The 57671-nt window shown below is 53.9% G+C and carries 56 protein-coding genes and 1 tRNA gene; 30 read left to right on the top strand and 27 right to left on the bottom strand.

The window, feature by feature from the left end:
• Positions 1-116: 116 nt before the first annotated feature.
• On the bottom strand, positions 117-515 hold the full coding sequence (locus LCD46_20325; GenBank protein ID UOY70347.1) for a DUF1043 family protein: 399 nt from the start codon (positions 513-515) through the stop codon (positions 117-119).
• A gap of 189 nt (positions 516-704) precedes the next feature.
• On the opposite strand from LCD46_20325, the gene LCD46_20320 reads away from it, so the two are divergent.
• The 5 genes from LCD46_20320 (at position 705) to sspB (ending at position 4404) form a co-directional block, all read left to right on the top strand.
• Positions 705-1829 carry a cell division protein ZapE gene (locus LCD46_20320; GenBank protein ID UOY70346.1) on the top strand — a complete coding sequence of 375 codons (1125 nt, stop codon included), beginning with the start codon at positions 705-707 and terminating at the stop codon, positions 1827-1829.
• A gap of 287 nt (positions 1830-2116) precedes the next feature.
• On the top strand, positions 2117-2545 hold the full coding sequence (rplM, locus tag LCD46_20315; GenBank protein ID UOY70345.1) for a 50S ribosomal protein L13: 429 nt from the start codon (positions 2117-2119) through the stop codon (positions 2543-2545).
• 15 nt (positions 2546-2560) lie between these two features.
• Entirely contained in the window at positions 2561-2953 is a 393-nt protein-coding gene (gene rpsI, locus LCD46_20310; protein UOY70344.1) for a 30S ribosomal protein S9, read from the top strand.
• Between the two features lie 309 nt (positions 2954-3262).
• Entirely contained in the window at positions 3263-3901 is a 639-nt protein-coding gene (sspA, locus tag LCD46_20305; GenBank protein UOY70343.1) for a stringent starvation protein A, read from the top strand.
• Between the two features lie 5 nt (positions 3902-3906).
• Positions 3907-4404, top strand: a complete 498-nt coding sequence (sspB, locus tag LCD46_20300) for a ClpXP protease specificity-enhancing factor (GenBank protein UOY70342.1) — start codon at positions 3907-3909, stop codon at positions 4402-4404.
• Positions 4405-4432: 28 nt separating this feature from the next.
• Here sspB and gltD read toward each other — a convergent pair whose 3' ends face one another.
• On the bottom strand, positions 4433-5851 hold the full coding sequence (gltD, locus tag LCD46_20295; protein ID UOY70341.1) for a glutamate synthase subunit GltD: 1419 nt from the start codon (positions 5849-5851) through the stop codon (positions 4433-4435).
• A 9-nt stretch (positions 5852-5860) separates the two neighbouring features.
• Positions 5861-10321, bottom strand: a complete 4461-nt coding sequence (gene gltB, locus LCD46_20290) for a glutamate synthase large subunit (protein ID UOY70340.1) — start codon at positions 10319-10321, stop codon at positions 5861-5863.
• Between the two features lie 686 nt (positions 10322-11007).
• On the opposite strand from gltB, the gene LCD46_20285 reads away from it, so the two are divergent.
• Positions 11008-11949 carry a TIGR01212 family radical SAM protein gene (locus LCD46_20285; GenBank protein UOY73015.1) on the top strand — a complete coding sequence of 314 codons (942 nt, stop codon included), beginning with the start codon at positions 11008-11010 and terminating at the stop codon, positions 11947-11949.
• Here the strand turns inward: LCD46_20285 and LCD46_20280 are convergent.
• A complete protein-coding gene (locus LCD46_20280) occupies positions 11929-13431 on the bottom strand; it encodes a DUF853 domain-containing protein (GenBank protein UOY70339.1) in 1503 nt (500 codons plus the stop codon). The genes LCD46_20285 and LCD46_20280 overlap by 21 nt on opposite strands.
• Before the next feature lie 137 nt (positions 13432-13568).
• Between LCD46_20280 and LCD46_20275 the strand changes: the two genes are divergently transcribed.
• A complete protein-coding gene (locus LCD46_20275) occupies positions 13569-15206 on the top strand; it encodes a dihydroxyacetone kinase subunit DhaK (protein ID UOY70338.1) in 1638 nt (545 codons plus the stop codon).
• Between the two features lie 63 nt (positions 15207-15269).
• On the opposite strand, the gene LCD46_20270 is transcribed toward LCD46_20275, so the two are convergent.
• The 5 genes from LCD46_20270 to pepA all read right to left on the bottom strand — a co-directional run bounded on the left by LCD46_20270 (position 15270) and on the right by pepA (position 21878).
• The gene (locus LCD46_20270) at positions 15270-16289 is read right to left on the bottom strand and encodes an NAD(P)-dependent alcohol dehydrogenase (GenBank protein UOY70337.1); all 1020 of its coding nucleotides are present in this window, start codon (positions 16287-16289) and stop codon (positions 15270-15272) included.
• Between the two features lie 83 nt (positions 16290-16372).
• A complete protein-coding gene (locus LCD46_20265) occupies positions 16373-16876 on the bottom strand; it encodes a GNAT family N-acetyltransferase (protein ID UOY70336.1) in 504 nt (167 codons plus the stop codon).
• 123 nt (positions 16877-16999) lie between these two features.
• Complete coding sequence (locus LCD46_20260; protein UOY70335.1) at positions 17000-19855, bottom strand: valine--tRNA ligase; 2856 nt, start codon at positions 19853-19855, stop codon at positions 17000-17002.
• Positions 19855-20298: a DNA polymerase III subunit chi gene (holC, locus tag LCD46_20255; protein UOY70334.1), complete on the bottom strand. Its 444-nt coding sequence runs from the start codon at positions 20296-20298 to the stop codon at positions 19855-19857. The genes LCD46_20260 and holC overlap by 1 nt, the downstream gene beginning before the upstream one ends.
• Positions 20299-20366: 68 nt before the next feature.
• Positions 20367-21878, bottom strand: a complete 1512-nt coding sequence (pepA, locus tag LCD46_20250; GenBank protein UOY70333.1) for a leucyl aminopeptidase — start codon at positions 21876-21878, stop codon at positions 20367-20369.
• A gap of 267 nt (positions 21879-22145) precedes the next feature.
• Here pepA and lptF point away from each other — a divergent pair, with 267 nt between their 5' ends.
• From lptF to mtgA, 5 genes are all read left to right on the top strand, one after another.
• On the top strand, positions 22146-23246 hold the full coding sequence (lptF, locus tag LCD46_20245) for an LPS export ABC transporter permease LptF (protein UOY70332.1): 1101 nt from the start codon (positions 22146-22148) through the stop codon (positions 23244-23246).
• Positions 23246-24328, top strand: coding sequence for an LPS export ABC transporter permease LptG (gene lptG, locus LCD46_20240; protein UOY70331.1), 1083 nt, complete (start codon positions 23246-23248; stop codon positions 24326-24328). The genes lptF and lptG overlap by 1 nt, the downstream gene beginning before the upstream one ends.
• Before the next feature lie 135 nt (positions 24329-24463).
• Positions 24464-26797 (top strand): aerobic respiration two-component sensor histidine kinase ArcB, encoded by a 2334-nt coding sequence (arcB, locus tag LCD46_20235; GenBank protein UOY70330.1) that lies wholly within the window; start codon positions 24464-24466, stop codon positions 26795-26797.
• Positions 26798-27029: 232 nt separating this feature from the next.
• Entirely contained in the window at positions 27030-27683 is a 654-nt protein-coding gene (gene elbB, locus LCD46_20230) for an isoprenoid biosynthesis glyoxalase ElbB (protein ID UOY73014.1), read from the top strand.
• Entirely contained in the window at positions 27680-28405 is a 726-nt protein-coding gene (mtgA, locus tag LCD46_20225; GenBank protein ID UOY70329.1) for a monofunctional biosynthetic peptidoglycan transglycosylase, read from the top strand. Before elbB ends, mtgA begins: the two co-directional genes overlap by 4 nt.
• Before the next feature lie 39 nt (positions 28406-28444).
• Here mtgA and npr read toward each other — a convergent pair whose 3' ends face one another.
• From npr to LCD46_20170, 11 genes are all read right to left on the bottom strand, one after another.
• Positions 28445-28717 carry a PTS phosphocarrier protein NPr gene (npr, locus tag LCD46_20220; GenBank protein UOY70328.1) on the bottom strand — a complete coding sequence of 91 codons (273 nt, stop codon included), beginning with the start codon at positions 28715-28717 and terminating at the stop codon, positions 28445-28447.
• Positions 28714-29568 (bottom strand): RNase adapter RapZ, encoded by an 855-nt coding sequence (gene rapZ / locus LCD46_20215; GenBank protein ID UOY70327.1) that lies wholly within the window; start codon positions 29566-29568, stop codon positions 28714-28716. The genes npr and rapZ overlap by 4 nt, the downstream gene beginning before the upstream one ends.
• A gap of 45 nt (positions 29569-29613) precedes the next feature.
• Entirely contained in the window at positions 29614-30105 is a 492-nt protein-coding gene (ptsN, locus tag LCD46_20210) for a PTS IIA-like nitrogen regulatory protein PtsN (protein UOY70326.1), read from the bottom strand.
• A gap of 82 nt (positions 30106-30187) precedes the next feature.
• Positions 30188-30475 (bottom strand): ribosome hibernation promoting factor, encoded by a 288-nt coding sequence (hpf, locus tag LCD46_20205; GenBank protein ID UOY70325.1) that lies wholly within the window; start codon positions 30473-30475, stop codon positions 30188-30190.
• Positions 30476-30497: 22 nt separating this feature from the next.
• Positions 30498-31931 (bottom strand): RNA polymerase factor sigma-54, encoded by a 1434-nt coding sequence (rpoN, locus tag LCD46_20200; GenBank protein ID UOY70324.1) that lies wholly within the window; start codon positions 31929-31931, stop codon positions 30498-30500.
• Positions 31932-31978: 47 nt separating this feature from the next.
• On the bottom strand, positions 31979-32704 hold the full coding sequence (gene lptB, locus LCD46_20195) for an LPS export ABC transporter ATP-binding protein (GenBank protein UOY70323.1): 726 nt from the start codon (positions 32702-32704) through the stop codon (positions 31979-31981).
• A gap of 6 nt (positions 32705-32710) precedes the next feature.
• Complete coding sequence (gene lptA / locus LCD46_20190) at positions 32711-33265, bottom strand: lipopolysaccharide ABC transporter substrate-binding protein LptA (protein ID UOY70322.1); 555 nt, start codon at positions 33263-33265, stop codon at positions 32711-32713.
• Positions 33234-33809 carry an LPS export ABC transporter periplasmic protein LptC gene (gene lptC / locus LCD46_20185; protein UOY70321.1) on the bottom strand — a complete coding sequence of 192 codons (576 nt, stop codon included), beginning with the start codon at positions 33807-33809 and terminating at the stop codon, positions 33234-33236. The genes lptA and lptC overlap by 32 nt, the downstream gene beginning before the upstream one ends.
• Positions 33806-34372 carry a 3-deoxy-manno-octulosonate-8-phosphatase KdsC gene (kdsC, locus tag LCD46_20180; GenBank protein ID UOY73013.1) on the bottom strand — a complete coding sequence of 189 codons (567 nt, stop codon included), beginning with the start codon at positions 34370-34372 and terminating at the stop codon, positions 33806-33808. Before kdsC ends, lptC begins: the two co-directional genes overlap by 4 nt.
• Positions 34373-34386: 14 nt before the next feature.
• Entirely contained in the window at positions 34387-35373 is a 987-nt protein-coding gene (kdsD, locus tag LCD46_20175; GenBank protein ID UOY70320.1) for an arabinose-5-phosphate isomerase KdsD, read from the bottom strand.
• A 13-nt stretch (positions 35374-35386) separates the two neighbouring features.
• A complete protein-coding gene (locus tag LCD46_20170) occupies positions 35387-36364 on the bottom strand; it encodes a calcium/sodium antiporter (GenBank protein UOY70319.1) in 978 nt (325 codons plus the stop codon).
• Between the two features lie 227 nt (positions 36365-36591).
• Between LCD46_20170 and mlaF the strand changes: the two genes are divergently transcribed.
• From mlaF to murA, 7 genes are all read left to right on the top strand, one after another.
• Complete coding sequence (gene mlaF / locus LCD46_20165) at positions 36592-37404, top strand: phospholipid ABC transporter ATP-binding protein MlaF (GenBank protein UOY70318.1); 813 nt, start codon at positions 36592-36594, stop codon at positions 37402-37404.
• Between the two features lie 7 nt (positions 37405-37411).
• Positions 37412-38194: a lipid asymmetry maintenance ABC transporter permease subunit MlaE gene (gene mlaE / locus LCD46_20160; GenBank protein UOY70317.1), complete on the top strand. Its 783-nt coding sequence runs from the start codon at positions 37412-37414 to the stop codon at positions 38192-38194.
• Between the two features lie 4 nt (positions 38195-38198).
• Positions 38199-38747: an outer membrane lipid asymmetry maintenance protein MlaD gene (mlaD, locus tag LCD46_20155; GenBank protein UOY70316.1), complete on the top strand. Its 549-nt coding sequence runs from the start codon at positions 38199-38201 to the stop codon at positions 38745-38747.
• An 18-nt stretch (positions 38748-38765) separates the two neighbouring features.
• A complete protein-coding gene (gene mlaC, locus LCD46_20150; GenBank protein UOY70315.1) occupies positions 38766-39401 on the top strand; it encodes a phospholipid-binding protein MlaC in 636 nt (211 codons plus the stop codon).
• Positions 39401-39694 carry a lipid asymmetry maintenance protein MlaB gene (mlaB, locus tag LCD46_20145; protein ID UOY70314.1) on the top strand — a complete coding sequence of 98 codons (294 nt, stop codon included), beginning with the start codon at positions 39401-39403 and terminating at the stop codon, positions 39692-39694. Before mlaC ends, mlaB begins: the two co-directional genes overlap by 1 nt.
• 126 nt (positions 39695-39820) lie before the next feature.
• Complete coding sequence (ibaG, locus tag LCD46_20140) at positions 39821-40075, top strand: BolA family iron metabolism protein IbaG (GenBank protein ID UOY70313.1); 255 nt, start codon at positions 39821-39823, stop codon at positions 40073-40075.
• Between the two features lie 50 nt (positions 40076-40125).
• Positions 40126-41385, top strand: coding sequence for a UDP-N-acetylglucosamine 1-carboxyvinyltransferase (gene murA / locus LCD46_20135; protein ID UOY70312.1), 1260 nt, complete (start codon positions 40126-40128; stop codon positions 41383-41385).
• Positions 41386-41446: 61 nt separating this feature from the next.
• On the opposite strand, the gene sfsB is transcribed toward murA, so the two are convergent.
• Both sfsB and ispB read right to left on the bottom strand, forming a co-directional pair.
• Positions 41447-41734 carry a DNA-binding transcriptional regulator SfsB gene (gene sfsB / locus LCD46_20130; GenBank protein ID UOY70311.1) on the bottom strand — a complete coding sequence of 96 codons (288 nt, stop codon included), beginning with the start codon at positions 41732-41734 and terminating at the stop codon, positions 41447-41449.
• A 230-nt stretch (positions 41735-41964) separates the two neighbouring features.
• The gene (gene ispB, locus LCD46_20125; protein ID UOY70310.1) at positions 41965-42936 is read right to left on the bottom strand and encodes an octaprenyl diphosphate synthase; all 972 of its coding nucleotides are present in this window, start codon (positions 42934-42936) and stop codon (positions 41965-41967) included.
• 257 nt (positions 42937-43193) lie between these two features.
• Here ispB and rplU point away from each other — a divergent pair, with 257 nt between their 5' ends.
• The 4 genes from rplU (at position 43194) to cgtA (ending at position 46032) form a co-directional block, all read left to right on the top strand.
• The gene (gene rplU, locus LCD46_20120) at positions 43194-43505 is read left to right on the top strand and encodes a 50S ribosomal protein L21 (protein UOY70309.1); all 312 of its coding nucleotides are present in this window, start codon (positions 43194-43196) and stop codon (positions 43503-43505) included.
• 19 nt (positions 43506-43524) lie between these two features.
• Positions 43525-43782, top strand: a complete 258-nt coding sequence (gene rpmA, locus LCD46_20115) for a 50S ribosomal protein L27 (GenBank protein ID UOY70308.1) — start codon at positions 43525-43527, stop codon at positions 43780-43782.
• Positions 43783-43878: 96 nt separating this feature from the next.
• A complete protein-coding gene (locus LCD46_20110) occupies positions 43879-44844 on the top strand; it encodes a DMT family transporter (protein UOY70307.1) in 966 nt (321 codons plus the stop codon).
• Positions 44845-44859: 15 nt separating this feature from the next.
• Complete coding sequence (gene cgtA, locus LCD46_20105; protein UOY70306.1) at positions 44860-46032, top strand: Obg family GTPase CgtA; 1173 nt, start codon at positions 44860-44862, stop codon at positions 46030-46032.
• 35 nt (positions 46033-46067) lie between these two features.
• Here cgtA and pmrB read toward each other — a convergent pair whose 3' ends face one another.
• Genes pmrB through dacB form a run of 3 tightly spaced genes read right to left on the bottom strand, consistent with a single transcriptional unit; the run spans position 46068 to position 49206 of the window.
• Complete coding sequence (gene pmrB / locus LCD46_20100; GenBank protein UOY70305.1) at positions 46068-47111, bottom strand: two-component system sensor histidine kinase PmrB; 1044 nt, start codon at positions 47109-47111, stop codon at positions 46068-46070.
• Positions 47108-47770 (bottom strand): two-component system response regulator PmrA, encoded by a 663-nt coding sequence (gene pmrA, locus LCD46_20095; GenBank protein ID UOY70304.1) that lies wholly within the window; start codon positions 47768-47770, stop codon positions 47108-47110. Before pmrA ends, pmrB begins: the two co-directional genes overlap by 4 nt.
• A 2-nt stretch (positions 47771-47772) precedes the next feature.
• Positions 47773-49206 (bottom strand): serine-type D-Ala-D-Ala carboxypeptidase, encoded by a 1434-nt coding sequence (dacB, locus tag LCD46_20090; protein UOY70303.1) that lies wholly within the window; start codon positions 49204-49206, stop codon positions 47773-47775.
• 225 nt (positions 49207-49431) lie between these two features.
• Here dacB and greA point away from each other — a divergent pair, with 225 nt between their 5' ends.
• A complete protein-coding gene (gene greA / locus LCD46_20085) occupies positions 49432-49908 on the top strand; it encodes a transcription elongation factor GreA (protein UOY70302.1) in 477 nt (158 codons plus the stop codon).
• Positions 49909-50059: 151 nt separating this feature from the next.
• Here the strand turns inward: greA and yhbY are convergent, their stop codons facing one another.
• Complete coding sequence (gene yhbY / locus LCD46_20080; protein UOY73012.1) at positions 50060-50353, bottom strand: ribosome assembly RNA-binding protein YhbY; 294 nt, start codon at positions 50351-50353, stop codon at positions 50060-50062.
• Positions 50354-50480: 127 nt separating this feature from the next.
• On the opposite strand from yhbY, the gene rlmE reads away from it, so the two are divergent.
• From rlmE to LCD46_20050, 6 genes are all read left to right on the top strand, one after another.
• Positions 50481-51107, top strand: coding sequence for a 23S rRNA (uridine(2552)-2'-O)-methyltransferase RlmE (rlmE, locus tag LCD46_20075; protein ID UOY70301.1), 627 nt, complete (start codon positions 50481-50483; stop codon positions 51105-51107).
• A gap of 102 nt (positions 51108-51209) precedes the next feature.
• Positions 51210-53144 (top strand): ATP-dependent zinc metalloprotease FtsH, encoded by a 1935-nt coding sequence (gene ftsH / locus LCD46_20070; protein ID UOY70300.1) that lies wholly within the window; start codon positions 51210-51212, stop codon positions 53142-53144.
• Between the two features lie 98 nt (positions 53145-53242).
• On the top strand, positions 53243-54091 hold the full coding sequence (gene folP / locus LCD46_20065) for a dihydropteroate synthase (GenBank protein ID UOY70299.1): 849 nt from the start codon (positions 53243-53245) through the stop codon (positions 54089-54091).
• Complete coding sequence (glmM, locus tag LCD46_20060) at positions 54084-55421, top strand: phosphoglucosamine mutase (GenBank protein UOY70298.1); 1338 nt, start codon at positions 54084-54086, stop codon at positions 55419-55421. Before folP ends, glmM begins: the two co-directional genes overlap by 8 nt.
• Before the next feature lie 223 nt (positions 55422-55644).
• On the top strand, positions 55645-55977 hold the full coding sequence (secG, locus tag LCD46_20055) for a preprotein translocase subunit SecG (protein UOY70297.1): 333 nt from the start codon (positions 55645-55647) through the stop codon (positions 55975-55977).
• 9 nt (positions 55978-55986) lie between these two features.
• Positions 55987-56073: transfer RNA gene (locus LCD46_20050), tRNA-Leu, on the top strand.
• Between the two features lie 104 nt (positions 56074-56177).
• Here the strand turns inward: LCD46_20050 and argG are convergent.
• Positions 56178-57524: an argininosuccinate synthase gene (gene argG, locus LCD46_20045; GenBank protein UOY70296.1), complete on the bottom strand. Its 1347-nt coding sequence runs from the start codon at positions 57522-57524 to the stop codon at positions 56178-56180.
• Positions 57525-57671 lie beyond the last annotated feature (147 nt).

Raw genomic sequence — 57671 nt, 5'->3', positions numbered from 1 at the left:
ATGTTATTGAATTTTAAACCGCTGAACAATGAGGTGCTTAACTAAATGATAGCTGGGGTCATGAAGAAAGGACGGGCGCAATCGCTGCGCCCGTAAAATAAATTCAGGTTGTGCGATTAATCGCGTTTTACACCGCCACGCAGCAGGCCTGACGCGCCATCTGAATAGTCACGAGGCATCTGGACGGGCGCCTGATCGTTACCGGCTTCAGAGTCTGCCAGACGGTTGCGGAACGGATTGGTTTCCGCGGTCATTTCCGGCAGCAGGCTGCTGGAGCTTTTTGCCATATGTTGATACAGCTGACGATAGTCGGTCGCCATGTTGTCCAGCAGCTCGGCGCTACGGGCAAAGTGGCTGACCAGCTCTTCACGATACTCTTCCAGTTCCGCTTTGTTCTTTTCCAGTTCGTACTGCAGTGACTGCTGCTGACGCAATTTGCGATTACCGAAACGCATGGCCACAGCACCGATGACGATGCCGACGACTAAACCGATTAGCGCATATTCCCAGGTCATGAACTTCTCCCGTTGTCTTGTTGTTCCGTAGGGTGTTGGCTCGGCTCCTGCCTGTGCCTGATAATGCCACTATAACCGCTATTTCTGTAGAAGTGGAATCCTGACGTATCATCGCGTAGTGTAGAACGGCCTTTTTTTCATCAGTCACGGCTGCTGGTGAGGTTTAATTGAAGGAATAACAATAAGATTATGCAAAACCTGTCCCCTGCATCGCGTTATCAACTGGCCCTTAACGACGGCACTCATCAAGCTGATGACGTTCAACGTGAGGCGGTAAGCCGTCTGGAGATGATTTATCAGGAACTCACGGCAAAACCCGCTGAAGTCGAACAGAATGGTGGGCTAAAGGCGGCATTTGGGCGGTTGCTCGGTAAAAAAGCACCACAGGCTCATGCTCCTGTACGCGGCTTATATATGTGGGGCGGCGTAGGGCGCGGAAAAACCTGGCTGATGGATCTGTTTTATCTGAGTCTGCCGGGCGAACGTAAGCAGCGTCTGCATTTCCATCGTTTTATGCTGCGGGTTCATGAAGAGCTAACTGCACTGCAGGGCAAAAGCGATCCGCTTGAGATTGTGGCCGACAGGTTTAAGGCGGAAACGGACGTGCTTTGCTTTGACGAATTTTTTGTTTCTGACATCACCGATGCCATGCTGCTGGGCGGCCTGATGAAAGCGCTGTTTGCACGCGGGATTACGCTGGTTGCCACATCGAACATCCCGCCGGACGAGCTGTACCGCAACGGTCTGCAGCGCGCACGTTTCCTGCCTGCCATCGACGCCATCAAGCAGTATTGTGACATTATGAATGTGGATGCCGGGGTGGATTACCGGCTGCGTACGTTGACCCAGGCGCACCTGTGGCTCTCACCGCTGAACGCCGAGACAACCCATCAAATGGATAAACTCTGGCTGGCGCTGGCGGGGGCAAAACGTGAAAACGCTCCGGAGCTTGAGATTAACCACCGCCCGTTGCCCACGCTTGGCGTAGAGAATCAAACGCTGGCCGTCTCCTTCACAACACTTTGTGTGGATGCCCGCAGCCAGCACGACTATATTGCGCTTTCACGCCTGTTCCATACCGTGATGGTGCTGGACGTTCCGGTCATGACGCGGCTGATGGAGAGCGAAGCACGACGCTTCATTGCGCTGGTGGATGAATTTTATGAGCGGCACGTCAAGCTGGTGATTAGCGCTGAGGTACCTTTATATGAGATCTACCAGGGAGAGCGGCTGAAGTTCGAGTTCCAGCGTTGCCTCTCGCGTCTGCAGGAGATGCAGAGCGAGGAATACCTCAAGCTTGAGCATATGCCATAAATGCCAGCCTCTCCCTGTGGGAGAGGAACTGGGGGAGGGCACCAGACCGCGCAATACCTCCCCCCGAAAAACCCATTCCAAATCACATTTAAGGGTCGATCTTTGACCTCAACTTCTCTATAATCTTGCGACCCCACGTTACGAGAAGGTTTTTTTCCCGAAACTTTCTATGTGTCGGCATGTGCTATTCGAAGGGGTAGGTTTGCCGGACTTTGTCGTGTGAACCTCAACTGACTAAACGTTTGGGTGTTCACCAACGTGTAACTTATTATTTGGGTAAGCTTTTAATGAAAACTTTTACAGCTAAACCAGAAACCGTACAGCGCGACTGGTATGTTGTTGACGCGACCGGTAAAACTCTGGGCCGTCTGGCTACTGAACTGGCTCGTCGCCTGCGCGGTAAGCATAAAGCGGAATACACTCCGCACGTTGATACCGGTGATTACATCATCGTTCTGAACGCTGATAAAGTTGCTGTAACCGGCAACAAGCGTACTGACAAAATGTACTACCACCACACCGGCCACATCGGTGGTATCAAAGAAGCGACCTTTGAAGAGATGATTGCTCGCCGTCCTGAGCGTGTGATTGAAATCGCGGTTAAAGGCATGCTGCCAAAAGGCCCGCTGGGTCGTGCTATGTTCCGTAAACTGAAAGTTTACGCAGGTAACGAGCACAACCACGCGGCACAGCAACCGCAAGTTCTTGACATCTAATCGGGATTATAGGCAATGGCTGAAAATCAATACTACGGCACTGGTCGCCGCAAAAGTTCCGCAGCTCGCGTTTTCATCAAACCGGGCAGTGGTAAAATCGTAATCAACCAGCGTTCTCTGGAACAATACTTCGGTCGCGAAACTGCCCGCATGGTAGTTCGCCAGCCGCTGGAACTGGTTGACATGGTAGAAAAACTGGATCTGTACATCACCGTTAAAGGTGGTGGTATCTCCGGTCAGGCAGGTGCGATCCGTCACGGTATCACCCGCGCTCTGATGGAGTACGACGAATCCCTGCGTTCTGAACTGCGTAAAGCTGGCTTCGTTACTCGTGACGCTCGTCAGGTTGAACGTAAGAAAGTGGGTCTGCGTAAAGCACGTCGTCGTCCACAGTTCTCCAAACGTTAATCATTTTCTGCTTACGCAGAACGATTGGCGAAAAACCCGCTTCGGCGGGTTTTTTTATGGATAATGTGCAGGTTATCCACAATATAAATTCATATATCTCCTCTTTTTCCACATTTCCAGAATCCCCTCACCACAAAGCCATCAAAATCTGGTAAACTATCATCCAATTTTCTGCCCAAATATCGGTGAATACTCGATTTTTGTTCGATTCTTGAACAATGTGTTTTCTCTGGGATGGGCGATACAACATCTGGCTGGCCCCTGTTGGGCCGGTAGCAGTAAAAATTCTGAATATACCTGGAGGTTTTCATGGCTGTCGCTGCCAACAAACGTTCGGTAATGACGCTGTTTTCTGGTCCTACTGACATTTATAGCCATCAGGTTCGTATCGTGCTGGCCGAGAAGGGTGTCAGTTTTGAGATCGAGCATGTGGAAAAGGATAACCCACCTCAGGATCTGATCGATCTCAACCCGAGCCAAAGCGTACCGACGCTGGTGGATCGCGAGCTGACCCTGTGGGAATCCCGTATCATTATGGAATATCTGGATGAGCGTTTCCCACATCCGCCGTTGATGCCGGTTTACCCTGTCGCGCGTGGTGAAAGCCGCCTGTACATGCAGCGTATCGAGAAAGACTGGTACTCGCTGATGAACGTTATCGTTAGCGGTTCCTCTTCTGAAGCCGACGCAGCACGTAAGCAACTGCGTGAAGAGCTGCTGGCAATTGCCCCTGTGTTTGGTCAGAAGCCATTCTTCCTGAGCGATGAGTTCAGCCTGGTGGATTGCTATCTGGCACCGCTGCTGTGGCGTCTGCCGACTCTGGGCGTAGAGTTCAGCGGTCCGGGTGCGAAAGAGCTGAAGGGTTACATGACTCGCGTATTTGAACGTGATTCATTCCTGGCATCGTTAACTGAACCTGAACGTGAAATGCGTCTTGGCCGAGGCTAATGACTGTGGAAATGTCACAACTTACCCCACGCCGTCCGTATCTGCTGCGCGCCTTCTATGAATGGCTGCTGGATAACCAGCTCACGCCGCACCTGGTTGTGGATGTGACGTTGCCGGGCGTGCTGGTTCCTATGGAATATGCGCGTGACGGACAGATCGTGCTGAACATCGCGCCGCGCGCGGTGGGCAACCTGGAACTGGCCAACGACGAAGTGCGCTTTAATGCGCGCTTTGGCGGTGTGCCGCGTCAGGTGTCCGTTCCTCTGGCTGCGGTACTGGCGATCTACGCGCGTGAAAACGGCGCAGGCACGATGTTTGAGCCGGAAGCAGCATACGACGAGGATGTTGCCAGCCTGAATGATGACAACGCATCCGATGAGCGCGAAAGCGACACGGTGATGTCGCTTATTGATGGCGATAAACCCGATCATCATGACGACAATGATCCTGATGACGATCCGCCTCCGCGCGGTGGTCGTCCGGCTCTTCGCGTCGTCAAATAAAAAAACAGGCCCAATCGGGCCTGTTTTTTTACACTTCCAGGTAGTTCAGTATACCGTCTGCCGCCTTACGACCCTCGGCAATCGCGGTGACCACCAGGTCAGAACCGCGAACGATATCGCCACCGGCGAAGATTTTCGGATTGCTGGTCTGGAAAGCATTGTCGCTGCCTTCAGGTGCAATGACGCGGCCCTGAGAGTCCAGCTCCACGCTGTGCTTCGCCAGCCACTCCATGCTGTGAGGGCGGAAACCGAACGCCATCACGACGGCATCGGCCGGGATCACATGCTCAGAACCGGCTACGATCTCGGCGCGACGACGGCCTTTCGCATCCGGCGCACCCATCTCAGTACGCGCCATCTTCACGCCGCTCACTTTACCGTTGGCATTCACTTCGATACCCAGAGGCTGGATGTTGAACTGGAACTCCACGCCCTCTTCACGCGCGTTTTTCACTTCGCGTTTAGAGCCCGGCATGTTCTCTTCGTCACGACGGTAGGCGCAGATCACGTGCGCGGCATTCTGACGAATAGAGGTACGCACGCAGTCCATCGCCGTATCACCACCGCCCAGTACGACAACGCGTTTGCCTTCCATGCTGACGAACGGCTCATCGGCGGTTTCGCCGTAGCCCATGATCTGCTTGGTGTTAGCAATCAGGAACGGCAGAGCGTCGTAAACGCCCGGCGCGTCTTCGTTCTCCAGACCACCGCGCATGGACTGATAGGTGCCCACGCCCAGGAATACGGCATCGTAATCTTTCAGCAGATCGTCGAGCTGCACATCGCGGCCTACTTCCACATTCAGTTTGAACTCGATACCCATGCCGGTAAAGATTTCACGACGACGGGTCATGACCTCTTTTTCCAGCTTGAAGGCCGGGATACCGAAGGTCAGCAGACCGCCGATCTCCGGATGACGGTCAAAGACTACCGCCTTCACGCCGTTGCGGGTCAGCACGTCCGCACAGGCCAGGCCCGCCGGGCCCGCGCCGATGATTGCCACGCGCTTGTCGGTTTGCTTCACGCCGGTCATATCCGGACGCCAGCCCATCTCAAACGCTTTATCGTTGATATAACGCTCAATGTTACCGATGGTCACTGCGCCAAACTCGTCGTTCAGCGTACAGGAGCCTTCACACAGACGGTCCTGAGGACACACGCGGCCGCACACTTCCGGCAGGGTGTTAGTCTGGTGAGACAGCTCGGCGGCTTCAAAGATACGCCCCTCGTTGGCCAGCTTCAGCCAGTTCGGGATGTAGTTATGTACCGGACATTTCCATTCGCAGTAAGGGTTACCGCAGGACAGGCAGCGGTCTGCCTGTGCTTTGGCCTGGCCTTCTGAAAACGGCTCATAGATTTCGACAAATTCAATTTTACGGATTTTCAGCGGTTTCTTTGGCGGATCAACACGCTGCAGGTCGATAAACTGGTATACGTTCTGACTCATCTGAATTCCTTACTGCGCCTGCACACGCAGCTCTGCTGAGCTACGACTACGGTGACCCAACAGTGCTTTAACATCGCTGGACTTCGGTTTAACCAGCGCGAATTTCGCAGAGAACGCCGGCCAGTTCGCCAGGATCTCTTCGCCGCGCGAAGAACCGGTATGCTGCACGTGTTCGGTAATCAGACCGCGCAGGTGTTCTTCGTGGATAGCCAGCGTGTCAACGTCCAGCACTTCCACCAGCTCCGGGTTCACGCGTTTGCGGAACTCACCGTCTTCATCCAGGACGTACGCAAAACCACCTGTCATGCCTGCGCCGAAGTTCACGCCGGTTTTACCCAGAACGCAAACAATCCCGCCCGTCATGTATTCACAGCCGTTATCGCCAATGCCTTCCACCACGGTGATTGCACCGGAGTTACGCACCGCAAAACGCTCGCCCGCACGGCCCGCTGCAAACAGACGACCGCCGGTCGCGCCGTACAGACAGGTGTTTCCGATGATGCTGGCTTCGTGGCTGCGGAAAGCTGAACCGACAGGCGGACGCACCGCCAGCAGACCACCCGCCATGCCTTTACCGACGTAGTCGTTGGCATCGCCGGTCAGATACAGCTCAACGCCGCCTGCGTTCCACACGCCGAAGCTCTGGCCCGCAGTACCGCTGAAGTGCGCGGTAATCGGATCAGCAGCCAGCCCCTGGTCACCGTGCGTCTGCGCGATGTAACCGGAGAGGGAGGCACCCACGGAACGGTCGGTGTTGCGAATATCAAACCAGAACGTTTTGCTCTGCTTGTCGTCAACATACGGTTTCGCCTGCTGCAGCAGTTGCGCGTTCAGCACGCCGTTATCAAACGGCGGGTTGTTCTCGGTGCAGTAGACCGCTTTGCCAGGATGCGGCTGCGCGGTTTCCAGCAGCTTGCTCAACTCCAGCTTCTGCTGCTTGGCGGTGAAGCCTTCCAGCTCTTTCAGCAGGTCGGTACGGCCGATCAGGTCTACCAGACGCTTCACGCCCAGCTGTGCCATCAGCTCGCGGGTTTCGCGGGCGATGAACTCAAAGTAGTTGGTCACTTTGAACGGCAGACCGTGATAGTGGTTCTTACGCAGTTTCTCGTCCTGGGTTGCAACGCCGGTTGCGCAGTTGTTCAGGTGGCAAATACGCAGGTATTTACAGCCGAGTGCAACCATTGGACCGGTGCCAAAGCCGAAACTTTCCGCACCCAGAATCGCCGCCTTGATGATGTCGAGGCCGGTTTTCAGACCGCCATCTACCTGCAGACGGATCTTGTGACGCAGACCGTTAGCCACCAGCGCTTGCTGAGTTTCCACCAGCCCCAGCTCCCATGGACAACCCGCATATTTCACGGAGGAGAGTGGGCTTGCACCGGTACCACCGTCATAACCGGCGATGGTGATGAGATCCGCATAGGCTTTTGCTACGCCCGTTGCGATGGTACCGACGCCCGGCTCAGAAACCAGCTTCACGGAGATCATCGCTTTCGGGTTGACCTGTTTCAGGTCGAAAATCAGCTGCGCCAAATCCTCGATAGAGTAGATATCGTGGTGTGGTGGCGGAGAGATCAACGTCACGCCCGGTACGGAGTAGCGCAGTTTGGCGATATACGGCGTGACTTTATCACCCGGTAACTGACCGCCTTCGCCCGGTTTTGCACCCTGAGCGACTTTAATCTGGATAACGTCGGCGTTGACCAGGTACGCTGGCGTGACGCCAAAGCGACCGGATGCCACCTGCTTGATACGGGACACTTTGTTGGTGCCGTAACGGGCAGGATCTTCGCCGCCTTCGCCGGAGTTCGAGTTTCCGCCGATGCTGTTCATGGCTTCAGCCAGCGCTTCATGGGCTTCCGGACTGAGAGCACCGATAGACATTGCTGCAGTATCAAAGCGTTTGAACAGCTCAGTGGCTGGCTCAACGTCATCAATACTGACTGCATCATCCCCTGGATTCAGTGCCAGCAGATCGCGCAGCGTCGCTGCCGGACGGCTGTTTACCAGCTCAGCATATTGCTGATAATCACTGTATTCGCCGCTCTGAACCGCCTGCTGCAGCGTGCGCACCACGTCCGGGTTATAGGCGTGGTATTCGCCACCGTGAACGTATTTCAGCAGACCGCCTTGATCCAATGGCTTACGTGCCAGCCAGGCGCGTTTCGACAGGTTTACCAGATCCTGCTGGAAGTCAGCAAAACCGGCACCGCCGATGCGGCTGACCACGCCCTGGAAGCAGAGGTTGGCGACCTCGTCATGCAGGCCGACCGCTTCAAACAGCTTCGAGCAGCGGTAGGAGGCAATGGTCGAGATGCCCATTTTGGACATGATCTTGTACAGACCTTTGTTGATGCCGTTACGGTAGTTCAGCATCACTGCACGGTAGTCTTTGTCGATCGCGCGGGTATCGACCAGACGAGCCAGTGTTTCGTAGGCCAGGTATGGATAAATCGCCGTCGCACCAAAGCCTAACAGCACGGCAAAGTGGTGCGGGTCACGTGCACTTGCGGTTTCAACAATGATGTTGGCGTCGCAGCGCAGGCTCTTCTCTACCAGACGGGTCTGGATAGCACCGACTGCCATTGGTGCAGGCACCGGCAGGCGATTCTTCGCGATATTTCGGTCAGACAGCACCAGCAGAACGGTACCGTTACGCACCATCTGTTCGGCTTTGTCACACAGGGCATTCACGGTCTCTTCAAGGCTCGCTTCGGCCACGTCGAAGGTGATATCGAGCGTGTCAGCGCGGTAGTGCTCCTCTTTCATGGTGGTGAGCTGTTTGAAATCGGAGTACAGCAGGATCGGCGATTTAAAGGTCAGGCGGTGCGCCTGGCCTTCGGCCTCGCAGAAGACGTTCATCTCGCGGCCGATGCTGGTCGCCAGCGACATCACGTGGGCTTCACGCAGCGGGTCGATTGGCGGGTTGGTGACCTGCGCAAACTGCTGACGGAAGTAGTCGTAAATGATGCGTGGCTGGCTGGAGAGCACGGCAAACGGGGTATCGTCCCCCATGGAGCCCACGGCTTCCTGGCCGTTTTCACCGAGTACGCGGATGACGGAATCCAGCTCTTCAGCGCTGTAGTTAAACTGTTTCTGGAAGCTTGCGAGGGTGTCGTCGTCCATCTCGCGGTTGCCTACTTCTTCGTCTGGCAGATCTTCAAACGGCACCAGACGACGCACGTTTTTCTCCATCCACTCTTTGTATGGATGGCGGCTTTTCAGGTCGTTATCGGTTTCAGCGGAGTGCAGGATACGCCCACCGCGGGTGTCGATAACCATCAGCTCACCCGGGCCGACGCGGCCCTTCTCGACCACTTCGTCAGGCTGGTAATCCCAGATACCGACTTCAGAGGCGCAGGTGATGAGCTTGTCTTTGGTGATGACGTAGCGCGCAGGACGCAGGCCGTTACGGTCCAGGTTACAGGCAGCAAAACGGCCGTCTGACATAACGATGCCCGCCGGACCATCCCACGGCTCCATATGCATGGAGTTAAAGTCGAAGAACGCGCGCAGCTCCGGATCCATATCCGGGTTGTTCTGCCAGGCAGGCGGCACGAGCAGACGCATGGCGCGAACGATGTCCATCCCGCCCGCCAGCAGCAGTTCCAGCATGTTATCCATGGAGCTGGAGTCCGAGCCGGTTTCGTTTACGAACGGTGCGGCATCGTGCAGGTCAGGGATCAGTGGCGTCTGGAACTTATAGGTACGGGCGCGGGCCCACTGGCGGTTACCGGTGATGGTGTTGATCTCGCCGTTGTGCGCCAGATAGCGGAACGGCTGAGCCAGCGGCCAGCGTGGAACGGTGTTGGTGGAGAAGCGCTGGTGGAACAGGCAAATGGCCGATTCCAGACGCAGATCCGCCAGGTCCAGGTAGAAGCGCGGCAGGTCAGCCGGCATACACAGACCTTTATAGATGTTCACCAGGTTCGAGAGGCTACAGACGTAGAACTCTTTATCGTCCTGGAGACGCTTTTCAATGCGGCGACGGGCAATGAACAGACGGCGTTCCATATCGCGTGGACGCCAGCCCGCAGGCGCGTTAACAAAAATCTGTTCAATACGAGGCAGCGAGGAGAGGGCGATTTCACCGAGCACCCCTTCGTTGGTTGGCACATTGCGCCAGCCGACAATCGACAGGGTTTCACGTTGAAGTTCTTCTTCGACGATGCGGCGTGAGGCGGCAGCTTTTTCAGGATCCTGGTTCAGGAACAGCATACCGACAGCGTAGTTTTTGGCTAAACGCCAGCCGCGTTCTTCCGCAACGATACGGAAGAAACGATCGGGTTTTTGCAGCAGCAGACCGCAACCGTCGCCGGTTTTACCATCAGCAAGGATGGCACCACGGTGCTGCATACGGGCCAGTGCGTGAATGGCAGTACGCACTACCTTGTGGCTAGGTTCGCCTTCTATGTGGGCGATCAGGCCGAAACCACAGTTATCCTTCTCAAGGGATTTATCGTACAACATATCAGTGAACCTCCCCAGGCTCGTCGGGCTTCCCACTGAACTTTACCGTGGCGCACAGGCACAGAAAGAGCATGGCGACGGGGTTTACGTTTCATACGCGGACCTCGCATTCGCCCTCTTTTCATCCTTTCGCGCAGGTAAACAAGTTTGAGGACTTGCTTCAGAGGGAATCTCAATTACTGCATAAATATGATGAGCAGGCCGCTCATCCAGAAAGCTTCCAGCGGATTTCCAACTTATCGGGAATTGGTACACAGGTCAAATGGCAATCTTATTTATACAAAAATGTGCTAAAGAGAGTTTATCTGATTGTAATTAAAGGGTATTTAACTATTTTTACATTGATTGTATGCCCTGACAGGACGCAGCGGAGTGTGATCTGACTCACTATATGAAAGCGGTATTATCAATGTAGCGTGCTGAATAGCAGTTTTATAGCAGAATAATAATCTGACATTGGCTGCAAACCCGCATAAAGCCACTGTTTTTAAGTGGTGGCGCTATAAATGAAAAAAACAATCAGAACATAAGGAAAAGTAATCACGAGAGTTGTGAATGAAATTGCAGTAATCCTGAGTATTTATTCATATAGATAAAGGCCGTCCAGGGCGATTGATCCAGGTCATCGCCGACAGAGGCTAAAAATGGCAGGCTTGTCCCCTTTCTCCGGGACGGTCTATCAGATTATGCAGTTACAGAAATTAGTCAATATGTTTGGTGGGGATCTTTTGCAACGCTATGGGCGAAAGGTTCATAAGCTGACGCTGCATGGCGGCTTTAGCTGCCCGAATCGCGATGGCACCATCGGGCGTGGTGGCTGCACGTTCTGTAACGTTGCGTCGTTTGCTGACGAAGCCCAGCAGCATAAATCTATCGCTGAACAGCTTGCCCATCAGGCGAGCCTGGTGAACCGCGCAAAGCAATATTTGGCCTATTTCCAGGCCTATACCAGCACGTGGGCTGAGGTGCAGGTACTGCGCTCTATGTATCAGCAGGCCGTCAGTCAGGCTAACATCGTTGGGCTGTGCGTGGGCACGCGCCCGGACTGCGTACCGGAGGCGGTGTTGGAGCTGCTCAGCGAGTACAAAGAACAAGGTTACGAGATCTGGCTGGAGCTGGGCTTGCAGACCGCACATGACAAAACGCTGCACCGAATCAATCGCGGCCATGATTTCGCCTGCTACCAGCGCACCACGCGGCTGGCCCGTGAGCGTGGGCTGAAGGTCTGTTCGCACCTGATTGTCGGTTTACCGGGGGAAGGGCGACAGCACGGTCTGGAGACGCTGGAAAAGGTGGTTGAGACCGGCGTGGACGGTATCAAGCTGCACCCGCTGCATATCGTGAAGGGCAGCATTATGGCGAAAGCCTGGGAGGCCGGGCGGTTAAGCGGTATTGAGCTTGAGGACTATACGGTGACGGCGGGGGAGATGATTCGCCACACACCGCCGGAAATTGTCTACCACCGTATTTCGGCCAGCGCTCGCCGTCCAACGCTTCTGGCACCGCTATGGTGTGAGAACCGCTGGACGGGGATGGTAGAAATCGACCGCTATCTACAGGAGAACGGTGTACAGGGTTCGGCGCTTGGCCGCCCGTGGGTTCCCCGTCTACCGGCGACGGCCGCCTAGCAGGCTTCCCAGCATGCCGCGCACTATCTGATTAGTGACCTGTCGCGCGGCGCTTTTCGCCATGGTTTGTACAACGCCATCACGCTTGCCGCCGCGCGGACCGGTGCTGCCGAACAGGATGTCTTTGAGCCCCCCGAGAATACCGTCATCCACGGCGACAGACTGCCCTTTAGCGGCAGGCGCATCCTGCGATTCCGTTGTCGCCTGGACCCCTTTTTGCAGCATCTCGAATGCGGACTCGCGATCCACCTCGTCTTCGTATTTCCCGTACACCGGAGAGTGGTTAATCAGACCGTTACGCTCATCGTCGGTCACCGGCCCCATGCGCGAGCAGGGTGCGATCACCATGGCGCGTTCCACCACGGACGGGCTGCCCTTCGCATCCAGGAACGAGATCAGCGCTTCACCGGTGCCTAACGCCTGAATCGCCGCTTCGGTATCAAAGGCCGGATTGGCGCGCATGGTTTGCGCGGCGGCCTTAACGGCTTTCTGATCTTTCGGCGTAAAGGCGCGTAGGGCGTGCTGCACGCGGTTACCAAGTTGCCCGAGCACGTTGTCCGGAATATCTGACGGATTTTGCGAAACAAACCAGACGCCAACACCTTTGGAACGGATCAGGCGGATAACCTGTTCAATCTTGTCCAGTAGTACCTGTGGGGCATCGTTAAACAGCAAGTGTGCTTCGTCAAAGAAGAACACCAGTTTGGGCTTTTCCAGGTCACCGGCTTCGGGTAGCTGTTCGTAGAGCTCAGAGAGCATCCACAGCAGGCTGGCGGCGTAAAGCTTCGGCATCTGATAGAGCTTCTCAGAACTCAGAATGTTGATGATGCCTTTGCCGTTGCTGTCGGTGCGCATCCAGTCTTTGATATCCAGCATCGGCTCGCCGAAGAAGTGTTCGGCCCCCTGTTGCTCCAGGGTCAGCAACCCACGCTGAATGGCGCCCACCGAGGCGCTGCTGATATTGCCGTACTGGTTCTGGAAGGATTTAGCGTTATCGCCGATGTATTGGGTAATGGCGCGCAGATCTTTGAAATCGAGGAGCAGTAGCCCCTGGTCATCGGCAATACGGAAGATAATATTCAATACGCCGGACTGCACGTCGTTGAGGTTAAGCAGACGGGCCAGCAGCAGCGGGCCGAGATCGGAGACGGTCGCGCGCACCGGGTGGCCTTTCTCACCGAAGATATCCCACACCACCACCGGATTGTTATGCGGCGTCCAGTCCGTGATGCCAATATTCTTCAGCCGTTCGAGCAGTTTTTCAGAGGCCGTCCCTTCCTGAGCGACACCGGTTAAATCGCCTTTCACGTCAGCCATAAAGACCGGTACGCCAATCTCCGAAAGCGACTCCGCCAGCTTTTGCAGAGTCACGGTTTTCCCCGTCCCGGTCGCGCCGGTGATCAAACCGTGGCGGTTCGCCATCGCGGGCAGTAAATACAGCTCTTTTTCCAGCGTCCTGGCAATTAACAATGGTGTACTCATAATGCGCTTCCTCTCTTAGTCCTGGGTGGAGTATAGGCAACCTGGTCGCAATTTGGTTGAGTAAATTCCTGACTTTGCGGCGCATTATCCAGCGCGGACTATGCTTTTGCATACGGTTCACAAAATAGTGGGAAACTATGTCCAGATTCTTCTTTAACGATCGCAAACAGCTGGTCAACGATGCCATTGAAGGCATACTGCTTTCTGCGCCACACGCGAATCTCGTCAAACTTGATATCGATCCGGCCATCAGGATCGTCGCGCGCGGCGACTGGGACAAAAGCCGCGTAGCGGTGATCTCCGGCGGTGGCTCTGGTCATGAGCCTGCACACGCCGGGTTTGTCGGCAAAGGCATGTTGACGGCGGCGGTGTGCGGCGATCTGTTTGCTTCGCCGAGCGTGGATGCGGTACTGAACGCCATTGTGGCGGTAACGGGCGATCGCGGTTGTCTGCTGATCGTCAAAAACTATACCGGCGACCGCCTGAACTTCGGTCTGGCAGCGGAAAAGGCCAAACGCTATGGCCTGAAGGTGGAGATGGTGATTGTTGCCGATGACATCGCGCTGCCGGATAACAAGCAGCCGCGCGGCATTGCCGGTACGGCGCTGGTACATAAGATTGCAGGTTATGCGGCGGAGCACGGGAAATCACTGAGTGAAGTGCGGGATATTGCGCAACAGGCCTGCGATAATCTCTGGAGCCTGGGCGTTGCGATGCAAACCTGTAACCTGCCAGGCAGTGATGATGGAGAAGGGCGAATTAAGCAAGGTCATGTGGAACTGGGGCTCGGTATTCACGGGGAGCCGGGAGCTTCGGTGGTTGATACGCAAAACAGCAAAGCCATTATCGACACGCTGGTAACACCGTTACGCGAGCAGGCGGGAGAGGGGCGCTTTGCAGTGCTGATTAACAATCTTGGCGGCGTGTCGGCGCTGGAGATGGCGCTGCTCACCAAAGAGCTGGCGCACTCGGCTCTGAAAGAGCATATCGCGTACCTGATTGGCCCCGCGCCGCTGGTGAGTGCCCTGGATATGAAGGGCTTTTCCCTGACGTTATTGAAGCTTAACGACCTCTTTGAAAAAGCGCTCCATGAAGAGGTTGAGACGCTGGGCTGGCAAAAACCAGTGGCGTTTGCCCCCTTGCGTGTACAGGAACATAGCGCGCTGCATGACCGCGTGGAATATACCCCATCTGCTAACGCAGAGGTGGGCGAGTATGTCTCCCAGGTAACAACCACGCTGATTAAGCTTGAAAATCGGCTCAATGCACTGGATGCCAAAGTGGGGGATGGCGATACCGGCTCTACCTTTGCGCAAGGAGCGCGAGACATTGCGCAGCGCCTTGAGGAGCACAAACTGCCTCTGGATGATATCCCAACGCTGCTGTTGCTGGTAGGCGAGCGGTTGGCCACGGTGATGGGCGGATCGAGTGGCGTGCTGATGTCGATCTTCTTTACGGCGGCCGGACAAAAGCTGCATGACGGGAAGCCGTTGCCGGAAGCCCTACTGAGTGGGCTGGCGCAGATGAAGCAGTACGGTGGGGCTGATCTTGGCGATCGTACGCTGATCGACGCGCTGCAGCCCGCGCTGGAGGCGTTGCTGAAAGGCGATCTTCACGCGGCGGCGCAGGCTGCGCGGCAGGGTGCCGAAGCGACCGCGAAAATGCAGAAAGCCGGAGCGGGGCGTTCGTCGTATGTGAATAAAGAGAATCTGGATGGAGTAATGGATCCGGGGGCGGTCGCGGTGGCAGAGGTGTTTGCTGCGCTGGCTCGGTAGTGTAGAAATGCCGGGTGGCGGCTACGCCTTACCCGGCCTGCAAACATGATGTCCGCGTGAAAATCAAAAATCCGCTTTCAACACCACGCGATAACGGGCTTTGCCGTCACGCACGTGCTGGATCGCTTCGTTGATTTTTGACATCGGATACAGCTCAGTAGTCGGAGCCACTTTGGTGCGTCCGGCAAACTTCATCAGTTTGCGCAACTCGAATGGCGTACCGGTGGCAGAGCCGGACACGCTGCGATCCCCGCCAATCAAGGTAAACGCCGGAACGGGCAGCGGCTTCATCACGGCACCTACGGTGTGGAAGTTACCGCCGTAGGCCAGCGCTTCAAAATACGGCTGCCAGTCGAGATCGACGTTGACGGTGTTGATGATGAGATCAAACTGGCCTGCCAGCGCGTTCAGCGCATGCGGATCGCGGCTGTTCACTACCTTGTCTGCACCCATCGCCAGCACTTCTTTCTCTTTCGCCGGGTTTGAACTGAACGCTGTGACTTCACAGCCCATCGCGTGCAGCAGTTTGATGGCGATATGCCCCAGTCCGCCAATACCGATGACGCCCACGCGGCTGGTGGCAGTGATATGGTGCATCAGCAGAGGTTTGAAGACGGTAATACCACCACACAGCAATGGACCGGCGGATTCGATATCAATGCTGTCCGGCAGTGGAATGACCCATTGCCAGTCGGCGCGCAGCTTATCGGCAAAACCACCTTTGTTAAGTATGGTAGGAACGGCGCCTTCGAGGCAGTTGATCTGATTACCGCTGATACAGGCATCGCAGTGGCCACAGCTGCGTGCTGTCCAGCCAATGCCCACGCGTTGACCCACTTTCAGTCCTTTGTCCTGCGCGGCGCTACCGAGCGCCACGACGCGGCCAATCACTTCGTGTCCGGCAACCAGCGGGTAGCTGGAGAAGCCCCATTCGTTGTCGATCATCGAGAGATCCGAGTGGCAGATCCCGCAGTAATCAACCTGTACTTCGACGTCTTCTGCTTTTAGTTCGCCCGCATCGTACTCGTAAAGCTCAAGTTCTGCACCCGCCTGCGGTGCGGCGTAGCTTTTTATCTTCGACATCGTGTTTCCCCCGTTGTGGTGTGAACTGAGAGTGTAGAGCATTCAGTTCAGCACCGCTTAACAGAAGAGGGCGGCAATATTATTTACAGATTTTTCAGCATCCTGACTTCGCAATCGACGTGGCCGGTACAACCAAGCGGTGCACCAATATGCTCAAAGCCCAGATGTTCATACAGGCCGATGGCCTCTTTGAGGAAGGCGGTTGTTTCGAGGTAACAGCGCGTAAAACCCTGCTTACGTGCGTGTTCCAGGGCCATCAGTGCCAGCTTTTTCGCCAGTCCTTGCCCGCGTGCAGTTGGGAGGAAATACATTTTCTGTAGTTCGCAGATATCCGGCTCGCTACAACTGAGTGGCGCCACGCCGCCGCCGCCCACAACCAGACCATTTTGCTCGATTACCCAATAGGCATGCCCTGGCTGGCTGTAGAGCTGAAAAAGCTCATCCAGATTTGGGTCTGCAACCGTGTAGCCTTTGTCAGCCGTCAGGCCATATTCGGCAGAAACGGTGCGGATAACGGCGGCAATAGCCGGGTTATCCTGCTCAGTGATCCGACGCATCGTCGTCGCGACGGGGGTAATCACGCTCATAGCATTACTCATTACAAAAATTGACACATAACTGCTGTTAATAGCACCGCAGAAAGGGGAGTGCAAGCGAGGAGTTTTCAGGAAGGTTACCCCTTACGCCCTGAAGCGTAAGGGGTAAAAGCATTACAGGGCGGCAATCACTGCCTGCTGCTCAATCAGTTTGGTCTTCGCATCGGCGAAAGCAACCAGACGCTCACGCTCTTTGGCGATGACCGCTTCCGGCGCGCGGGCCACAAAGCCTTCGTTCGCCAGCTTGCTTTCGATTTTGCCAATTTCCACGTCGACTTTTGCCACTTCTTTCGCCAGACGAGCCAGCTCGGCGTCTTTGTCGATCAGGCCCGCCATCGGGATCAGCAGCTCTGCGCCGTCGATGATTTTAGTCACGGATACCGGACCTTTATCATCTGCAGGCAGCACAGTGATGCTTTCCAGACGCGCCATGGTTTTCAGGAAGGTGTTGTTCTCGGTGACACGACGAACAGCAGCTTCACTGCAACCACGCAGCAGCAATTCCAGCGGTTTACCCGGAGCGATGTTCATTTCTGCACGAATGTTACGTACTGCAACGATCGCCTGTTTCAGCCATTCGGTATCTGCTGACGCAGCGTCATCAACCTTCGCCGCATCGAATTCCGGGAATGGTTGCAGCATGATGGTGTCTGCGTTGATGCCAGCAATCACTTTCACACGCTGCCAGATGGTTTCGGTGATGAATGGAATGACTGGATGCGCAAGACGCAGCAGACCTTCCAGCACGGTAATCAGCGTGTTGCGCGTGCCGCGCAGCTCCGCCTCAGAACCGCCGTTCATCACTGGCTTCGCCAGCTCCAGGTACCAGTCACAGAACTGGTTCCAGGTGAATTCGTACAGGATGCCTGCCGCGATATCGAAGCGGTAGCTGTCCAACGCTTCGCGGAATGCTTTCACCGTCTGGTTGAATTCCGCCAGGATCCAGCGATCCGCCAGAGACAGAGTCATCTCGCCGCCGTTAAAACCGCAATCCTGATCTTCGGTGTTCATCAGCACGAAGCGGCTGGCGTTCCACAGCTTGTTACAGAAGTTACGGTAACCTTCCAGACGCTTCATGTCCCAGTTGATGTCACGGCCAGTAGAAGCCAGTGCCGCCAGGGTGAAACGCAGGGCGTCAGTACCGTGAGGCTCGATCCCGTTCGGGAACTGTTTCTCGGTACGCTTGCGGATTTTCTCAGCCAGCTGCGGCTGCATCATATTACCGGTGCGTTTTTCCAGCAGCTCTTCCAGAGAGATACCGTCAACCATATCCAGCGGGTCAATCACGTTACCCTTGGATTTGGACATCTTCTGGCCTTCGTCGTCACGGATCAGACCGGTCATGTAAACGGTATGGAACGGAACCTGTGGTTTACCGTCTTCATCTTTGATGAAGTGCATGGTCATCATGATCATGCGGGCAATCCAGAAGAAGATGATGTCGAAACCGGAAACCATTACGCTGGTCGGGTGGAACTGACGCAGCGCGTCGGTGTTTTCTGGCCAGCCGAGGGTGGAGAAGGTCCACAGCGCGGAAGAGAACCAGGTATCCAGCACGTCTTCGTCCTGGCGCAGCGCAACGTCAGCGCTCAGGTTATTTTCCTGACGAACCTCGTCTTCCGTGCGGCCAACGTAGACATTGCCTTCGTTGTCGTACCATGCCGGGATGCGGTGACCCCACCACAGCTGACGGGAGATACACCAGTCCTGAATATCACGCATCCAGGAGAAGTACATGTTTTCGTACTGCTTCGGCACGAACTGGATGCTGCCGTTTTCAACCGCTTCAACAGCCGGTTTCGCCAGTACGTCAGCACGCACGTACCACTGGTCGGTCAGCATTGGCTCGATAACCACACCGCCGCGGTCGCCGTACGGCACGGTCAGATCGTGAGGTTTGATCTCTTCCAGCAGGCCGAGTGCGTCAACGGCAGCCACAATCGCCTTACGCGCGGCAAAACGTTCCATTTTCTGGAATTCTGCCGGGATAGCGTTTGAGTAAACGTCAGTTTCTTCGCCTTTGGTATCGTACACTTCTGCGCTTTCACGGATATCACCGTCGAAGGTCAGAATGTTGATCATTGGCAGGGCGTGACGACGACCGACTTCGTAGTCGTTAAAGTCGTGCGCCGGGGTGATTTTCACGCAGCCGGTACCTTTTTCCATGTCGGCGTGTTCGTCGCCCACGATCGGAATACGGCGGTTAACCAGCGGCAGCACCACGAATTTGCCGATCAGATCTTTATAACGTGGATCTTCCGGGTTAACAGCCACGCCGGTATCGCCCAGCAGGGTTTCCGGACGAGTCGTCGCGACCACCAGGTAATCTTTACCATCGGCGGTTTTTGCACCGTCAGCCAGCGGATAGCGGATATGCCACATGGAGCCTTTAGACTCGCGGTTTTCCACTTCCAGGTCAGAAATTGCGGTGCGCAGTTTCGGATCCCAGTTTACCAGGCGTTTGCCACGGTAAATCAGGTCTTCTTTATACAGACGGACGAAGACTTCTTTAACGGCGTTGGACAGGCCTTCATCCATGGTGAAGCGCTCACGCTCCCAGTCCACGGAGTTGCCAAGACGACGCATCTGACGGGTAATGGTGCCGCCAGATTCCGCTTTCCACTGCCAGATTTTGTCGATGAACGCGTCGCGACCGTAGTCGTGGCGAGTTTTACCTTCTTCCGCGGCAATTTTACGTTCAACCACCATCTGGGTCGCGATACCCGCGTGGTCAGTACCCGCTTGCCACAGGGTGTTTTTGCCCTGCATGCGCTGGTAGCGGATCATGGTGTCCATGATGGTCTGCTGGAAAGCATGACCCATATGCAAACTGCCGGTGACGTTCGGCGGCGGGATCATGATGCAGAAGGACTCTTTGCTTTCGTCGCCGTTAGGCTTGAAATAGCCCTGCTGTTCCCAGTGCTCGTAAAGCGGCTGTTCGATATCGCGTGGGTTATATGTCTTTTCCATTATTTCCAGGTTGCCGTATTCAGGTTAAAACCAGCCAGGCGGTACGCTTTATAGCGTTCGCGCGCCAGTTGTTTCAAAGATTCTTCGTAAGGGACAAAGTCTACCACTTCTGTGAAAGCGGTGGCAAAATCTGCAAAATCTATCCGCAGGCTAATCAGAATATCGCGCGCGCTGCTGTTGCGCTTTTGCGGCCAGGCAATTTCGACCGGCGCACCGCCGCGCGGACCTTCGCCAGACAGGTTATGCGGCACGAAACTCTCAGGCGGACGTGCCCACAACGCTTCATCAAGCCGTATAGCCTGCTGTTCATCTTCGCAGGCAATCAAAACGCGCTTGCCTGCTCGCCAACGTTCTGCGGCAATTTCACACACCAGCTGTTCGACGGCGCTGAGGCCATCCTGATGGGTGTCGTTGTCCAGAAGGTAGAACGTTGCATTCTTCATATATGGGGCTTCTTGTCATGGATTTAAATGCAAAGCCGGGTAAGCGTAGTGCCACCCGGCGTTTTACATCACTCGTCGCCGTTAAACCCAGCGCGATTCAGCAGGAACTGCGAGAGTAACGCGACCGGACGACCGGTTGCGCCTTTGGCTTTACCGGAACGCCATGCGGTGCCCGCGATATCCAGGTGTGCCCAGTTGTACTTGCGGGTGAAGCGTGCCAGGAAGCAACCTGCGGTGATAGCACCACCAGGACGGCCGCCGATGTTCGCCATATCCGCAAAGTTAGACTCCAACTGCTCCTGATACTCATCACCCAGCGGCAGACGCCATGCGCGGTCACCAGCTTGTTCCGAGGCACCAATCAGTTCGTGTGCCAGCGGGTTGTGGTTCGACATCAGGCCAGTAATGTGATGGCCCAGCGCGATCACGCAGGCACCGGTCAGAGTAGCCACGTCGATGACCGCTTCAGGTTCGAAACGCTCAACGTAGGTCAGCACGTCACACAGCACCAGACGGCCTTCGGCGTCAGTGTTCAGGACTTCAACCGTCTGGCCAGACATGGTGGTCAGGACGTCACCCGGACGATAAGCGCGACCGCCAGGCATGTTTTCGCAGCCTGCCAGTACGCCAGTGACATTAATCGGCAACTGAAGTTCTGCGACCATACGCATCACGCCGTATACGGCTGCTGCGCCGCACATGTCGTATTTCATCTCGTCCATGCCTTCGGCAGGTTTGATCGAGATACCGCCGGAGTCGAAAGTCAGGCCCTTGCCGACGAGCACGATTGGACGTGCATCTTCGGACGGGTTGCCCTTGTATTCGATGACTGACATCAGGGATTCGTTCTGAGAGCCGTTACCGACGGCCAGATATGAGTGCATCCCCAGCTCTTTCATCTGCTGTTCGCCGATAACGCGGGTGATGACATTCTTGCTGTAGGTATCAGCCAACTGGCGCGCCTGGGATGCCAGATACGCGGCGTTACAGATATTAGGCGGCATGTTACCGAGATCTTTCGCCGCCTTAATGCCAGCCGCAATCGCCAGACCGTGCTGAATAGCGCGTTCGCCGCTGGTCAGTTCGCGACGGGTTGGCACGTTGAAGACCATTTTACGCAGCGGGCGACGCGGCTCGCTTTTATTGGTCTTCAGCTGATCGAAGCTGTACAGGCTCTCTTTTGCTGTTTCGACAGCCTGGCGAACTTTCCAGTAGGTATTACGGCCTTTGACGTGCAGTTCTGTCAGGAAGCAGACAGCTTCCATTGAACCGGTATCATTCAGCGTATTGATCGTTTTCTGAATCACCTGCTTATACTGGCGTTCATCCAGCTCGCGCTCTTTACCACAGCCAATCAGCAGAATGCGCTCGGACAGTACGTTCGGAACATGGTGCAGTAACAGCGTCTGCCCAGGTTTACCTTCCAGTTCGCCACGGCGCAGCAGGGCGCTAATGTAGCCGTCACTGATTTTATCGAGTTGTTCGGCGATCGGGGAGAGTCGGCGTGGTTCAAAGACGCCCACAACGATGCAGGCACTCCGCTGTTTCTCCGGGCTACCGCTTTTTACACTGAACTCCATGCACTACGCTCCTGAATCTTAAAGACAACGGCGGCAGCTACAGATAGAATTGAAAGCTTTCGTAACTCATGTCCGCTGTTGTGGTGACTTCGTGTTAATCTTACGTTATTACGGTTTCGACACGTCAGAAAAAAGTCCTGAAGCGTGAATCCGCCGGGTGTTTTAATCTTAGCGATGATTTCGACGACTCAAGAGAATAAATGACGTTTAAGCCATGAAACAAGCGATTTTCCAGCAAAGAGACGGGTTTTTACGGGCGTATTTAAAGTGATAATCATAAGATATCTGGTGCGGGAGACGCTCAAAAGCCAACTGGCGATCCTCTTCATCCTGCTGCTGATTTTTTTCTGTCAGAAGTTGGTTAAGATCCTCGGTGCGGCCGTTGACGGCGAAATTCCAACGAATCTGGTGCTTTCCCTGCTTGGTTTAGGGATCCCGGAAATGGCGCAGCTTATCCTGCCGCTAAGTCTTTTCCTTGGTCTGCTCATGACGCTTGGTAAGCTCTACACCGAGAGTGAAATCACGGTGATGCATGCCTGTGGTCTGAGCAAAGCCGTGCTGGTGAAGGCCGCGATGATACTGGCGCTGTTCACCGGTATCGTTGCGGCGGTGAATGTAATGTGGGCAGGTCCCATGTCCTCCCGTCATCAGGACGAAGTGCTGGCCGAAGCGAAAGCGAACCCCGGCATGGCGGCATTAGCCCAGGGGCAGTTCCAGCAGGCGACTGACGGTAACTCTGTGCTGTTTATTGAGAGCGTAGACGGCAGTAAATTCAACGACGTATTTCTGGCGCAGCTGCGTACGAAAGGTAACGCACGTCCGTCGGTGGTCGTCGCCGACTCTGGCCAGCTTGCTCAGCGCAAAGATGGTTCGCAAATTGTGACGTTGAATACAGGTACCCGTTTTGAAGGTACCGCGATGCTGCGTGACTTCCGTATCACGGACTTCCAGAACTACCAGGCCATTATTGGTCATCAGGCTGTGGCGCTCGACCCATCGGATACCGAGCAAATGGACATGCGTACGCTGTGGAATACCGATACCGACAGAGCGCGCGCTGAGTTCCACTGGCGAATTACTCTCGTCTTTACGGTGTTTATGATGGCATTGATTGTGGTTCCGCTGAGCGTGGTCAACCCTCGCCAGGGACGTGTGCTCTCCATGCTGCCGGCGATGTTGCTGTACCTGATCTACTTCCTGCTGCAAACCTCGATTCGCTCAAACGGTGCTAAGGGTAAGCTGGATCCCATGGTCTGGACATGGGTCGTCAACAGCTTGTACATCTTACTGGCGCTGGGATTAAACCTGTGGGATACGGTGCCAGTGCGCCGCATACGTGCCCGATTCTCGCGTAAAGGAGCCATCTAATGCAGGCGTTTGGCGTTCTTGATCGCTATATCGGTAAAACCATTTTTACTACCATCATGATGACGTTGTTCATGCTGGTGTCGCTCTCCGGCATTATCAAATTTGTCGATCAGCTGAAAAAAGCCGGGCAGGGGAGCTATGACGCGATGGGCGCGGGGATGTACACCCTGCTCAGCGTGCCGAAAGATGTGCAAATCTTCTTCCCGATGGCAGCACTGTTAGGTGCGCTGCTGGGGCTGGGGATGCTGGCCCAGCGCAGCGAGCTGGTCGTCATGCAGGCATCGGGCTTCACCCGTATGCAGGTTGCGCTGTCGGTAATGAAAACCGCGATCCCTCTGGTGCTGCTGACCATGGCGATTGGCGAGTGGGTGGCACCGCAAGGTGAACAAACGGCGCGTAACTACCGTGCTCAGGCGATGTACGGCGGCTCTCTGCTTTCCACTCAGCAAGGTCTGTGGGCTAAAGACGGAAAAAGCTTCGTCTACATTGAACGCGTAAAAGGCAACGATGAGTTAGGCGGCGTGAGTATCTACACCTTCAACGACCAGCGTCGTTTGCTGTCTGTCAAACACGCCTCATCGGCGAAGTTTGATCCCGAACATAAGCAGTGGCGTTTGTCACAGGTAGATGAGTCTGACCTGACAGACCCGAAACAGATCACCGGTTCTCAGACGGTTTCCGGCACGTGGAAGACGAACCTAACGCCGGATAAGCTCGGTGTTGTGGCTCTGGATCCAGATGCGCTCTCTATCAGCGGTTTACACAACTATGTGAAATACCTGAAGTCGAGCGGCCAGGATGCCGGACGTTATCAGCTCAACATGTGGAGCAAGATCTTCCAGCCAATGTCCGTGGCGGTGATGATGCTGATGGCGCTGTCGTTTATCTTCGGCCCCCTGCGTAGTGTGCCGATGGGTGTACGTGTGGTAACCGGTATCAGCTTTGGCTTTGTATTCTACGTGCTCGACCAGATCTTCGGCCCGCTGACGCTGGTTTACGGCATCCCACCGATTATTGGTGCGTTGCTGCCAAGCGCCAGTTTCCTCCTGATCAGCCTCTGGCTGCTTCTGAAACGCTCCTGATTGACCTCTCCTCGCTTCCGGTTAACCGGGAGCGAGGCTAATCTCCTGTTTCACCCCGCACTTTTTCTCACAACCTTCAACGCCCCGCCGCGAATTTGAGTATTATTGAGCGATAAAGTCGTGAAGGGATCCTCTATGAAGCAAATTCGAATGCTTGCCCAGTACTACGTCGACCTGATGATGAAGCTCGGGCTGGTGCGTTTCTCCATGCTGCTTGCGCTGGCACTGGTCGTTCTGGCCATCGTTGTGCAGATGGCCGTCACCATGGTTTTGCATGGTCAGGTTGAGAGTATCGACGTTATCCGCTCCATCTTCTTTGGCTTGCTCATTACCCCCTGGGCGGTCTACTTCCTCTCCGTGGTGGTTGAACAGCTGGAAGAATCCCGTCAGCGCTTGTCAAAACTGGTCGATAAACTGGAAGAGATGCGCGAGCGCGACCTGAAGCTCAATGTTCAGCTCAAAGATAACATTGCGCAGCTGAACCAGGAGATTTCAGATCGTGAGAAGGCGGAAGCCGAACGTCAGGCCACACTGGAGCAGCTTAAAATCGAAATGAAAGAGCGTGAGGTGACGCAGATCCAGCTTGAGCAGCAATCCTCTTTCCTGCGTTCGTTCCTCGATGCTTCACCGGATCTGGTTTTCTACCGTAACGAAGACAAAGAGTTCTCCGGCTGTAACCGGGCGATGGAGCTGCTGACCGGGAAAAGTGAAAAGCAGCTGATTCACCTGAAACCTCAGGATGTCTATTCTGAGGAGGCGGCGGCCAAGGTCATGGAGACAGATGAAAAAGTCTTCCGCCACAACGTCTCGCTGACCTATGAACAGTGGCTGGATTACCCGGACGGGCGCAAAGCCTGCTTTGAGATCCGTAAAGTGCCTTACTACGACCGTGTCGGGAAACGTCATGGCCTGATGGGCTTTGGTCGCGATATTACCGAGCGTAAGCGCTATCAGGATGCCCTGGAGCGTGCCAGCCGCGATAAGACCACCTTTATCTCCACCATCAGCCACGAACTGCGTACGCCGCTTAATGGCATTGTCGGTCTGAGCCGTATTTTGCTGGATACCGATCTGACCGCGGAGCAGGAAAAATACCTCAAAACGATCCATGTCTCGGCGGTCACGCTGGGGAATATCTTCAATGATATTATCGACATGGATAAGATGGAGCGCCGTAAAGTCCAGCTGGATAACCAGCCGGTTGATTTCACCAGCTTTATGGCCGATCTGGAAAACTTGTCCGGTCTGCAGGCACAGCAGAAGGGGCTGAGTTTTGTGATGGAACCCTCCCTGCCACTGCCGCATAAAGTGGTTACGGATGGTACCCGCCTGCGCCAGATCCTGTGGAACCTTATCAGTAACGCCGTGAAATTTACCCAGAAGGGGCAGGTTGCGGTGCGCATCCGCTATGACGAAGGTGACATGCTGCACTTCGAGGTGGAAGACTCCGGGATTGGTATTCCGCAGGAGGAGCAGGACAAAATTTTCGCGATGTACTACCAGGTGAAAGACAGCAACGGCGGGAAACCTGCCACCGGTACAGGCATTGGCCTGGCGGTATCTAAACGGCTTGCGAAGAGTATGGGCGGGGACATTACGGTAACCAGCCAGGCGGGCAAAGGCTCGACCTTCACGCTGACGGTACATGCGCCAGCGGTGGCTGAAGAGGTTGAGGATACCTTTGAAAACGATGATATGCCGCTGCCCGCGCTGCACGTCCTGTTGGTGGAAGACATCGAGCTGAACGTGATTGTGGCACGCTCGGTGCTGGAAAAACTGGGTAACAGTGTGGACGTGGCAATGACCGGTAAAGCCGCGCTGGAGATGTTTAAACCGGGTGAATATGACCTCGTCTTGCTGGATATTCAACTGCCGGATATGACCGGGCTGGATATCTCGCGTGAACTGACGAGCAAGTATGCCGCTGACGATCTGCCGCCGCTGGTCGCGCTGACGGCGAACGTGCTGAAAGACAAAAAAGAGTACCTCGATGCCGGTATGGATGATGTGCTTAGCAAACCGCTGGCGGTGCCTGCCCTGACCGCCATGATCAAGAAGTTCTGGGATACCCGTGATGAAGAGGAGAGCACCATGACGTCTGTTGATAGCGCAAAAGCCCAAACGATACTCGATACCGCGATGCTGGAGCAGTATATCGATCTGGTTGGTCCAAAACTGATTACCGACGGTCTGGCCGTGTTCGAAAAGATGATGCCTGGCTATCTGAGTGTGCTGGAATCAAACCTGACGGCACGAGACCAGAAAGGCATTGTGGAAGAAGGGCATAAAATCAAAGGTGCGGCCGGCTCGGTTGGCCTGCGTCACCTGCAACAGCTGGGACAACAGATTCAGTCGCCTGATTTACCTGCATGGGAAGATAACGTGGGTGATTGGGTCGAAGAGATGAAACAAGAGTGGCAAAACGATGTTGCGGTACTTAAAGCCTGGGTCGACGCCAGAAAAAAATGACCCCGGCTTAACCGGGGTGCGCGAATACTGCGCCAACACCAGGGAAATCTTGGCTGCGCCTGTTTTTTCAAGTTATTTTCGAATGGGCGCCGCCTGAAAAATTTAGGCCGCACGCAGATAAGATAGCAAATCTTAAATGGTTTGTTACATGAATCAGTGAAATGTGTGAAGCATAGCGTTTTAATCAAAATTATTAATGTGCTTCAGCGAGTTGCAAAGAAGGAACCTGATGATGAAAAAGATTGGTGTCGTGCTGAGCGGATGCGGTGTTTACGACGGTTCAGAGATTCATGAAGCCGTCATCACATTGTTGGCGCTTTCCCGAAACGGAGCTGATGTTGTCTGCTTCGCGCCGGATAAAAGCCAGACTGATGTAATTAATCATTTGACCGGCGAGCCGATGGCGGAAACTCGTAACGTGCTGATTGAAGCGGCACGCATTGTTCGCGGCGATATTCACCCTCTTAATCAGGCTAATGCTTCAGAGCTTGATGGGTTAATTGTGCCAGGCGGGTTTGGCGCAGCGAAAAACCTGAGCAGCTTTGCTTCCCAGGGGGCAGAGTGCCATGTTGATCCGGATTTAAAAGCGCTGTCACGTGCGATGCACGCTGCGGGTAAACCGCAGGGTTTTATCTGTATTGCCCCGGCGATGCTGCCGAAAATTTTTGATTTCCCACTGCGCCTGACCATTGGGACCGACATCGACACTGCTGAAATTGTTGAGGATATGGGCGGCGAACATGTGCCGTGTCCTGTCGATGACATCGTGGTGGACGAAGACAATAAAATTATTACCACACCTGCATACATGCTGGCGCAGAATATTGCTGAAGCAGCCACGGGCATTGAAAAGCTGGTGGACAGAGTGCTGGTGCTTGCTGAATGAGTCGTAAGTTCAGTCCCGGTGCAAGGTTAAAGCGTATCCTGCTGAGAGCTCTGCTCGTACTGGCGGTCTTCTGGGGCGGCGGGATTGCTTTATTCAGCATCGTACCGGTCCCTTTCTCTGCTGTGATGGTTGAGCGCCAGATTGGCGCATGGCTTTCTGGGGATTTCCGCTATGTTGCCCATTCCGACTGGGTAAGCATGGACGAGATTTCACCGTTCATGGGGCTGGCAGTCATCGCGGCAGAGGATCAGAAATTCCCGGAGCACTGGGGGTTCGACGTGGCGGCCATTGAGAAGGCGCTTGCTCATAACGAACGCCACGAAAATCGCGTGCGCGGTGCGTCGACGTTGTCGCAGCAGACGGCCAAAAATCTGTTTTTATGGGAGGGTCGAAGCTGGGTGCGAAAAGGGCTGGAAGCGGGGTTGACCCTGGGGATGGAAACGGTCTGGAGTAAAAGACGCATTCTGACCGTCTATCTCAATATCGCTGAGTTTGGCGACGGCGTATTTGGTGTGGAAGCCGCTGCGCAGCGTTATTTCAATAAGCCTGCAAGCCGTCTAAGTATGTCAGAAGCTGCGCTATTGGCCGCTGTTTTACCTAATCCCATCCGTTTTAAAGCCAGTGCCCCATCAGGCTACGTGCGAAGCCGACAGGCGTGGATTATGCGCCAGATGAATCAACTGGGCGGGGAGGGTTTTATGCAGCGTAATAATCTCATGTAGGGCGGGTAAGCACAGCGCCACCCGCCGAAGGGACGAACGTTAGTCTTCGTCAAAACCGGCGTTAAACAGCGCAATCACCGCCGCCAGCGCTTCCTCTTCCTGGGGGCCGGTGGCTTCTACTTCAATCTGGCGTCCTTTGGCTGAGTCCAGCATCAGCAGTGCGATCACGCTGTTCGCTTCCGCTTCTGTGCCTTCATCATTACGCAGCAGAACTTCTGCATCGAACCCCTGCATCAGCTCAAACAGCTTCATCGCCGGGCGTGCGTGCATGCCCAGCTTATTGGTGATCTCAACAGTTTGTTTTACGGTCATGTTTTACGTTTTTCCAGCGTGCGATGACGGGACTGAACGTTCTTTCCGCGTGAACGGAAATAATCGGCCAGCTGTTCGGCGATGTAGACCGAACGATGTTTACCGCCGGTACAGCCAATCGCCACTGTCAGGTAGCTACGATTGTTTGTTTCCAGCATAGGTAACCATAGCTCAAGGTAGCTTCGCGTCTGGTAGATAAAATTGTGAACTTCTGTGTGTCGGTCGAGGAAGGCCGCGACGGGTTTATCCAGACCTGTCATTGGACGCAGTTTCGGATCCCAGTGCGGGTTCGGCAGGAAACGCACGTCGAAAACATAATCCGCATCAATGGGGATACCGTGCTTAAAGCCGAAGGACTCGAACACCATCGTCAGTTCACGCTCGCGCTTGCCCAACAAACGGGTACGCAGCATTTCCGCCAGCTCATGAACGGACATCTCAGAGGTGTCGACGATCAGGTCAGCACGAGAACGAAGCGGCTCCAGCAGATCGCTCTCTTCGTCGATAGCGCTCTCCAGAGAGAGGTTCTTACTGGAAAGCGGATGCAGACGGCGGGTATCGCTGTAGCGGCGGATCAGGGTATTACGATCTGCATCCAGGAACAGCAACTGAGGTGAGAATTCCTCAGGCAGGTTACTCATCGCCTGCTCAAAAATTTCTGGCGATTCAGGCATATTACGAACGTCGATACTGACGGCGGCAGAGGTTTGTCTTTCCGCAAGCGTCCGAGCCAGATCGGGTAACAACACGACCGGCAGGTTATCTACGCAGTAAAAACCCATGTCTTCCAGCGCGCGCAGAGCAACGGATTTCCCCGACCCTGAACGGCCACTGACAATCATCAGTACCATGTTCCGTTTCTCCTCAGGACAACAGATGTGAAAGCCATCTCCTGGTTATGCATCATCCTGATTGCCTTCTGCTTCAGTGATAATTTGATAGAGCTCTTCATCACTTTGGGCTGAGCGCAGTCGACGGCAAATGGTTTTATCAGCCAGGCGTTTTGCGACCAGAGAAAGCGTATGCAGGTGGGTTTTCGTCTGGTCAGCAGGCACCAGCAGCGCGAAGAGGAGATCGACGGGCTGGTTATCAATGGCATCGAAGGCGATAGGGGTTTCCAGTTGCACAAACACACCGACGGCACGCAAGGTGTCTTCTTCCAGTTTGCCATGCGGGATCGCGATGCCATTGCCGATGCCGGTACTGCCCATCTTTTCACGGGTCAGGATAGCTTCGAACACTACCTGCGGTGGCAGGCCCAGCTGTTTTGCGGCCAGTTCACTGATGATCTCCAGCGCACGCTTTTTGCTCTGGCAGTGAACTGCACTGCGGGTACATTCCTGGTTAAGGACATTGCTCAGTTGAAGAGCGGAATCGTTGTTCATCATAATTTCACCTAAGCGCTAACTGTACAAATGGCCCGTTGTGTTTCACAACAGGCCGTCCTGCACCCGTTAACTGCCCGGACAATTAGTGTTGTTTCAGTTTATCTTTATGTTTATTAAGCTGTCGCGCAAGCTTATCAATCAAGCCGTCGATAGCCGCATACATGTCTTGCCCTTCCGCACTGGCATGGAGTTCACCCCCGTTGACGTGCAGGGTTGCATCCGAGATATGAGTCACTTTCTCCACTTTCAACACAATATAGACCTGATTGATCCTTTCGAAATACTGCTCGAGTTTGGCAAACTTCGCGTTCACGAAGTCGCGTAAAGCCTCAGTAATTTCGACGTTTTGTCCAGTGATGTTGAGCTGCATAGTGTCTTCCTTATCGGTTGTGTCAAACCAGCTGCTTACGCTGGTTGGACGGCGGAATGGATAAAGACTCTCGATACTTCGCAACAGTACGACGTGCCACCATAATACCCTGGTCGGACAGCATGGTGGTTAACTTACTGTCACTCAGTGGCTTCGCGGGGTTCTCCGCGGCGATCAACTTCTTCACCAGTGCGCGAATTGCCGTTGACGACGCTTCACCGCCGCCCTCGGTATTCACATGACTGGAGAAGAAATACTTAAGCTCAAAAATACCGCGTGGACTGTGCAGATACTTCTGCGTGGTGACGCGGGAAATGGTTGATTCATGCATCTCGACGGCCTGGGCAATATCTGCCAGTACCATCGGTTTCATATACTCTTCGCCCTGCTCAAAGAAAGCCTGCTGCTGTTCGACAATACAGCGGCTGACGCGGAGCAGCGTATCATTTCGGCTCTCCAGACTTTTGATCAACCATCGCGCTTCCTGCAGATTGCTACGAATATATTGGTTGTCAGAGTCGTTTCGTGCGCTGGTGCACATGGAGGCATACTGCTGGTTGATTTGCAGGCGAGGGATGCTGTCAGAGTTCAGTTCAACGACCCAGCGGCCATTGTGTTTTCTGACCAGCACATCCGGGATCACGTACTCAGGTTCGCTGGTCTGGATCGACTGTCCGGGGCGTGGATCGAGCGACTGGATCAGATTCACCGCTTCTTTCAGCACCTCTTCTTTCAGGCGCGTGACGCGCATCAGGGTGCGGAAATCGTGGTTAGCCAACAGATCCAGATGATCGCTAATGATAACGCGTGCCTCATCAATCCATGGCGTCTCTTTGCTGAACTGAGAAAGCTGGATCAGCAGGCAGTCGCGTAGATCTTTTGCCGCCACACCGACCGGATCGAAACGCTGGATACGCTTCAGAACCGCTTCAATCTCTTCGAGTTCAATCTCTTCGTCGCCCATGCTTTCCAGAATATCGTCCAGCGTGAGGGTCAAATAGCCCGTGTCGTCAACGGCATCGACAATTGACGTGGCAATCGCGCGGTCGGTATCGGAGAAGGGGGTCAGTTCCACCTGCCACATCAGATAATCCTGTAGCGACTGGGTGGTTTCACCCTGATAGACCGGTAGCTCATCATCCTGGTAGTCTGCACGCGTACCGGAAGGGGTTCCGGCGGTGTAGATTTCATCCCAGCTGGCATCCAGCGGAAGCTCGTCCGGCATCTCTTTTTGTTCGAGTGCATCAGCGGTATCGAGCGCTTCTGTATCCTGCGACTGCTGGGTATCTACCTCGTCATGAAGATCGGTTTGTTCCAGCAGCGGATTGCTGTCCAGCGCCTGCTGGAGCTCCTGCTGGAGTTCTAACGTGGACAGTTGCAACAGGCGAATTGCCTGCTGTAGCTGCGGCGTCATCGCCAGTTGTTGGCTGAGCCTTAATTGCAAACCTTGCTTCATGTTCAGAGCATTTTTCTCCGGTTCGGCGTTACGTTACCTCTACCCTATCAGAGTCTGAAGTCTTCCCCAAGATAGACGCGCTTAACATGATCATCTTCGAGGATCTGCTGCGGCGTACCGTGGGCGATCAGATTGCCCTGGCTCACAATATAGGCGCGTTCACACACGGCCAGCGTTTCACGCACGTTGTGGTCAGTGATCAGTACACCAAGCCCGCTGTCGCGCAGGTGTTCAATGATACGTTTAATGTCGATAACGGAGATTGGGTCAACGCCCGCAAACGGTTCATCCAGAAGGATAAATTTCGGGTTTGCGGCCAGCGCACGCGCGATTTCAACGCGGCGACGTTCACCCCCGGAGAGCGCCTGACCGAGGCTGTCACGCAGGTGCTCAATGTGGAACTCTTCCATCAGCTCGTTGGCACGATCCTGTCGCTGTTCGCTGGTCAGGTCGTTACGAATTTGTAGAACCGCCATCAGGTTATCGTAAACGCTAAGACGACGGAAAATAGAGGCTTCCTGCGGCAGATAGCCGATTCCGCGACGCGCGCGAGCGTGCAACGGCAGAAGACTGATGTCTTCATCGTCAATAACAATGTTGCCGGCATCGCGCGGCACAATGCCAACGACCATGTAGAAGGTTGTGGTTTTACCCGCACCGTTAGGGCCAAGCAGGCCTACAATTTCGCCGGAGTTGACGGTCAGACTGACATCTTCTACGACACGGCGGCCCTTATAGGCCTTCGCGAGATTTTTTGCAGTTAATGTTGCCATAACGAATTAGTTACTCTTCTTCTGTGCCGGGGCCTGGCCTTTACCTTTGTCCTGCAGCTGCGACGGAACCAGCACGGTGGTTACGCGTTTGCCTTTCTCGCTGGAGGCCTGCATTTTTTGCTCTTTCACCAGATAGGTGATCTGGTCGCCGGTAATATTGCTGTCCAGCTGTTCCAGATAGGCATTACCCGTCAGGATGACCAGATCCTTCGCCAGCTCATAGTGCATGTGCGTGGCGTGGCCCTTCACCGGCTTGCCGTTGTCCTGCATCTGGTAGAAGGTTGCCGGGTTGCCGTAGCCATCAATAATCTCTTTGCCCTGCTCACCACCCGGACGGGTAACGACCACTTTGTCGGCGTTGATTTTGATGGTGCCCTGGGTCATGACGACATTACCTGTAAAGGTGACGACGTTACCCTGCATATCAAGAGACTGCGTGTCTGACTCGATATGGATCGGCTGGTCGGTATCGCCCGTTACAGCAAGCGCGGGGAGACTGGTCGCCAGCATCGCACTGGCGATAATTACTTTAAGGCTGAGTTTGTTTGTTTTGAATTTCATAGGAGGTTCTAACCTTTTCAATCAGCTCGGCGTTTTTGCTGCGTAAGTTCCCGCGCATTCTTAAACCGCTGGAATTAAATGTTGTGCCATACAGTGTGACCAGATCCTGCGACGTCACATCCTGGGTCACCAGGTTGATCTGGGCATTATCCGTCGTAATTTTTCGCAGTTGCGAGTCAGGCGTCAGAGCGTTGACTTCAACGTGGCCATATAGATAAAGCATACGGTCATTTGTCAGTTTTGCCCGGTCTGACTTGATTGACCACGTCGGGACTTTGTCCTTATCAAACGTCGTCATGACAGGTTGGGTAAACCACGAAATACCGTCATCTGAAAAATATTCAACATGCTGGGCAATCAGGCGATAGTTCAGTGCCCCTTCCGGGCTGTAGACCACTGTGTCGCTGTGATCGCTTTTATAGGTTGGATCGTTATTGTTGATCACTTCCGTTTGCGTATCGTCGCGATCGGCAATATTCACGCCAATCAATACCAGTGCGACAAGCGAAAGCAGAATGATAACCCAACGTCTGGTTTTACTCATATTGATTGCCCTTTGGCCTCATCAAGCTTGCCTTGCGCCAGCAGAAGCAGATCGCAGACTTCACGTACGGCACCGCGGCCGCCATTGATGTGGGTAACGTAGTCAGCGCGTGGGAGCAACAGCGGATGCGCATCGGCAACAGCGATACTCAGGCCGACCTCAGCCATTACTGGCCAGTCAATCAGGTCATCCCCGACATAAGCCACGTTTTCCGGTGCGATTGCCAGTTTACCCACTAAATCATTGAATGCCGCCATCTTATCGGATTGTCCCTGATACAGATGGGTAATGCCCAGCGTTTCACAGCGATCTTCTACCAGTTTAGCTTTTCGCCCGGTGATGATCGCTACCTCGATACCCGAGGTGAGGGCACAGCGGATACCGTAACCGTCGCGAACGTTAAACGCTTTCAGCTCTTCACCATTATTGCCCATGTAAATCAGGCCATCGGAGAGGACCCCATCCACATCCAGGATGAGCAGGCGAATCTTTTCTGCCTTCGCCATCATATGGGTACTGACCGGACCATAACAGGTTGCAAGGGATGCACCCGCATTACTCATTGTCTTATCCTTCATTACACTACGCCTGCGCGCAGCAGATCATGCATATGTACCACACCCAGCAACTGGTCGCCATCGGCAACCATAACGGAGGTGATATGACGGGACTGCATCAGGTTCAGCACATCCACTGCCAGCGTACCCGGGCGAACGCGGATGCCGCCAGGTGTCATCACATCGGCAATGCCAAGCGTTCGGACATCTACACCCATATCAAACACGCGACGCAGGTCCCCATCGGTGAAGATCCCCTGAATTTTCATCAGATCATCGCACACGACCGTCATACCCAGATTCTTGCGGGTGATTTCCAGCAGCGCATCGCGCAGGGAGGCCGCTTTACTGACGTGAGGGATTTCATCCCCGGTGTGCATAATATCGTTGACCCGCAGAAGCAGCTTGCGCCCAAGCGCACCGCCGGGATGAGAAAGTGCGAAATCTTCAGGGGTAAAACCGCGGGCTTCCAGCAGCGCTACGGCAAGCGCATCACCCATGACCAGTGCAGCGGTGGTGCTGGAGGTCGGAGCCAGGCCCAGAGGGCAGGCTTCTTTGGGAACCTTAACGCACAGGTGAATATCGGCCGCCCGCGCCATGCTACTTTCCGGGCGACTGGTCATGCAAATGAGGGGGACCTGCAGTCGCTTCAGTACCGGGATCAGCGCCAGGATCTCATTGGATTCACCGGAATTTGACAGTGCGATGACGATATCTTGCGGTGTGACCATCCCCAGGTCGCCGTGTGCGGCTTCCCCCGGGTGTACAAAGAAAGAAGAGGTTCCGGTGCTGGCAAACGTCGCGGCCATTTTGCGGCCAATATGACCGGACTTGCCCATCCCCATTACCACGACTTTACCGGCACAGTAGAATATCTTCTCACATGCCAGACTAAAATCCTGATTAATGTACTGATCTAACTGCGCCAGACCTTCACGTTCAATCTCCAGAACGTCTTTGCCTGCTTTCTGAAAGTCAAAACCCGGCTGCAATTCTATTTGCGACATAATGCGTTTCCGTTTACCCAGAGAGAAGAGGCGAGAGCCAGTACAGCATCGCCATCCATACGATAAATCCACCCGTCAACAGCGCGCCTGCGCCTTTGCCGATCTGGCGTTGCCGCCGCCAGCAGAGCAGGGCAAATATCACGCTGACCAGCAACATCACACCGTAATCGCGTGAAAACGCCAGGGGGTTAAAAGGCCCGGGCGTTATCAGGGCCGGCAGGCCCATCACAATCGCGATATTAAAAATGTTGGAACCGATGATATTGCCAATGGCAATGTCATCTTCACCTTTACGTGCTCCCGCAATGGCCGTGGCCAGCTCCGGCAGGCTGGTGCCGATGGCAATGACCGTCAGGCCAATGGTCAGTTCACTGATGGCAAAATAGTTCGCCAGTACTGTCGCGTTGTCGACGACCATGCGCGTTGCCATTGGCATGATGATCAGCGCGACGCCAAGCCAAAGTAGTGCTACAGGCAGCGTGCCCTCCCGCGGGAGTTCGGCAACCTGCTCCCGAGTCAGGCTATCCTGACCCAGCTTTTCAGCCTGGCGGGCGATTTTAACACTATACAGCAGCCAAATGACGGCCAGCGCCAGCAAGAAAATGCCGTCGCTGTAGCTCAGTACGCCATCATAAAATACGCACCCTGCCAGCAGGCTTACGATTAACATTAGCGGCAATTCACGGCGCAGAACATCGGAATGTACGCGAAATGGGTGGAGCAGTGCCGCCAGGCCTAAAATCAGTAATATATTGACGATGTTCGAGCCAATCGCGGTGCCAATAGCCAGGTCTACCTGACCATGCAGCGATGCTGAAACAGAGACGATGATTTCAGGAAGCGACGTTCCAACACTGACAACGGTCATCCCGATGACAACAGGCGGTACGCCAGTCAGACGACACAGGATAGATGCAGCAAACACTAAACGGTCAGCACTGTAGACCACCAAAAGTAAACCAATTATTAACAGTGCTGTTGCTAAAAGCATCAAAAGTCCTTTCTTCAGGTATACTCGTCGGTCCATCGCGCGGGAATGGCTGGACTGCATACTGTCTGAGGCGTAACGAATTCCTAATTTTGACTTTATGCGCCGGAAAAGTAAAACAAATGCCAGCTTTCGCTAACCTCAACGGCTATTATTCTGTAAAAATGCTGAGTTTGGGGCTGATTCAGGCTGCATGCCTTAATGTGAGCAGGGTAAGAAAGGAACAATAAATGAGCCAAACGATGGCGAATTTAGTCGATGTTCGCGGTGTGAGTTTTTCTCGCGCCAACCGATTGATATTTGATGATATTTCGTTGACCGTACCGCGTGGCAAGATCACTGCCATCATGGGGCCGTCCGGGATCGGTAAAACGACCCTGCTGCGCCTCATTGGTGGGCAGATCCCACCTGATAGCGGTGAAATCCTCTTTGATGGCGAAAACATCCCGGAGATGTCGCGCTCGCGCCTGTATACTGTCCGTAAACGCATGAGCATGCTCTTTCAGTCGGGGGCTCTGTTCACCGACATGAACGTCTTTGATAACGTGGCCTATCCGCTGCGCGAGCATACCAGCCTGCCGCCTGAACTGCTGAAAAGCACGGTGATGATGAAGCTTGAAGCCGTCGGTCTGCGAGGGGCTGCAAAACTGATGCCTTCGGAACTGTCCGGTGGGATGGCGCGACGCGCTGCACTGGCGCGAGCCATTGCACTAGAACCTGATTTAATCATGTTCGACGAACCGTTTGTCGGACAGGATCCTATCACGATGGGTGTGCTGGTGAAGCTCATCTCTGAGCTGAACAGCGCGCTCGGCGTTACCTGTATCGTGGTTTCTCACGATGTACCGGAAGTATTGAGCATTGCCGATTACGCCTATATCGTGGCGGACAAAAAGATCGTCGCACACGGTAGCGCCCAGGCGCTGCAGGAAAATTGCGATCCGCGCGTGCGGCAGTTCCTTGACGGTATTGCAGATGGCCCTGTGCCGTTCCGCTACCCGGCGGGCGACTATCGTGACGATTTACTGGGAATAGGGAGTTAAGCCACTCATGCTGTTAAATGCGTTGGCCGCTCTCGGACACCGTGGCATAAAAACCATCAGGACGTTCGGGCGCGCCGGATTGATGTTATTCAACGCGCTGGTCGGCAAGCCGGAATTCCGCAAGCACGCACCGTTGCTGGTGCGTCAGCTCTATAATGTCGGCGTGCTGTCGATGCTCATCATCATTGTTTCCGGGCTGTTTATCGGTATGGTGCTTGGGCTTCAGGGCTACCTTGTTCTGACAACCTACAGTGCAGAAACCAGCCTCGGGATGCTGGTGGCGCTCTCACTGCTGCGTGAACTGGGGCCTGTTGTGGCGGCACTGTTGTTCGCCGGGCGCGCGGGGTCGGCATTAACGGCTGAAATTGGCCTGATGCGTGCGACCGAGCAGCTTTCCAGCATGGAGATGATGGCGGTTGATCCGCTGCGTCGCGTGATCTCGCCGCGTTTCTGGGCTGGGGTGATTTCGTTACCGTTACTGACTATTCTGTTTGTCGCCGTGGGTATCTGGGGCGGCTCGCTGGTTGGCGTCCACTGGAAAGGCATTGATGCCGGTTTCTTCTGGTCTGCCATGCAGGACGCCATTGATCTGCGAATGGATCTGGTCAACTGTCTGATTAAAAGCGTGGTCTTTGCTATTACGGTCACCTGGATTGCATTGTTCAATGGTTACGATGCCATCCCGACGTCGGCGGGCATTAGCCGTGCAACAACGCGTACAGTCGTACATTCGTCGCTGGCCGTACTGGGTCTGGATTTTGTGCTCACCGCACTGATGTTTGGGAATTGAGTTCATGCAAACGAGAAAAAATGAAATTTGGGTCGGCGTGTTCCTGTTACTGGCACTGCTGGCGGCGCTGTTTATCTGCCTGCGAGCGGCGGATATCACATCTGTCCGCACCGAGCCGACATATCGTATTTATGCCACCTTCGATAATATCGGCGGGCTGAAGGCGCGTTCACCGGTACGTATTGGTGGCGTGGTGATCGGCCGTGTGTCGGACATTACGCTTGATGAGAAAACCTATCTCCCACGCGTCGCGATGGATATCGAAGAGCGTTATAACCATATTCCGGACACCAGTTCTCTTTCGATCCGGACTTCCGGCCTGCTGGGTGAACAATATCTGGCGCTTAACGTCGGTTTTGAAGACCCAGAGCTCGGAACGACTATCCTTAAAGACGGCAGTGTTATCCAGGATACGAAGTCCGCAATGGTGCTGGAGGATATGATTGGTCAGTTCCTTTACAACAGTAAAGGGGATGAGAAAAAATCCGATGCTGCCCCTGCGCAGACTGAAGATCACACCAACGTCGCACCGACATCTGGCACGACGAATTAATTTCAGGAGAAGTCATTCATGTTTAAACGACTGTTAATGGTTGCCATGCTGGTCATTGCCCCTCTCACCGCAGCCCACGCTGCGGATCAGAGTAACCCGTACAAACAGATGGACGAAGCGGCCAAGAAGACTTTCGACCGTCTTAAAAACGAGCAACCTAAAATTCGTGCTAATCCTGATTATCTGCGTGATGTTGTCGATCAGGAACTGCTGCCGTATGTGCAGATCAAATATGCAGGTGCGCTGGTGCTGGGACGTTATTACAAAGATGCGACCCCCGCGCAGCGTGATGCTTACTTTGCCGCGTTCCGTGAATACCTGAAACAGGCTTATGGCCAGGCGCTGGCGATGTACCATGGTCAGACCTATCAGATTGCGCCTGAGCAGCCGCTGGGCGATGCGACCATCGTACCTATCCGCGTGACCATCAACGATCCTAACGGCCGTCCGCCGGTTCGTCTGGATTTCCAGTGGCGTAAAAACAGCCAGACGGGGCACTGGCAGGCGTATGACATGATTGCCGAAGGGGTAAGCATGATCACCACCAAACAGAACGAGTGGAGCGACCTGCTGCGTACCAAAGGTATTGATGGCCTTACCGCGCAGCTGCAGTCTATTTCTCGTCAGAAAATTACACTGGATGAGAAGAAGTAATGTCTCAGCAACTCAGCTGGTCGCGTGAAGGCGAGACATTAAAGCTGTCCGGTGAACTTGATCAGGATCTGCTGAACCCATTGTGGGACAAACGTCATGAAGCGATGCAGGGTGTGACGCTCATCGACTTAACCGAGGTCACACGGGTTGATACAGCAGGTATTGCGCTGCTCGCCCATCTGGTTGCCGTGGGGAAAAAGCAGGGGCAAAGCGTCAAGCTTCACGGCGCGAGTGATAATGTCGTTACCCTCGCGCAGCTCTACAATCTCCCTCACGACGTGCTGCCTCGTTAGTATTTTCAGTGCGTTACTTCTGAAAGCCCTGACAGTTTCATCGTCGGGGCTTTTTGCTTGTTTAAGACGACGTCACTTTGCTCTAAGATGTTGGGCTTGTTTTCACTATCAGATGATTAAGAGCCCATGGAAAATCATGAAATCCAGACAGTGCTGATGAATGCACTCTCCCTTCAGGAAGCCCACGTCACTGGCGATGGCAGTCACTTCCAGGTTATTGCTGTGGGTGAGATGTTCGACGGTATGAGCCGTGTGAAGAAGCAGCAGGCTGTGTACGCGCCGCTGATGGAATATATTGCGGATAACCGCATCCACGCCCTGTCGATTAAAGCGTTCACCCCGCAAGAGTGGGCACGCGATCGCAAACTAAACGGTTTTTGAGCTGAGGGCGACAGGCCCGCAGCACGGTTGAATTTATAAGAGAACACACAATGGATAAATTTCGTGTACAGGGGCCAACGCGTCTCCAGGGCGAAGTCACAATTTCTGGCGCGAAAAACGCCGCTCTGCCAATCCTCTTTGCTGCGCTGCTCGCGGAAGAGCCGGTAGAAATTCAGAACGTACCAAAGCTGAAAGATATCGACACCACCATGAAGCTGCTCACCCAGTTGGGAACCAAAGTTGAGCGTAATGGTTCCGTCTGGATCGATGCCAGCAATGTGAACAACTTCTCTGCGCCGTACGATCTGGTGAAAACCATGCGTGCGTCCATCTGGGCGCTTGGCCCGCTGGTGGCGCGTTTTGGACAGGGGCAGGTTTCACTGCCGGGCGGCTGTGCAATCGGCGCACGCCCGGTTGACCTGCATATCTTTGGTCTGGAGAAACTGGGCGCAGAGATCAAACTGGAAGAAGGTTACGTTAAAGCGTCCGTGAATGGTCGCCTGAAAGGCGCGCACATTGTCATGGACAAAGTGAGCGTAGGCGCAACGGTCACCATTATGTCTGCGGCAACGCTGGCAGAAGGGACCACCATTATTGAAAATGCCGCGCGCGAACCGGAAATTGTGGATACCGCAAACTTCCTCGTCGCGCTGGGTGCGAAGATCTCCGGTCAGGGTACCGACCGTATCACCATCGAAGGCGTTGAGCGTCTGGGTGGCGGTGTCTATCGCGTTCTGCCGGACCGTATCGAAACCGGTACCTTCCTGGTCGCTGCGGCGATCTCTGGCGGTAAGATTGTTTGTCGTAACGCTCAGCCGGATACGCTGGATGCGGTGCTGGCGAAGCTGCGCGATGCGGGTGCTGATATTGAGATCGGTGAAGACTGGATCAGCCTCGACATGCATGGTCAGCGTCCAAAAGCGGTGAATGTGCGTACTGCACCACATCCGGCGTTCCCGACGGACATGCAGGCTCAGTTCACGTTGCTAAACCTGGTGGCTGAAGGTACTGGCTTCATCACTGAAACCATTTTCGAGAACCGCTTTATGCACGTACCGGAGCTGATCCGTATGGGTGCACGTGCTGAGATCGAAAGTAATACCGTGATTTGCCATGGCGTTGAGAAGCTGTCCGGTGCTCAGGTGATGGCAACCGATTTGCGTGCGTCCGCAAGCCTGGTGCTGGCGGGGTGTATCGCGGAAGGTACGACGGTTGTGGATCGTATTTACCACATCGATCGTGGCTATGAGCGTATCGAAGATAAACTGCGCGCGCTGGGTGCCAATATCGAGCGTGTGAAGGGCGAGTAATCGTTCCGGCAGCCCCCTGCCAGCAATGACCGGGGGGTTGCTGTTCCTGTCAAAAATCGCATTATTCCTGCGGTTTTTTCTTTGCTTTTTTCTGGCGAATCATGCGCGATCTGTCGATAAATTCATGGGTAATGGGATCGTGGTAACGCGAGGGCCAGATCACCCACGGATGCGTATCCAGCGCCGTTGCGATAATTAATTCTCCCTTTGGCCAGGGACGAGTCAGGGCGTTTGCCAGGGTAGAAGAACTCAGGCCATTGCGGCGAGATTCAGCTGCCAGTGAAGTGCCTTTTTTGCGCAGTGCCGCAATGATATCTGCCGTGTGCCAGTCGATAAATTTCGTATCCATAACGCTGTCCTTAAGTTCGGATTTACTCACGCCGTTTCTTCTGAAACGACAGGCTTACTATACCCATTTCAAACTCTTGTTCTAAAAAGTTCGCGTTACTGGAAGGGATATTCAGAATAAGGCATGGCTTTATTCATGCGGCCTTTAAACCGATGAATTTACATGGACACGGAATTTACAGGTGTGTGCTGGAATCTCCCCGCGATGGCCGCAGGGAGATGCAGGAGGGATTAACGGTCTCGCTGAACGGCGATGTGGGCCAGCGCAATCAGTGCATCGCGCCATGGGCTGTCGGGAATGACCTGAAGAGCTTCGATGGCTTTGTCGGCTTCTTCTTCCGCACGTTGGCGTGTCCATTCCAGCGATCCGCAGATTGCCATGGTTTCCAGCACAGGTTCCAGCAGATGACGGCCATTTCCCTGCTCAATCGCTTCACGGATCATTTTTGCCTGTTCGGCTGAACCGTTACGCATAGCATGAAGCAGTGGCAGGGTGGGTTTGCCTTCGTTCAGGTCATCACCCACGTTTTTGCCGAGCGTTTCGCCGTCAGCACTGTAGTCCAGCAAATCATCAATTAACTGGAATGCGGTCCCCAGATAACGACCGTAATCCTGCAGGCCTTTTTCCTGTGCTTCGGTACAGTCCGCCAGAATACCGGAGCACTGGGCAGCTGCTTCAAACAGGCGCGCGGTTTTGCTGTAAATCACGCGCATGTAGTTTTCTTCGGTGATGTCAGGGTCGTTGACGTTCATCAGCTGCAGCACTTCGCCTTCAGCGATCACGTTAACGGCCTCAGACATCACTTCCAGTACTTTCAGAGAGCCCAGGCTGGTCATCATCTGGAAGGCGCGGGTATAGATAAAATCCCCCACCAGAACGCTGGCTGCGTTTCCGAATGCAGCGTTTGCCGTGGCTTTACCACGACGCATATCCGATTCATCCACAACGTCGTCATGCAGAAGCGTCGCCGTGTGAATAAATTCGATAAGTGCTGCGATAGTCACGTGGGCATTTCCCTGATAGCCAACGGCTCTGGCAGCCAGAATAGCAATCATCGGGCGAATGCGTTTACCGCCGCCGCTGACGATGTAATAGCCCAACTGATTGATCAGTTGAACATCAGAGTTGAGTTGCTCCAGGATTGCTGCATTCACACCCGCCATATCTTGCGCGGTTAACTCGTTGATTTTTTCTAAATTCATCGCAAAAGCCGGGCTTTTTATCCTGTTGATCCCATCTTCAATGGGGTAACGAAGGGTTTCGGTTTATCAATAGTAGTGCTGATTGTACTGAAAAAACGGCTCAGATAAACGTTACCGTACGTGTTGTGTTTTTTTTCTTCATGTATTGACGGTAGCACTTGTCAAAGGCTCGCGTTTTGCGTAATATTCGCGCCCTATTGTGAATATTTATAGCGCACTCTGATTCATACGAGGACGTGCGCGGAAGCGGAGTTTATATGTACGCGGTTTTCCAAAGTGGTGGTAAACAACACCGAGTAAGCGAAGGTCAGACCGTTCGCCTGGAAAAGCTGGACATCGCAACTGGCGAATCTGTTGAATTCGCTGAAGTTCTGATGATCGCAAACGGTGAAGAAGTCAAAATCGGCGTTCCTTTCGTTGATGGCGGCGTTATCAAAGCTGAAGTTGTTGCACACGGTCGTGGCGAGAAAGTTAAAATCGTTAAGTTTCGTCGTCGTAAGCACTACCGTAAGCAGCAGGGCCACCGTCAGTGGTTCACTGATGTGAAAATTACTGGCATCAGCGCCTAAGACCTGAGGAGAGATTTAAATGGCACATAAAAAGGCTGGCGGCTCCACACGTAACGGTCGCGATTCAGAAGCTAAACGCCTGGGCGTTAAGCGTTTCGGTGGCGAATCCGTTCTGGCGGGTAGCATCATCGTTCGTCAACGTGGTACCAAATTCCACGCTGGCAACAACGTAGGTTGCGGTCGTGACCACACTCTGTTTGCTAAAGCAGACGGTAAAGTGAAATTTGAAGTTAAAGGCCCGAACAACCGTAAATACATCAGCATCGTTGCTGAGTAAGGTTTTCTCGGTCCGGTAACGGATTAAAGCCCCGCACCCTGTTGCGGGGCTTTTTACATTGGAAACCCGGTAATTTTTTCTGTAGGGAAAACGGGCATGAAGCAGCAGGCCGGCATCGGTATTCTTTTGGCGCTCACCACCGCAATGTGCTGGGGTGCCCTGCCAATTGCAATGAAGCAGGTACTGGAAGTGATGGAGCCGCCTACGGTGGTCTTTTATCGCTTTCTGATGGCAAGCATCGGTCTCGGGGCCATCCTGGCTGTCAAAGGTAAGCTTCCTCCCTTGCGGCTCTTCCGTAAACCGCGCTGGCTGGTATTGCTGGCTATCGCGACGGGCGGTCTGTTCGGTAACTTCATCCTGTTCAGCTCTTCCCTGCAATATCTCAGCCCCACGGCGTCGCAGGTGATTGGTCAGCTTTCACCGGTGGGCATGATGGTCGCCAGCGTCTTTATCCTCAAGGAGAAGATGCGCGGTACGCAGATTGTCGGGGCGAGCATGCTGCTATGCGGTCTGGTGATGTTCTTCAACACCAGTCTGATAGAGATTTTTACCCGGCTGACGGATTACACCTGGGGTGTGATCTTCGGCGTAGGAGCAGCAGCGGTCTGGGTGAGTTATGGCGTCGCGCAAAAGGTGTTATTGCGACGTCTGGCCTCACAGCAGATCCTCTTTTTGCTGTACACTTTGTGTACAATAGCATTGCTGCCATTAGCAAAGCCGGGTGTGATTGCCCAGCTTAGCGACTGGCAACTGGCGTGTCTCATTTTTTGTGGACTGAATACGCTGGTCGGTTATGGCGCGCTGGCCGAAGCGATGGCGCGCTGGCAGGCAGCACAGGTGAGCGCGTTAATCACGCTGACTCCGCTGTTTACGCTGTTATTTTCAGATTTGTTATCAATGGCCTGGCCCGATGTCTTCGTCAGACCGATGCTCAACTTGTTGGGTTATCTCGGTGCGTTTGTCGTGGTTGCGGGCGCGATGTATTCCGCCATTGGTCATCGTCTTTGGGGACGTTGGCGCAAAAATGAAGCGGTTGTAGTAGTCCCCCGCTCAGGCGAATGAGTTACGGAGAGTAAAATGAAGTTTGTTGATGAAGCGACGATCCTGGTCGTGGCTGGTGATGGCGGCAACGGTTGCGTGAGCTTCCGCCGTGAAAAATATATCCCACGTGGTGGCCCTGATGGCGGTGACGGCGGGGATGGTGGTGACGTTTGGCTGGAGGCGGATGAGAACCTCAACACGCTGATCGACTACCGTTTCGAAAAATCATTCCGCGCTGAACGTGGCCAGAATGGCCAGAGCCGTGACTGTACCGGTAAACGCGGTAAAGATGTCACTATTAAGGTTCCTGTCGGTACGCGTGTTATCGACCAGGGTACCGGTGAGACCATGGGTGACATGACCAAACACGGTCAGCGTCTGATGGTCGCAAAAGGTGGCTGGCACGGTCTGGGTAACAGCCGTTTTAAATCTTCTGTTAACCGTACTCCACGTCAGAAAACGATGGGGACGCCTGGCGATAAGCGCGATCTGCAACTGGAGCTGATGCTTCTGGCAGACGTGGGCATGCTGGGTATGCCAAATGCCGGTAAATCGACGTTTATTCGCGCCGTGTCTGCCGCGAAACCTAAAGTGGCGGACTATCCGTTTACCACACTGGTACCAAGCCTGGGCGTTGTCCGCATGGATAACGAGAAGAGCTTTGTGGTTGCCGATATTCCGGGCCTGATTGAAGGTGCTGCTGAAGGTGCCGGTCTGGGTATCCGCTTCCTGAAACACCTTGAGCGCTGCCGCGTATTGCTGCACCTCATTGATATCGATCCTATCGACGGTTCCGATCCGGTTGAAAACGCCCGAATCATCATCGGCGAGCTGGAAAAATACAGCGAAAAACTGGCGAATAAACCACGCTGGTTGGTCTTCAACAAAATTGACCTGATGGACAAAGCCGAAGCGGAAGCGAAAGCTAAAGCGATTGCTGAAGCGATGGGTTGGGAAGAGAAATACTACCTGATCTCTGCAGCAAGCCAGGTTGGCGTGAAAGACCTCTGCTGGGATGTGATGACCTTTATCATCGAGAACCCAATTGTTCAGGCCGAAGAAGCGAAACAGCCTGAAAAAGTCGAATTCATGTGGGATGACTACCACCGTCAACAGCTCGAAGAGCTGGAAGCGGAAGAGGAAGAAGACTGGGATGATGACTGGGATGAAGACGACGAAGAAGGCGTCGAGTTCATCTACAAACACTAATATCAGTTCAAAGCCCCTCGTTCGAGGGGCTTTTTTTATTCCAGCGTTGAGGGCAACCAACAGCTGGCGATTAAACCGCCCTCAGCACCGTTATCAAGCGTCAGCTTGCCACGGTGGAGTTGCACGATGCGCTGAACAATACTCAGCCCCAGACCGCTACCACCGAAACGCTGATCAAGACGGCGGAACGGTTCAGTGATTGATTGTCGGTGCGCTTCAGCAATACCCGGTCCCTGGTCGATAACGCTGACCTGGGTACCCCCCTCGACCTCGTTTAATGACACTTTAATGGTTGTTCCTGACGGGCTGTAACGACCGGCATTCTCCAGCAGGTTACGCAGCATCAGACGCAGAAGCACGGCGTCTCCCTGAACCGTGAGCGCACTTTTAGCAGGCCATATCACGGTATGTTCTTTGGCTTCATGCTCAAGGCTGAGTGGGGTGATGATATTGTCTGTCCAGTTCACCGTTTCGTAATGGCCGCTGGCCATTGCTTGCCCGGCTCGGGCCAGCATCAGCAGTTGCTCAACGGTGTGCATGAGTTGGTCAATACGGCTAATTAACGTCGCGGCCTGAGGAGAACCAGATTGCGCCATGAGTTCCAGATGGAGTCTGATACCGGCAAGGGGCGTCCGCAGTTCGTGTGCGGCATCTGCGGTGAAAAGACGCTCCTGTTGGATGGTATTATCCAGCCGGGCGAGCAACTGATTCAGCGAGGTGGTGACGGCACCAATTTCTTCCATGTCGGAATACATTGGAAGCGGCGTTAAGTTATCTGCCGAACGGTTAGCCAGGCTGGCACGCAGTTTATTCAGGGGTTGGGTTATCCAGGTCACTGCCCAGAAAGAGAAAAGCAGCGTAAAGCCAACCATCACCAGAGAAGGGACCAGCAGAGAGGCAATCGCTTCACGGATCTCTTTTTCAACGTGATTATTCCGCGCTTTTGCCGACAACGTCTCACTGACCAGAAAACCAATCTGTTCACGGCTTTCATGCCACAGCCAGATCACGCTTATCAGTTGGAAAAATAACAGAATGACCGCCAGCAGCACCATCAATCGCCGACGCATGCTGTTCATTTCTGACTCTCCAGGCGGTAGCCAACGCCACGGACGGTTTTGATCCGGTCCTTGCCAAGCTTACGACGCAGGTTGTGAATGTGGACTTCAAGGGTATTGGACCCCGGATCGTCCTGCCAGGAGTAGATATCCTGTTGCAGGGTTTCTCTGTGTACCGTTTGCCCGCTGCGCATAATCAGGCGCGTCAGCAAAGCAAACTCTTTTGGTGTCACCTCAATCGGCTGGGACTGACGTAGTACCTGCTGGGTTTGCAGATTCAGCGTAATATCGCCATCAGTCAGTAAGTTATCGCTATGACCCTGATAACGGCGTATTAACGCCCGGACGCGGGCCTGAAGCTCTGCCAGTGCAAAAGGCTTCACCAGGTAATCATCTGCGCCAGCATCGAGGCCAGTGATACGATCTTCAATGGCATCGCGTGCTGTCAGGATCAACACTGGATTAGCGATCCCGCGGCGTCGCCACTGACTGAGCAGCGTGGCACCGTCTTTATCAGGTAAGCCCAAATCGAGGATCACCAGACTGTATTCGCCGCTCTGGATCAGAGCATCCGCCTCTGCCGCTGTGCCAGCACAGTCGAGGGCATACCCTTCATTGGCCAGCCCCAGCGCCAGCCCTTCCTGTAATAACAGATCGTCTTCAACTATAAGTAGTTTCATCGCTAGTTATTCTGGTAGATGTCCTTATAAAGCCTGCTTTCGAATCGAACAAGCGGAATACGACGATTGCGCTGGTCGGTTGGTTCGACGGCATAGCCGGAAAGATACTGCACGAATGCCATGCGTTGTCCGCTGGCGGTGGTGATGAAGCCTGCAAGGTTGTAAACCCCCTGCAATGAACCTGTCTTAGCGGATACTTTACCATCCACACCGGCTGCGTGAAGCCCGGCGCGGTACTGCAGCGTGCCATCCTGCCCGGCAAGTGGCAGCATAGAAATAAAGTTTAGCTCAGTGTCATGTTGTGCAATGTACTGAAGCACTTGCATCATGCTGGCCGGGGAGATCAAATTATGGCGTGATAACCCGGAGCCATCGACGGCGATGGTATTACCCAGGTCGATCCCTGCCTGTTGTCGCAGGATCTGACGAACAGCATCTGAACCCGCGCGCCAGGTACCTGGCACGCCAAAGCGCGCGTGACCAATCATGCGGAACACGGTGTCGGCAATCATGTTGTCAGACTTTTTCAGCATAATTCGCAGCAAATCGTGCAGCGGTGGCGACTGTTTGCTGGCGATGACCGTGCCGGGTTGATTGACCTGCGTCTGACGAAGCAGCGTGCCGGAGTATGTTATTCCCGCTTGTTTCAGCTCATCTTTCAGAATGGCACCCGCATAGCTTGCCCCATCCTGTATCGCAAAGGCCAGCGGCAGCGGATCGGCGCGCTGCGTGAGGCAGCCCGTCAGCGTGAAGCGGTTAAGATCGCCTGGTACCACGTCCAGTTCGCAATACTGCGCATCCGGTGAGCCCTTGGCCAGCGTGCGTACCTGACTAAACATGGTGACCGGGTAGTAGGACGCCACGCGGATAAACGCTAAATCATCTGGCTTTGGTGCGCTGTAAAGCGAAACAGAGAAACAGTTACGGTCAACAATCGCGGCGGCGGGCGGGGCGCTAAAGCACTGCGTCATGTCGTTCCACGGCCAACCTGGAGCCTTATCGTGGCTGGCAAAAATGGAGGTGTCGATCAGCACATTGCCATCAATCTTCTGCACACCCGATTTTTTCAGCACCGCAACCATATTGCGGATATCCTGGCGTTTAAATGTCGGGTCACCCCCGAAACGGGCGATAAGATCGCCTTTCAGTTCACCGCCCACGACGTTGCCTTTGGTCTCAAGGGTGGTGGTAAAACGAAAATCAGGCCCGAGCTGAAGCAGGGCGGCGAGCGCAGTGATCACCTTCTGGGTACTGGCGGGCAGCGCCATTTGTTGACTGTGGTAGTCAATTTCTGGCGTCGGCGCTCCGACCTTCTGCACCATCAATGCAAGGTTGGCACCTGCGGGCAGTTGATTAATATACTCATCAACATTCGCAGCCTGAACGCTGAACGTTATACTGGTAGTCAATCCGATGATAAAACTGGAAAATCGCATAATCTCGCGCTAACAACCCGAAAACAAACCGTCATACTACGGTGCATAGCACTGCAAAGTAAACGATGACCCATAGTGAACTTCGGGGTAAAATGCGTATCAAATTGAAAATTGCTGCTGACCTGGGGCCTGACCCCGGGTCGGTTTTCTTTTTGCTTCTGGCCTGCTAATGCGGCTGGGGCAGGGAACACTGCTCCCAACAGGAATGTTTAAGAGGTATAACAAATGCAAGCTATTCCGATGACCTTACGTGGTGCCGAAAAACTGCGCGAAGAGCTGGATTTCCTGAAATCCGTTCGCCGCCCTGAAATTATCGCCGCTATCGCGGAAGCGCGTGAGCATGGCGACCTGAAGGAGAATGCTGAATATCATGCGGCGCGTGAACAGCAGGGCTTTTGCGAAGGGCGTATTAAAGATATCGAAGCCAAGCTGTCTAATGCGCAGGTTATCGACATCACAAAAATGCCAAATAATGGCCGCGTGATCTTCGGCTCAAGCGTTACTGTGCTGAACCTGGACAGCGACGAAGAGCAGACTTACCGCATCGTGGGCGATGATGAAGCCGATTTTAAACAGAACCTGATTTCGGTGAACTCGCCAATTGCTCGCGGCCTGATTGGCAAAGAGCAGGATGATGTTGTGACTATCCGCACCCCAGGTGGTGAAGTGGAGTACGAAATTATCAAGGTCGAGTACCTGTAATTCGCCTCTCTGCTAAGATGTTGATACATTGTAAAGAAAAGAAAAAGGCCGCGTAGCGGCCTTTTATCAACTCAAGGAGCGTGGCATTTTGCTCACTTGCTGACAGAAATCCCTCGTTTTACACAGTAAATGTGTTCGATTCAGGATATCCTTAGCGTGGCAGCGAGATTTTACGCTCTTTAGATGGGCGGTAGAGCACCAGCGTTTTACCGATGACCTGTACATTACAGGCGCCGGTTTCGCGCACGATGGCTTCCACGATCAGGTTTTTAGTGTCTCTGTCTTCAGAGGCGATTTTCACCTTGATCAGCTCGTGGTGTTCCAGCGCTTGTTCAATCTCGGCAAGCACCCCTTCGGTCAAACCATTGTTGCCAAGCATGACTACAGGCTTGAGCGGATGTGCCAGACCTTTAAGGTGCTGTTTTTGTTTAGTACTCAGATTCATCGTATATTTTTGCTTACGTTGGGATTGAAAACGGTTCATTCTACCGCCATCTCCCTTATATCGCCAAATAGCTGCGTAGAAATTTACGTCACAGGCAAGCAACGATGAACCAGGACGGAAATGTTAAATGACAGGTAAAAAGCGTTCTGCCAGCTCCAGCCGCTGGCTTCAGGAACACTTTAGCGATAAATATGTTCAACAGGCGCAGAAAAAGGGGTTGCGATCCCGCGCCTGGTTTAAACTTGATGAAATACAGCAAAGTGACAAACTTTTTAAGCCGGGGATGACGGTTGTTGACCTCGGTGCGGCACCTGGCGGATGGTCCCAGTATGCGGTAACGCAGATCGGCGGAACCGGCCGAATCATCGCGTGCGATCTTTTACCAATGGATCCCATCGTCGGTGTCGACTTCCTTCAGGGCGATTTTCGTGATGAATTAGTGCTGAAAGCGTTACTTGATCGTGTTGGTGATAGTAAGGTCCAGGTTGTCATGTCGGATATGGCACCAAATATGTGTGGAACACCGGCGGTGGATATCCCCCGCGCCATGTATCTGGTGGAGCTAGCGTTAGAAATGTGTCGTGATGTACTAGCGCCTGGTGGTAGTTTTGTTGTGAAGGTGTTTCAGGGCGAAGGTTTCGAGGAGTATCTTAAGGAAATTCGCTCCCTGTTTGCGAAGGTCAAAGTTCGTAAACCGGACTCTTCCCGGGCGCGTTCCCGTGAAGTGTATATTGTAGCGACCGGGCGAAAATGATAACCGGTGGATTTCAGGCGAAAGTTTGAATGAAACTGGATATAGAGTATCCTGACGCTGTTTTTAACACAGTTGTAATGTGAGGTTAATCCCTTGAGTGACATGGCGAAAAACCTAATTCTCTGGCTGGTCATTGCCGTTGTGCTGATGTCAGTATTCCAGAGCTTTGGGCCCAGCGAGTCGAATGGCCGCAAGGTGGATTATTCTACCTTCCTGCAGGAGGTCAATCAGGACCAGGTTCGCGAAGCGCGTATCAACGGACGTGAGATCAACGTTACCAAGAAAGATAGTAACCGTTACACGACTTACATCCCGGTGAACGATCCTAAGCTGCTTGATAACCTTCTGACTAAAAACGTCAAGGTGGTAGGTGAGCCGCCAGAAGAACCAAGCCTGCTGGCTTCTATCTTCATTTCCTGGTTCCCGATGCTGCTTCTTATCGGCGTTTGGATCTTCTTTATGCGTCAGATGCAGGGCGGCGGTGGCAAAGGTGCCATGTCGTTCGGTAAGAGCAAGGCGCGTATGCTGACGGAAGACCAGATCAAGACCACGTTCGCTGATGTTGCCGGGTGCGACGAAGCGAAAGAAGAGGTCGGTGAACTGGTTGAATACCTGCGCGAGCCGAGCCGTTTCCAGAAACTGGGCGGTAAGATCCCGAAAGGCGTCCTGATGGTTGGCCCTCCGGGTACCGGTAAAACCCTGCTGGCGAAAGCTATCGCGGGTGAAGCGAAGGTGCCGTTCTTTACCATTTCGGGTTCTGACTTCGTAGAAATGTTCGTGGGTGTCGGTGCATCTCGTGTGCGTGACATGTTTGAGCAGGCTAAGAAGGCGGCACCGTGCATTATCTTCATCGATGAAATCGACGCCGTTGGCCGCCAGCGTGGCGCGGGTCTGGGTGGCGGTCACGATGAACGTGAACAAACGCTGAACCAGATGCTGGTTGAGATGGACGGTTTCGAAGGTAACGAAGGTATCATCGTTATCGCGGCGACTAACCGTCCTGACGTACTTGACCCTGCGCTGCTGCGTCCAGGCCGTTTCGACCGTCAGGTTGTGGTGGGTCTGCCAGATGTTCGCGGTCGTGAACAGATTCTGAAAGTCCATATGCGTCGCGTACCGCTGGCGCCAGATATCGACGCGGCAATTATTGCGCGCGGTACCCCGGGCTTCTCCGGTGCGGACCTGGCTAACCTGGTCAACGAAGCAGCACTGTTTGCCGCTCGCGGTAACAAGCGTGTTGTGTCGATGGTGGAGTTCGAGAAAGCGAAAGACAAAATCATGATGGGTGCGGAACGTCGCTCCATGGTGATGACCGAAGCGCAGAAAGAGTCCACGGCGTACCACGAAGCGGGTCACGCGATTATCGGCCGCCTGGTACCGGAACACGATCCGGTGCATAAAGTAACGATTATTCCGCGCGGTCGAGCGCTGGGTGTGACCTTCTTCCTGCCTGAAGGTGACGCGATCAGTGCCAGCCGTCAGAAACTGGAAAGTCAGATTTCTACCCTGTACGGCGGTCGTCTGGCGGAAGAGATTATCTACGGTGCGGAACATGTTTCTACCGGTGCGTCTAACGACATTAAAGTCGCGACAAACCTGGCGCGTAACATGGTGACTCAGTGGGGCTTCTCTGACAAACTCGGTCCACTGCTGTATGCAGAGGAAGAGGGTGAAGTATTCCTGGGTCGTTCTGTGGCAAAAGCGAAACATATGTCCGATGAGACTGCACGTATCATCGACCAGGAAGTGAAAGCGCTGATTGAACGTAACTACGGTCGCGCACGTCAGATCCTGAACGACAATATGGACATTCTGCATTCGATGAAAGATGCGCTCATGAAATATGAGACCATTGATGCTCCGCAGATTGACGACCTGATGGCCCGCCGCGAAGTGCGTCCGCCAGCAGGCTGGGAAGACCCAGGTGCTTCCAACAATTCTGACAACAATGGCACCCCGCGTGCGCCGCGTCCGGTTGATGAACCGCGTACGCCAAACCCGGGCAACACCATGTCAGAACAGTTGGGCGATAAGTAAGTCACTGCTGTTGAAGCGTTTGTCTGTACCTCAAACCCTGGAGCTTGCTCCGGGGTTTTTCTTTTCTGTTTAACCTTGAAAATACCAGGGATTTTGCCATGAAACTATTCGCTCAGGACTCGCATCTCGACCTCTCACATCCCCATGTGATGGGGATCCTGAATGTTACCCCTGATTCCTTCTCCGACGGTGGTACGCATAACACGCTCATCGAGGCGGTTAAGCACGCAAATTTAATGATCAATGCAGGTGCAACGATCATTGACGTTGGCGGCGAATCGACGCGTCCTGGTGCGGCGGACGTTTCTGTGGAAGAAGAGCTGGCGCGCGTAGTACCGGTGGTGGAAGCGATAGCACAGCGATTTGAGGTCTGGATCTCTGTTGATACATCCAAGCCAGAAGTGATTCGTGAAGTGGCGAGAGTAGGTGCTCACATTATCAATGATATCCGTTCGCTTACCGAACCTGGCGCACTTGAAGCCGCTGCGGAAACCGGCTTGCCGGTTTGCCTGATGCATATGCAAGGGCAACCGAGAACCATGCAGGAAGCGCCAAAGTATGATGATGTGTATGCCGATGTGAATCGCTTCTTTATTGAGCATATTGCTCGCTGCGAACGTGCAGGTATCGCAAAAGAGAAATTGCTGCTCGACCCGGGGTTCGGTTTCGGTAAAAATCTCTCCCACAATTATGCATTGCTTGCGCGCTTATCGGAATTTCATCACTTTAACCTGCCGCTGCTGGTGGGGATGTCGAGAAAGTCGATGATTGGTCAGTTACTGAATGTGGGGCCAGGGGAACGCCTGAGTGGTAGTCTGGCCTGCGCGGTGATTGCGGCGATGCAAGGTGCGCACATTATCCGTGTCCATGACGTCAAAGAAACAGTAGAAGCCATGCGTGTGGTGGAAGCCACACTGGCAGCGAAGGAAAACAAACGCTATGAGTAATCGTAAATATTTTGGTACCGATGGTATCCGTGGGCGTGTAGGCGATGCTCCAATCACTCCTGATTTTGTCCTGAAGCTTGGCTGGGCTGCTGGCAAGGTACTGGCGCGTCATGGCTCCCGTAAGATCATTATCGGTAAAGACACCCGTATTTCGGGCTATATGCTGGAATCCGCGCTGGAAGCTGGTCTTGCGGCTGCCGGGCTATCCGCTTCCTTTACTGGCCCAATGCCAACACCTGCAGTCGCGTACCTGACGCGTACTTTCCGTGCAGAAGCGGGGATTGTTATTTCGGCGTCACACAACCCGTTCTATGACAACGGTATCAAGTTCTTCTCCATTGATGGCACCAAGTTGCCGGATGAAGTGGAAGAGGCCATCGAAGCCGAAATGGAAAAAGAGATCACCTGTGTCGATTCCGCAGAACTGGGTAAAGCTAACCGTATCGTCGATGCGGCGGGTCGTTATATCGAATTCTGCAAAGGGACATTCCCGAACGAGCTGAGTCTGGCACATCTCAAAATTGTGGTGGACTGCGCAAACGGTGCGACCTACCACATTGCCCCGAATGTCTTTCGTGAATTGGGCGCAAAAGTGATTACCATTGGGTGTGAGCCGGATGGTCTGAACATTAACGAGCAGGTCGGAGCGACAGACGTTCGTGCCCTGCAGGCGCGTGTGCTGGCGGAAAAAGCCGATCTGGGTATTGCGCTGGACGGCGACGGTGACCGCGTGATCATGGTCGACCACGAAGGCAATAAGGTCGATGGTGACCAGATCCTGTATATCATCGCGCGTGAAGGTTTGCGTCAGGGTCAGTTGCGCGGCGGCGCAGTCGGTACCTTAATGAGTAACATGGGCCTGGAACTGGCACTTAAACAGCTTGGTATTCCGTTTGTTCGTGCGAAAGTTGGCGACCGCTATGTGCTGGAAAAACTGCAGGAGAAGGGCTGGCGAATTGGCGCAGAGAACTCCGGTCACGTGATTCTGCTCGACAAAACCACCACCGGTGACGGTATTGTCGCCGCACTGCAGGTGGTTGCTGCCATGGCGCGCAACCATATGAGCCTGCACGATCTCTGCAGCGGTATGAAAATGTTCCCACAGATCCTGGTGAACGTGCGGTTTACCGCCGGTAAAGGCGATCCGTTGGAAAATGATAACGTGAAAGCGGTGATGGCTGATGTTGAAGCTGCCCTGGGCAACCGTGGACGCGTACTGTTGCGTAAGTCTGGTACTGAACCACTGATTCGCGTCATGGTGGAAGGTGAAGACGAAGCGCAGGTTAATGAATTTGCGCACCGTATCGCGGATGCCGTAAAAGCTGCATAATCTTGCACGCTAAATGTTTAAAAAGGCGGCTTTTGTCGCCTTTGTTTTGAGCAATTAATGGCTTTTTGCTGTTTTTTTCCGCAGTTGATACAATGCGTCAAAAATGCCCTTGCGAAGGTCATTCGCTTTGGTTAGTATTCACACCCGCTTCAGTGGGAAACAAAAATCCTGCTAATTGGTCGAAGCATTGGTATGCGGCAAATCCGCAAGGAACAGGTTGATTATGTACGAAGCTCTTTTAGTTGTTTTCCTTATTGTAGCCATCGCTCTCGTAGCGCTGATTATGCTGCAGCAAGGTAAAGGCGCTGATATGGGAGCCTCCTTCGGAGCAGGCGCTTCCGGTACGCTGTTCGGTTCAAGTGGTTCTGCGAACTTCATGACCCGCACAACGGCGATTCTGGCTACGCTGTTCTTCATCATCAGTCTGGTACTTGGCAATATCAACAGCAACAAGACCAGCAAAGGAAGCGAGTGGGAAAATCTGAGCGCGCCAGCAAAAACTGAGCAAACTCAACCAGCTGCTCCGGCTAAGCCGACCAGCGATATCCCGCACTAAGTATTCTGTACCGAGGTGGTGGAATTGGTAGACACGCTACCTTGAGGTGGTAGTGCCCTAACGGGCTTGTGGGTTCGAGTCCCATCCTCGGTACCAATATTCCAGAAAAAAGACGTCGAAAGACGTCTTTTTTTTCGTCTGTGGATTAACAGACATAAAAAAGGCGTCCATCGGACGCCTTTTGCATTTCTTGTCAGCGATTACTTCTTATCGCTGTGCTCCAGGTTTTCAACCTGTGGCAGACCATTACCGGAACTGGCAGAGAGCAGGCCATTCTCAACATAGTTAAACAGCTTCGCACGGGTATCGGTGATGTCCAGGTTACGCATGGTTAACTGGCCAATACGATCGTCCGGAGAGAACACAGATTCCCCTTTCTCCATGGTCAGACGTTCTGCTTTGTAAGTCAGGTTGTCAGACACGGTGTTCAGGATGGAGTAGTCGTTACCGCGACGCAGTTCCAGCGTAACTTCACCAGTGATTGCACTTGCAACCCAACGTTGCAGGGAATCACGCAGCATCAGTGCCTGCGGATCGAACCAGCGGCCCTGATACAGCAGTTTACCCAGTTGACGGCCATGAGAGTGATACTGCTCAATGGTATCTTCGTTGTGAATACCGGTCAGCAGACGCTCGTATGCGATATGCAGCAGCGCCATCCCCGGAGCTTCATAGATGCCACGGCTTTTCGCTTCAATGATACGGTTTTCAATCTGATCGCTCATGCCCAGACCGTGACGACCACCGATACGGTTTGCTTCCAGCATCAGCTCAACATCGTCAGAGAAGGTTTTGCCGTTCAGCGCAACCGGATGACCACGTTCGAAACGCACGGTCACTTCTTCCGCCTGGATTTTGACGTTTTCGTCCCAGAACTTCACACCCATGATTGGGTTAACGATCTTCACGCTGGAATTCAGGAACTCCAGGTCTTTCGCTTCGTGCGTCGCACCCAGCATGTTTGAGTCGGTGGAATAGGCTTTCTCGACTGACATCTTGTAGTCAAAACCACATGCGATCATGAATTCGGACATCTCATGACGGCCACCCAGCTCGTCGATGAAGTCAGTATCCAGCCACGGCTTGTAGATCTGCAGTTCAGCGTTCGTCAGCAGACCATAACGATAGAAACGTTCGATATCGTTGCCTTTATAGGTGCTACCGTCACCCCAGATGTTCACACCATCTTCTTTCATGGCCGCAACCAGCATCGTTCCGGTCACAGCGCGGCCCAGTGGAGTGGTGTTGAAATAGGTCAGGCCGCCGGTGGTATTATGGAACGCACCGCACTGAATAGCCGCGATACCTTCAGCGACCAGTTGCTTACGGCAGTCAATCAGACGTGCGTTCTCTGCGCCATATTCCATGGCACGACGAGGGATCGCATCATAATCTTCCTCATCTGGCTGACCGAGGTTCGCAGTATATGCATACGGAACCGCTCCCTTCTGACGCATCCACAGCAGTGCAGCGCTGGTATCCAGGCCGCCTGAGAAAGCGATGCCAATACGTTGTCCTACCGGAAGATGCTTGAGAATCGTCGTCATATAATAAAACCCTGCTTGATTGACTGATTAGAGACCGCTTTCGCTATCTGTGCATTTTTATGCAAGATAAGTGAGTATTCATTTAATCATCTTTTGTCGATGACCGAAAGAGACTCCTGCGTTTTTTGTAAAAATTTTGGTCTGATT

The organism is Enterobacter ludwigii, from assembly GCA_023023105.1.
Classification (GTDB): Bacteria; Pseudomonadota; Gammaproteobacteria; order Enterobacterales; family Enterobacteriaceae; genus Enterobacter; species Enterobacter adelaidei.
Note: the sequence above shows the minus strand (reverse complement) of the source record. Positions and strands in the feature narration are given on the sequence as shown.

Coding starts and splice junctions, on each gene's coding strand:
- LCD46_20325 (UOY70347.1), bottom strand. CDS start 515: ATGACCTGGGAATATGCGCTAATCGGTTTAGTCGTCGGCATCGTCATC.
- LCD46_20320 (UOY70346.1), top strand. CDS start 705: ATGCAAAACCTGTCCCCTGCATCGCGTTATCAACTGGCCCTTAACGAC.
- rplM (UOY70345.1), top strand. CDS start 2,117: ATGAAAACTTTTACAGCTAAACCAGAAACCGTACAGCGCGACTGGTAT.
- rpsI (UOY70344.1), top strand. CDS start 2,561: ATGGCTGAAAATCAATACTACGGCACTGGTCGCCGCAAAAGTTCCGCA.
- sspA (UOY70343.1), top strand. CDS start 3,263: ATGGCTGTCGCTGCCAACAAACGTTCGGTAATGACGCTGTTTTCTGGT.
- gltD (UOY70341.1), bottom strand. CDS start 5,851: ATGAGTCAGAACGTATACCAGTTTATCGACCTGCAGCGTGTTGATCCG.
- gltB (UOY70340.1), bottom strand. CDS start 10,321: ATGTTGTACGATAAATCCCTTGAGAAGGATAACTGTGGTTTCGGCCTG.
- LCD46_20285 (UOY73015.1), top strand. CDS start 11,008: ATGCAGTTACAGAAATTAGTCAATATGTTTGGTGGGGATCTTTTGCAA.
- LCD46_20280 (UOY70339.1), bottom strand. CDS start 13,431: ATGAGTACACCATTGTTAATTGCCAGGACGCTGGAAAAAGAGCTGTAT.
- LCD46_20275 (UOY70338.1), top strand. CDS start 13,569: ATGTCCAGATTCTTCTTTAACGATCGCAAACAGCTGGTCAACGATGCC.
- LCD46_20270 (UOY70337.1), bottom strand. CDS start 16,289: ATGTCGAAGATAAAAAGCTACGCCGCACCGCAGGCGGGTGCAGAACTT.
- LCD46_20265 (UOY70336.1), bottom strand. CDS start 16,876: ATGAGCGTGATTACCCCCGTCGCGACGACGATGCGTCGGATCACTGAG.
- LCD46_20260 (UOY70335.1), bottom strand. CDS start 19,855: ATGGAAAAGACATATAACCCACGCGATATCGAACAGCCGCTTTACGAG.
- holC (UOY70334.1), bottom strand. CDS start 20,298: ATGAAGAATGCAACGTTCTACCTTCTGGACAACGACACCCATCAGGAT.
- pepA (UOY70333.1), bottom strand. CDS start 21,878: ATGGAGTTCAGTGTAAAAAGCGGTAGCCCGGAGAAACAGCGGAGTGCC.
- lptG (UOY70331.1), top strand. CDS start 23,246: ATGCAGGCGTTTGGCGTTCTTGATCGCTATATCGGTAAAACCATTTTT.
- arcB (UOY70330.1), top strand. CDS start 24,464: ATGAAGCAAATTCGAATGCTTGCCCAGTACTACGTCGACCTGATGATG.
- elbB (UOY73014.1), top strand. CDS start 27,030: ATGAAAAAGATTGGTGTCGTGCTGAGCGGATGCGGTGTTTACGACGGT.
- mtgA (UOY70329.1), top strand. CDS start 27,680: ATGAGTCGTAAGTTCAGTCCCGGTGCAAGGTTAAAGCGTATCCTGCTG.
- npr (UOY70328.1), bottom strand. CDS start 28,717: ATGACCGTAAAACAAACTGTTGAGATCACCAATAAGCTGGGCATGCAC.
- rapZ (UOY70327.1), bottom strand. CDS start 29,568: ATGGTACTGATGATTGTCAGTGGCCGTTCAGGGTCGGGGAAATCCGTT.
- ptsN (UOY70326.1), bottom strand. CDS start 30,105: ATGATGAACAACGATTCCGCTCTTCAACTGAGCAATGTCCTTAACCAG.
- hpf (UOY70325.1), bottom strand. CDS start 30,475: ATGCAGCTCAACATCACTGGACAAAACGTCGAAATTACTGAGGCTTTA.
- rpoN (UOY70324.1), bottom strand. CDS start 31,931: ATGAAGCAAGGTTTGCAATTAAGGCTCAGCCAACAACTGGCGATGACG.
- lptB (UOY70323.1), bottom strand. CDS start 32,704: ATGGCAACATTAACTGCAAAAAATCTCGCGAAGGCCTATAAGGGCCGC.
- lptA (UOY70322.1), bottom strand. CDS start 33,265: ATGAAATTCAAAACAAACAAACTCAGCCTTAAAGTAATTATCGCCAGT.
- lptC (UOY70321.1), bottom strand. CDS start 33,809: ATGAGTAAAACCAGACGTTGGGTTATCATTCTGCTTTCGCTTGTCGCA.
- kdsC (UOY73013.1), bottom strand. CDS start 34,372: ATGAGTAATGCGGGTGCATCCCTTGCAACCTGTTATGGTCCGGTCAGT.
- kdsD (UOY70320.1), bottom strand. CDS start 35,373: ATGTCGCAAATAGAATTGCAGCCGGGTTTTGACTTTCAGAAAGCAGGC.
- LCD46_20170 (UOY70319.1), bottom strand. CDS start 36,364: ATGCTTTTAGCAACAGCACTGTTAATAATTGGTTTACTTTTGGTGGTC.
- mlaF (UOY70318.1), top strand. CDS start 36,592: ATGAGCCAAACGATGGCGAATTTAGTCGATGTTCGCGGTGTGAGTTTT.
- mlaE (UOY70317.1), top strand. CDS start 37,412: ATGCTGTTAAATGCGTTGGCCGCTCTCGGACACCGTGGCATAAAAACC.
- mlaD (UOY70316.1), top strand. CDS start 38,199: ATGCAAACGAGAAAAAATGAAATTTGGGTCGGCGTGTTCCTGTTACTG.
- mlaC (UOY70315.1), top strand. CDS start 38,766: ATGTTTAAACGACTGTTAATGGTTGCCATGCTGGTCATTGCCCCTCTC.
- mlaB (UOY70314.1), top strand. CDS start 39,401: ATGTCTCAGCAACTCAGCTGGTCGCGTGAAGGCGAGACATTAAAGCTG.
- ibaG (UOY70313.1), top strand. CDS start 39,821: ATGGAAAATCATGAAATCCAGACAGTGCTGATGAATGCACTCTCCCTT.
- murA (UOY70312.1), top strand. CDS start 40,126: ATGGATAAATTTCGTGTACAGGGGCCAACGCGTCTCCAGGGCGAAGTC.
- sfsB (UOY70311.1), bottom strand. CDS start 41,734: ATGGATACGAAATTTATCGACTGGCACACGGCAGATATCATTGCGGCA.
- ispB (UOY70310.1), bottom strand. CDS start 42,936: ATGAATTTAGAAAAAATCAACGAGTTAACCGCGCAAGATATGGCGGGT.
- rplU (UOY70309.1), top strand. CDS start 43,194: ATGTACGCGGTTTTCCAAAGTGGTGGTAAACAACACCGAGTAAGCGAA.
- rpmA (UOY70308.1), top strand. CDS start 43,525: ATGGCACATAAAAAGGCTGGCGGCTCCACACGTAACGGTCGCGATTCA.
- LCD46_20110 (UOY70307.1), top strand. CDS start 43,879: ATGAAGCAGCAGGCCGGCATCGGTATTCTTTTGGCGCTCACCACCGCA.
- cgtA (UOY70306.1), top strand. CDS start 44,860: ATGAAGTTTGTTGATGAAGCGACGATCCTGGTCGTGGCTGGTGATGGC.
- pmrB (UOY70305.1), bottom strand. CDS start 47,111: ATGAACAGCATGCGTCGGCGATTGATGGTGCTGCTGGCGGTCATTCTG.
- pmrA (UOY70304.1), bottom strand. CDS start 47,770: ATGAAACTACTTATAGTTGAAGACGATCTGTTATTACAGGAAGGGCTG.
- dacB (UOY70303.1), bottom strand. CDS start 49,206: ATGCGATTTTCCAGTTTTATCATCGGATTGACTACCAGTATAACGTTC.
- greA (UOY70302.1), top strand. CDS start 49,432: ATGCAAGCTATTCCGATGACCTTACGTGGTGCCGAAAAACTGCGCGAA.
- yhbY (UOY73012.1), bottom strand. CDS start 50,353: ATGAATCTGAGTACTAAACAAAAACAGCACCTTAAAGGTCTGGCACAT.
- rlmE (UOY70301.1), top strand. CDS start 50,481: ATGACAGGTAAAAAGCGTTCTGCCAGCTCCAGCCGCTGGCTTCAGGAA.
- ftsH (UOY70300.1), top strand. CDS start 51,210: ATGGCGAAAAACCTAATTCTCTGGCTGGTCATTGCCGTTGTGCTGATG.
- folP (UOY70299.1), top strand. CDS start 53,243: ATGAAACTATTCGCTCAGGACTCGCATCTCGACCTCTCACATCCCCAT.
- glmM (UOY70298.1), top strand. CDS start 54,084: ATGAGTAATCGTAAATATTTTGGTACCGATGGTATCCGTGGGCGTGTA.
- secG (UOY70297.1), top strand. CDS start 55,645: ATGTACGAAGCTCTTTTAGTTGTTTTCCTTATTGTAGCCATCGCTCTC.
- argG (UOY70296.1), bottom strand. CDS start 57,524: ATGACGACGATTCTCAAGCATCTTCCGGTAGGACAACGTATTGGCATC.